The 56,649-nt window shown below is 61.7% G+C and carries 50 protein-coding genes and 1 pseudogene (1 of these 51 only partly in view); 24 read left to right on the forward strand and 27 right to left on the reverse strand.

What is annotated here, in order from left to right; translation table 11 throughout:
* Window positions 1-95 precede the first annotated feature (95 nt).
* Window positions 96-770, reverse strand: a complete 675-nt coding sequence (gene rnt, locus H7995_RS18605; protein ID WP_095165917.1) for a ribonuclease T — start codon at window positions 768-770, stop codon at window positions 96-98.
* Entirely contained in the window at window positions 767-1,813 is a 1,047-nt protein-coding gene (gene pyrC, locus H7995_RS18610) for a dihydroorotase (protein WP_166592983.1), read from the reverse strand. The genes rnt and pyrC overlap by 4 nt, the downstream gene beginning before the upstream one ends.
* 156 nt (window positions 1,814-1,969) lie before the next feature.
* On the opposite strand from pyrC, the gene H7995_RS18615 reads away from it, so the two are divergent.
* Complete coding sequence (locus H7995_RS18615; RefSeq protein ID WP_166592968.1) at window positions 1,970-2,878, forward strand: flagellar protein MotY; 909 nt, start codon at window positions 1,970-1,972, stop codon at window positions 2,876-2,878.
* Between the two features lie 129 nt (window positions 2,879-3,007).
* Window positions 3,008-4,225 (forward strand): argininosuccinate synthase, encoded by a 1,218-nt coding sequence (locus H7995_RS18620; protein ID WP_029295244.1) that lies wholly within the window; start codon window positions 3,008-3,010, stop codon window positions 4,223-4,225.
* A gap of 206 nt (window positions 4,226-4,431) precedes the next feature.
* On the opposite strand, the gene H7995_RS18625 is transcribed toward H7995_RS18620, so the two are convergent.
* Window positions 4,432-5,139: a hypothetical protein gene (locus H7995_RS18625; RefSeq protein ID WP_166592969.1), complete on the reverse strand. Its 708-nt coding sequence runs from the start codon at window positions 5,137-5,139 to the stop codon at window positions 4,432-4,434.
* A 537-nt stretch (window positions 5,140-5,676) separates the two neighbouring features.
* Here H7995_RS18625 and H7995_RS18630 point away from each other — a divergent pair.
* On the forward strand, window positions 5,677-6,303 hold the full coding sequence (locus tag H7995_RS18630) for a response regulator transcription factor (RefSeq protein WP_166592970.1): 627 nt from the start codon (window positions 5,677-5,679) through the stop codon (window positions 6,301-6,303).
* Between the two features lie 104 nt (window positions 6,304-6,407).
* Here H7995_RS18630 and H7995_RS18635 read toward each other — a convergent pair whose 3' ends face one another.
* The 8 genes and pseudogenes from H7995_RS18635 to metG all read right to left on the reverse strand — a co-directional run bounded on the left by H7995_RS18635 (window position 6,408) and on the right by metG (window position 13,451).
* The gene (locus H7995_RS18635; RefSeq protein WP_166592971.1) at window positions 6,408-6,587 is read right to left on the reverse strand and encodes a PA3496 family putative envelope integrity protein; all 180 of its coding nucleotides are present in this window, start codon (window positions 6,585-6,587) and stop codon (window positions 6,408-6,410) included.
* 107 nt (window positions 6,588-6,694) lie between these two features.
* Window positions 6,695-7,333: an endonuclease III gene (gene nth / locus H7995_RS18640; RefSeq protein WP_166592972.1), complete on the reverse strand. Its 639-nt coding sequence runs from the start codon at window positions 7,331-7,333 to the stop codon at window positions 6,695-6,697.
* A 25-nt stretch (window positions 7,334-7,358) separates the two neighbouring features.
* Window positions 7,359-7,910, reverse strand: a complete 552-nt coding sequence (locus H7995_RS18645; RefSeq protein ID WP_166592973.1) for an Rnf-Nqr domain containing protein — start codon at window positions 7,908-7,910, stop codon at window positions 7,359-7,361.
* On the reverse strand, window positions 7,907-8,512 hold the full coding sequence (locus tag H7995_RS18650; RefSeq protein ID WP_182342093.1) for an RnfABCDGE type electron transport complex subunit G: 606 nt from the start codon (window positions 8,510-8,512) through the stop codon (window positions 7,907-7,909). The genes H7995_RS18645 and H7995_RS18650 overlap by 4 nt, the downstream gene beginning before the upstream one ends.
* On the reverse strand, window positions 8,509-9,495 hold the full coding sequence (locus tag H7995_RS18655) for an RnfABCDGE type electron transport complex subunit D (RefSeq protein WP_185818718.1): 987 nt from the start codon (window positions 9,493-9,495) through the stop codon (window positions 8,509-8,511). Before H7995_RS18655 ends, H7995_RS18650 begins: the two co-directional genes overlap by 4 nt.
* 805 nt (window positions 9,496-10,300) lie before the next feature.
* Window positions 10,301-10,675 (reverse strand): annotated as a pseudogene (gene rsxB, locus H7995_RS28870) (electron transport complex subunit RsxB); the annotation flags it as partial.
* Window positions 10,676-10,692: 17 nt separating this feature from the next.
* Window positions 10,693-11,280, reverse strand: a complete 588-nt coding sequence (locus H7995_RS18665) for an Rnf-Nqr domain containing protein (protein WP_185818720.1) — start codon at window positions 11,278-11,280, stop codon at window positions 10,693-10,695.
* A 119-nt stretch (window positions 11,281-11,399) separates the two neighbouring features.
* Window positions 11,400-13,451 carry a methionine--tRNA ligase gene (metG, locus tag H7995_RS18670; RefSeq protein ID WP_166592978.1) on the reverse strand — a complete coding sequence of 684 codons (2,052 nt, stop codon included), beginning with the start codon at window positions 13,449-13,451 and terminating at the stop codon, window positions 11,400-11,402.
* 167 nt (window positions 13,452-13,618) lie between these two features.
* On the opposite strand from metG, the gene apbC reads away from it, so the two are divergent.
* Window positions 13,619-14,713 carry an iron-sulfur cluster carrier protein ApbC gene (gene apbC / locus H7995_RS18675; protein ID WP_166592979.1) on the forward strand — a complete coding sequence of 365 codons (1,095 nt, stop codon included), beginning with the start codon at window positions 13,619-13,621 and terminating at the stop codon, window positions 14,711-14,713.
* Between the two features lie 145 nt (window positions 14,714-14,858).
* Here the strand turns inward: apbC and H7995_RS18680 are convergent, their stop codons facing one another.
* Window positions 14,859-15,617, reverse strand: coding sequence for an SDR family oxidoreductase (locus H7995_RS18680; RefSeq protein WP_166592980.1), 759 nt, complete (start codon window positions 15,615-15,617; stop codon window positions 14,859-14,861).
* A gap of 166 nt (window positions 15,618-15,783) precedes the next feature.
* On the opposite strand from H7995_RS18680, the gene H7995_RS18685 reads away from it, so the two are divergent.
* The 4 genes from H7995_RS18685 to groL all read left to right on the forward strand — a co-directional run bounded on the left by H7995_RS18685 (window position 15,784) and on the right by groL (window position 19,294).
* Window positions 15,784-16,515, forward strand: coding sequence for a HugZ family pyridoxamine 5'-phosphate oxidase (locus H7995_RS18685; protein ID WP_166592981.1), 732 nt, complete (start codon window positions 15,784-15,786; stop codon window positions 16,513-16,515).
* Window positions 16,516-16,581: 66 nt separating this feature from the next.
* Window positions 16,582-17,058, forward strand: a complete 477-nt coding sequence (locus tag H7995_RS18690; RefSeq protein WP_095165889.1) for an FxsA family protein — start codon at window positions 16,582-16,584, stop codon at window positions 17,056-17,058.
* Window positions 17,059-17,304: 246 nt separating this feature from the next.
* A complete protein-coding gene (locus H7995_RS18695; RefSeq protein WP_019827816.1) occupies window positions 17,305-17,598 on the forward strand; it encodes a co-chaperone GroES in 294 nt (97 codons plus the stop codon).
* Between the two features lie 52 nt (window positions 17,599-17,650).
* Window positions 17,651-19,294 (forward strand): chaperonin GroEL, encoded by a 1,644-nt coding sequence (groL, locus tag H7995_RS18700; protein ID WP_166592982.1) that lies wholly within the window; start codon window positions 17,651-17,653, stop codon window positions 19,292-19,294.
* 80 nt (window positions 19,295-19,374) lie between these two features.
* Here groL and H7995_RS18705 read toward each other — a convergent pair whose 3' ends face one another.
* Complete coding sequence (locus H7995_RS18705; RefSeq protein WP_166590756.1) at window positions 19,375-20,118, reverse strand: phosphatase PAP2 family protein; 744 nt, start codon at window positions 20,116-20,118, stop codon at window positions 19,375-19,377.
* Window positions 20,119-20,327: 209 nt separating this feature from the next.
* Between H7995_RS18705 and colR the strand changes: the two genes are divergently transcribed.
* From colR to H7995_RS18730, 5 genes are all read left to right on the forward strand, one after another.
* A complete protein-coding gene (gene colR / locus H7995_RS18710; protein WP_054593790.1) occupies window positions 20,328-21,011 on the forward strand; it encodes a two-component system response regulator ColR in 684 nt (227 codons plus the stop codon).
* Window positions 21,001-22,281 (forward strand): sensor histidine kinase, encoded by a 1,281-nt coding sequence (locus H7995_RS18715; protein ID WP_185818721.1) that lies wholly within the window; start codon window positions 21,001-21,003, stop codon window positions 22,279-22,281. Before colR ends, H7995_RS18715 begins: the two co-directional genes overlap by 11 nt.
* 180 nt (window positions 22,282-22,461) lie before the next feature.
* Window positions 22,462-23,130 (forward strand): class I SAM-dependent methyltransferase, encoded by a 669-nt coding sequence (locus H7995_RS18720; protein WP_166590754.1) that lies wholly within the window; start codon window positions 22,462-22,464, stop codon window positions 23,128-23,130.
* Window positions 23,131-23,134: 4 nt separating this feature from the next.
* Window positions 23,135-23,848, forward strand: a complete 714-nt coding sequence (locus H7995_RS18725) for a lipopolysaccharide kinase InaA family protein (protein ID WP_182342077.1) — start codon at window positions 23,135-23,137, stop codon at window positions 23,846-23,848.
* Window positions 23,849-23,850: 2 nt separating this feature from the next.
* A complete protein-coding gene (locus H7995_RS18730) occupies window positions 23,851-24,078 on the forward strand; it encodes a hypothetical protein (RefSeq protein ID WP_095165880.1) in 228 nt (75 codons plus the stop codon).
* Window positions 24,079-24,141: 63 nt separating this feature from the next.
* Here H7995_RS18730 and H7995_RS18735 read toward each other — a convergent pair whose 3' ends face one another.
* The 5 genes from H7995_RS18735 to H7995_RS18755 all read right to left on the reverse strand — a co-directional run bounded on the left by H7995_RS18735 (window position 24,142) and on the right by H7995_RS18755 (window position 32,096).
* Window positions 24,142-27,180, reverse strand: a complete 3,039-nt coding sequence (locus H7995_RS18735) for a multidrug efflux RND transporter permease subunit (protein WP_185818722.1) — start codon at window positions 27,178-27,180, stop codon at window positions 24,142-24,144.
* 13 nt (window positions 27,181-27,193) lie between these two features.
* Window positions 27,194-28,345 (reverse strand): efflux RND transporter periplasmic adaptor subunit, encoded by a 1,152-nt coding sequence (locus tag H7995_RS18740; RefSeq protein WP_166590750.1) that lies wholly within the window; start codon window positions 28,343-28,345, stop codon window positions 27,194-27,196.
* A 101-nt stretch (window positions 28,346-28,446) separates the two neighbouring features.
* Entirely contained in the window at window positions 28,447-29,544 is a 1,098-nt protein-coding gene (locus H7995_RS18745) for a DUF1513 domain-containing protein (RefSeq protein ID WP_182342075.1), read from the reverse strand.
* Between the two features lie 14 nt (window positions 29,545-29,558).
* Window positions 29,559-30,623 (reverse strand): imelysin family protein, encoded by a 1,065-nt coding sequence (locus tag H7995_RS18750; protein ID WP_166590748.1) that lies wholly within the window; start codon window positions 30,621-30,623, stop codon window positions 29,559-29,561.
* 45 nt (window positions 30,624-30,668) lie between these two features.
* Window positions 30,669-32,096 carry a di-heme oxidoreductase family protein gene (locus H7995_RS18755; protein WP_166590747.1) on the reverse strand — a complete coding sequence of 476 codons (1,428 nt, stop codon included), beginning with the start codon at window positions 32,094-32,096 and terminating at the stop codon, window positions 30,669-30,671.
* A gap of 342 nt (window positions 32,097-32,438) precedes the next feature.
* On the opposite strand from H7995_RS18755, the gene H7995_RS18760 reads away from it, so the two are divergent.
* The gene (locus H7995_RS18760) at window positions 32,439-36,584 is read left to right on the forward strand and encodes a dermonecrotic toxin domain-containing protein (RefSeq protein ID WP_342345337.1); all 4,146 of its coding nucleotides are present in this window, start codon (window positions 32,439-32,441) and stop codon (window positions 36,582-36,584) included.
* Window positions 36,585-36,744: 160 nt separating this feature from the next.
* On the opposite strand, the gene H7995_RS18765 is transcribed toward H7995_RS18760, so the two are convergent.
* From H7995_RS18765 to H7995_RS18785, 5 genes are all read right to left on the reverse strand, one after another.
* Entirely contained in the window at window positions 36,745-38,088 is a 1,344-nt protein-coding gene (locus H7995_RS18765) for an imelysin family protein (RefSeq protein WP_095165869.1), read from the reverse strand.
* Between the two features lie 189 nt (window positions 38,089-38,277).
* Entirely contained in the window at window positions 38,278-40,332 is a 2,055-nt protein-coding gene (locus tag H7995_RS18770; protein ID WP_166590745.1) for a putative bifunctional diguanylate cyclase/phosphodiesterase, read from the reverse strand.
* Between the two features lie 328 nt (window positions 40,333-40,660).
* Entirely contained in the window at window positions 40,661-41,257 is a 597-nt protein-coding gene (locus H7995_RS18775; RefSeq protein ID WP_185818723.1) for a superoxide dismutase, read from the reverse strand.
* A 175-nt stretch (window positions 41,258-41,432) separates the two neighbouring features.
* On the reverse strand, window positions 41,433-42,035 hold the full coding sequence (locus H7995_RS18780; protein WP_166590744.1) for a LysE/ArgO family amino acid transporter: 603 nt from the start codon (window positions 42,033-42,035) through the stop codon (window positions 41,433-41,435).
* A gap of 5 nt (window positions 42,036-42,040) precedes the next feature.
* A complete protein-coding gene (locus H7995_RS18785) occupies window positions 42,041-42,442 on the reverse strand; it encodes an ACT domain-containing protein (RefSeq protein WP_166590743.1) in 402 nt (133 codons plus the stop codon).
* Window positions 42,443-42,538: 96 nt separating this feature from the next.
* Between H7995_RS18785 and H7995_RS18790 the strand changes: the two genes are divergently transcribed.
* The 4 genes from H7995_RS18790 to H7995_RS18805 all read left to right on the forward strand — a co-directional run bounded on the left by H7995_RS18790 (window position 42,539) and on the right by H7995_RS18805 (window position 46,417).
* Entirely contained in the window at window positions 42,539-43,438 is a 900-nt protein-coding gene (locus H7995_RS18790; protein ID WP_166590742.1) for a LysR family transcriptional regulator ArgP, read from the forward strand.
* A 96-nt stretch (window positions 43,439-43,534) separates the two neighbouring features.
* Window positions 43,535-44,542, forward strand: coding sequence for an NAD-dependent epimerase/dehydratase family protein (locus H7995_RS18795; RefSeq protein WP_185818724.1), 1,008 nt, complete (start codon window positions 43,535-43,537; stop codon window positions 44,540-44,542).
* A gap of 93 nt (window positions 44,543-44,635) precedes the next feature.
* Entirely contained in the window at window positions 44,636-45,481 is an 846-nt protein-coding gene (locus H7995_RS18800) for an ATPase (protein WP_178117396.1), read from the forward strand.
* A gap of 87 nt (window positions 45,482-45,568) precedes the next feature.
* Window positions 45,569-46,417 (forward strand): cache domain-containing protein, encoded by an 849-nt coding sequence (locus H7995_RS18805; protein ID WP_166590740.1) that lies wholly within the window; start codon window positions 45,569-45,571, stop codon window positions 46,415-46,417.
* Between the two features lie 2 nt (window positions 46,418-46,419).
* Here H7995_RS18805 and H7995_RS18810 read toward each other — a convergent pair whose 3' ends face one another.
* Window positions 46,420-47,937 carry an MDR family MFS transporter gene (locus tag H7995_RS18810; RefSeq protein ID WP_182342067.1) on the reverse strand — a complete coding sequence of 506 codons (1,518 nt, stop codon included), beginning with the start codon at window positions 47,935-47,937 and terminating at the stop codon, window positions 46,420-46,422.
* A gap of 287 nt (window positions 47,938-48,224) precedes the next feature.
* On the opposite strand from H7995_RS18810, the gene H7995_RS18815 reads away from it, so the two are divergent.
* Complete coding sequence (locus tag H7995_RS18815) at window positions 48,225-49,121, forward strand: helix-turn-helix domain-containing protein (RefSeq protein ID WP_182342065.1); 897 nt, start codon at window positions 48,225-48,227, stop codon at window positions 49,119-49,121.
* Between the two features lie 6 nt (window positions 49,122-49,127).
* Here the strand turns inward: H7995_RS18815 and H7995_RS18820 are convergent, their stop codons facing one another.
* The gene (locus tag H7995_RS18820) at window positions 49,128-49,304 is read right to left on the reverse strand and encodes a hypothetical protein (RefSeq protein WP_166590737.1); all 177 of its coding nucleotides are present in this window, start codon (window positions 49,302-49,304) and stop codon (window positions 49,128-49,130) included.
* 125 nt (window positions 49,305-49,429) lie between these two features.
* A complete protein-coding gene (locus H7995_RS18825) occupies window positions 49,430-50,335 on the reverse strand; it encodes a LysR family transcriptional regulator (RefSeq protein ID WP_206684659.1) in 906 nt (301 codons plus the stop codon).
* Window positions 50,336-50,450: 115 nt separating this feature from the next.
* On the opposite strand from H7995_RS18825, the gene H7995_RS18830 reads away from it, so the two are divergent.
* Window positions 50,451-51,335 (forward strand): MBL fold metallo-hydrolase, encoded by an 885-nt coding sequence (locus H7995_RS18830; protein WP_166590735.1) that lies wholly within the window; start codon window positions 50,451-50,453, stop codon window positions 51,333-51,335.
* A gap of 46 nt (window positions 51,336-51,381) precedes the next feature.
* Complete coding sequence (locus H7995_RS18835) at window positions 51,382-51,996, forward strand: NAD(P)-dependent oxidoreductase (protein ID WP_185818725.1); 615 nt, start codon at window positions 51,382-51,384, stop codon at window positions 51,994-51,996.
* Between the two features lie 195 nt (window positions 51,997-52,191).
* Here H7995_RS18835 and H7995_RS18840 read toward each other — a convergent pair whose 3' ends face one another.
* Window positions 52,192-53,073 (reverse strand): LysR substrate-binding domain-containing protein, encoded by an 882-nt coding sequence (locus tag H7995_RS18840; RefSeq protein ID WP_166590733.1) that lies wholly within the window; start codon window positions 53,071-53,073, stop codon window positions 52,192-52,194.
* A gap of 159 nt (window positions 53,074-53,232) precedes the next feature.
* On the opposite strand from H7995_RS18840, the gene H7995_RS18845 reads away from it, so the two are divergent.
* The 3 genes from H7995_RS18845 to H7995_RS18855 form a co-directional block, all read left to right on the forward strand.
* A complete protein-coding gene (locus H7995_RS18845) occupies window positions 53,233-54,870 on the forward strand; it encodes a 5-guanidino-2-oxopentanoate decarboxylase (RefSeq protein ID WP_185818732.1) in 1,638 nt (545 codons plus the stop codon).
* Window positions 54,867-56,315 (forward strand): aldehyde dehydrogenase family protein, encoded by a 1,449-nt coding sequence (locus tag H7995_RS18850; protein ID WP_182342054.1) that lies wholly within the window; start codon window positions 54,867-54,869, stop codon window positions 56,313-56,315. Before H7995_RS18845 ends, H7995_RS18850 begins: the two co-directional genes overlap by 4 nt.
* 216 nt (window positions 56,316-56,531) lie before the next feature.
* Window positions 56,532-56,649 carry the start of an ABC transporter substrate-binding protein gene (locus H7995_RS18855; RefSeq protein ID WP_185818726.1) on the forward strand. It continues 986 nt past the right edge of the window, so the window shows 118 of its 1,104 coding nt (coding positions 1-118); the start codon lies at window positions 56,532-56,534; the stop codon falls past the right edge of the window.

Genomic DNA, 56,649 nt, shown 5'->3' on the forward strand with positions numbered 1-56,649 from the left:
TATTTCTTGCGGCCAAAGGTCAAGCGGGACGGCTTAACTGATCGGCATTAGCCCTAGTGGCCGGTTTTTTTGGGGCGAGAACAACCTGCGACCGATCAGTCGTTGAAGTCTTCCCAGCCACCCATTTGCTTCCAGCGGTTGACGATGCCGCAGAACAGATCAGCGGTCTTCTCGGTGTCGTAGCGAGCCGAGTGGGCCTCGCGACCGTCGAAGTCGATGTCTGCTGCCTGGCAAGCCTTGGCCAGCACGGTTTGACCGTAGGCCAGACCCGCCAGTGTCGCGGTGTCGAAGCTGGAGAACGGGTGGAACGGGTTGCGCTTCATGTCCAGGCGCGCCACGGCGGCATTGAGGAAGCCCAAATCGAAACTGCTGTTGTGGCCGACCAGGATCGCCCGTTTGCAGCCATTGGCTTTCAACGCCTTGCGCACACCGCGGAAGATGTCGGTCAGGGCCGTCTCTTCGCTTACGGCCATGCGCAGCGGATGATCGAGCTTGATGCCGGTGAACTCCAGCGCCGCCGCTTCGATGTTGGCGCCTTCGAACGGCTCTACACGGAAGAAGTAGGTGTGGTCCGGGAACACAAAACCCTTTTCGTCCATGGCGATGGTCGTCGCGGCGATTTCCAGCAGGGCGTCAGTGGCACAGTTGAAACCACCGGTTTCAACGTCAACGACGACTGGCAGATATCCCCGAAACCTGGCTGCCATCGGGTGACGTGAGCCGCCACCGCCTTGACCTTCCTGTTCGTCGTCGTAATGGTCTTCACTCACGCGTGTTCCTCCAGCAGGCGCCAGCGCAGTTTTTCACCGGCGCGCAGCGGGATGACAGTCAGCTCGCCGAACGGCAGGCTGGTTGGGGCGGTCCACTCTTCGCGGACCAGGGTAATGCGATCGGTGTTTGCCGGCAGGCCGTAGAAACGCGGGCCGTTGAGGCTGGCGAAGGCTTCGAGCTTGTCCAGCGCATTACGCTGTTCAAACGCCTCGGCGTACAGCTCGATCGCGGCATAGGCGGTGTAGCAGCCGGCACAACCACAGGCGGCTTCCTTGGCGTGCTGGGCATGGGGAGCCGAGTCGGTACCGAGGAAGAACTTTTCACTGCCACTGGTCGCGGCATCCAGCAGGGCGACCTGGTGGGTGTTGCGCTTGAGGATCGGCAGGCAGTAGAAGTGCGGGCGAATCCCGCCAACCAGCATGTGATTGCGGTTGTACAGCAGGTGGTGCGCGGTGATGGTGGCGCCCACGTTGGCCGAGGCCTCGTTGACGAACTGCACGGCATCGCTGGTGGTGATGTGTTCGAACACCACCTTGAGCGTAGGAAAACGCTCGACGAGCCGACGCATGTGCTCGTCGATGAAGATTTTCTCGCGATCGAAGACATCGACGTCGCCGCGGGTGATTTCACCGTGGATCAGCAAGGGCATCCCGACTTCGGCCATGGCCTCGATCGCTGGGAAGATCTTGTCGATGCTGGTGACACCGGAGTCCGAGTTGGTTGTCGCGCCGGCCGGATACAACTTGGCGGCGTGCACGAAACCGCTGGCCTTGGCGGTGCGGATTTCGTCCGCGGTGGTGCGGTCGGTCAGGTAGAGCACCATCAGCGGTTCAAAGCGGCTGCCGGCCGGGCGCACAGCGAGAATGCGCTGGCGGTAGGCGTCGGCTTCAGCGGCATTGCGCACCGGTGGTACCAGGTTGGGCATGATGATCGCGCGACCAAAGGTGCGCGCGACATCCGCGACAGTATTGGGCAACGCAGCACCATCGCGAAGATGAATATGCCAGTCGTCGGGACGCAGCAGGGTCAGGCGGTCGGACATTGGGGATTCCAGGCGGGTCAAACTCATGGGAATGCTACCGGAAAAGACTCTTGCAGGCACTCGCTATCAAGTTTTGTCGGACGTAACCGATATCACCAAGGTATGCCGTAAACATGTGTATCGGTCTTTTTGTTGCAGAAGTCAGTGGAGCCTCCCGTGCGCCAGCGTTATCTAGCCTTGCTCAGTGTGTTCGCCAGCCTTCCTGCCATGGCACTCACTTTCCAGACGCGCCTGGAGAGCACTGAGTGGAAGGTCGAGGGTGACAAGTTCGAATGCCGCCTGACCCAACCGATCACCGATTTCGGTACGGGCGAGTTCGTGCGGCGGGCGGGCGAGCAGGCCACCTTTCGCTTGAAAGCCTATAACCCGATGCTGACCGGTGGCTCGGCGACCTTGCTGGCGGCGGCGGCACCCTGGCAGCCCGGGCGTGGCGACATCAACCTGGGGTCGGTCAGGCTAGGCAGTGGCGAGGTGTTGTTCAACAGTTCGCAGATGCAGGCCGGTCGCCTGATCGGTGGCTTGCTGGAGGGCCGCAGTCCGTTGATCCGGCATTCCGCGCCTGACGGCCGGGTGTCGGAAGTGCGCTTGCTGCCCGTCAGTTTCAGCAAGTCCTACGCTGATTACCAGGGCTGCGTGGCCAAGTTGCTACCGATGAACTACGAGCAGGTGAAGCAGGCCGCGGTGGGTTTCCCAGGGGGCGGAATCGAACTCGATGCCCAGGCGAAAAGCCGCTTGCAGGCCATGCTGAGCTTCATGAAGGCTGATCCGACGGTCAATCACATTCAAATTGACGGCCATTCCGATAACAGCGGCAATCGCCTGACCAACCGTGACTTGTCGCGGCGCAGGGCCCTGGCCGTGATGGATTACCTCAAGGCCAACGGGGTCCAGGAGTCACAGGTGACCCTGCGTTTTCACGGTGAGCGATATCCCGTGGCCCCCAATAGCAGTGCCGCCAACCGGGCCAAAAACCGTCGAGTCAGCGTGCAACTCGAGCGACTCGAACCTGCGGCCGATCCTGCCCCTAAAGTCAGCTCTGCGGGCGGCGCGGCAGCGACTTCCTGATCCCGTCGAAATCGTCGCCCGTTCGACATAATCTGTCGCTTCGTCGTCATAAGCTGTCGCGCCTCTGTAATTTCTCCGCTCGCAGCGTTAGACTTATCGGCTTTCCGTAGAACCCCGTGGAGTGATGGCATGGCGGACGTAAACAAGGTCGTTCTGGCGTATTCCGGCGGCCTGGACACTTCGGTGATCCTCAAGTGGCTGCAGGATACTTATAACTGTGAAGTGGTGACATTCACCGCTGACCTGGGTCAAGGCGAAGAGGTCGAACCGGCTCGCGCCAAGGCACAAGCCATGGGCGTCAAAGAAATCTACATCGACGATCTGCGCGAAGAATTCGTGCGTGATTTCGTGTTCCCGATGTTCCGTGCCAATACCGTCTACGAAGGCGAGTACCTGCTGGGTACTTCCATCGCACGTCCGTTGATCGCCAAGCGCCTGATCGAAATCGCCAATGAAACCGGTGCTGACGCCATTTCCCACGGCGCCACCGGCAAAGGTAACGACCAGGTTCGTTTTGAGCTGGGGGCCTATGCCCTCAAGCCAGGGGTAAAAGTCATTGCTCCATGGCGTGAGTGGGACCTGCTGTCCCGCGAGAAGCTGATGGACTACGCCGAGAAGCACGCGATCCCGATCGAGCGCCACGGCAAGAAGAAATCCCCGTACTCGATGGACGCCAACCTGCTGCACATCTCCTATGAAGGCGGCGTGCTGGAAGATACCTGGACCGAGCACGAAGAAGACATGTGGAAATGGACCGTCTCCCCGGAGAACGCTCCAGACAAACCGCAGTACCTGGAACTGACCTACCGCAACGGCGACATCGTTGCACTGGACGGCGTCGAAATGACCCCGGCCACCGTGCTGGCGACCCTCAACCGTATCGGTGGCGAACACGGTATCGGTCGTCTCGACATCGTCGAGAACCGTTATGTGGGCATGAAGTCCCGTGGCTGCTACGAAACCCCAGGCGGCACCATCATGCTGCGCGCTCACAGGGCGATCGAATCGATCACCCTGGACCGCGAAGTGGCTCACCTCAAAGACGAGTTGATGCCCAAGTACGCCAGCCTGATCTACACCGGCTACTGGTGGAGTCCTGAGCGTCTGATGCTGCAACAGATGATCGATGCTTCTCAGGTACACGTGAATGGCGTGGTTCGCCTGAAGCTGTACAAGGGCAACGTGATCGTTACCGGTCGCAAGTCCGACGAGTCGTTGTTCGACGCCAATATCGCTACCTTCGAAGAAGATGGCGGCGCTTACAACCAGGCAGATGCAGCGGGCTTCATCAAGCTCAACGCCCTGCGTATGCGCATTGCTGCCAACAAGGGTCGCAAGTTGTTCTGATGCTGTTGCGCTGAGCAACCGTTGTGCGCCCGCTTGAGGCGGGTGCACAACGGGCGCGACGTATTCTGTGGGCCTCGATGGCCAAACGCTAATCTGTCACCCGGGCAGTAGCGCCGTTATCTGCAATTGCACCAGTTCCTCCCTCCTGTTGTTCCTGCCTCGTTGAAAAACCATCCAGCCGGTCTGTCACTGCATCAAGACGCCAATCAGTCTTGCGCAACAACAGTCATTGCCTGCGTGCTCACGTTATAGAACAAGCACACAGAATCCTGAGCATTGAGTGCTTTGACATCGGACTTCTTCAACTTTTCATTGAGCAGTGGCTCCGACTCCTGGCACGTCAGCAGCATTGTCAGTCTGGGTTGGCTAGGCCGGGGTTGATCGAGCTTCTCCATCAACTGACAGGTGTCCTTTTTCTTGCGGATCCACCGGGCATCGACAATACGTATGTAGTGCACCGAGACGGGCAGGGGCAACTGCTGTTGAGGGCACAGGTGGTTGATGAAGGTGATGCCAGGGGGCGGGTCCTGGGTGCTGGGAAGCAGGTAGTCAGGCTTGGTTTTTACCGCCCCAGGGCTCTTTCGCGGGTCTGTGCGTGCGGCGTTTAGCTTTTTTGCCTGGGCCGTGGCAGAAGCGGATTTTTTCTCGCCCCGCGTGGTGTCATCGATCACCTTCAAAAACTGCTTGCTCTTCTGGAAGTCCGAAGGTGCATACAGGGATTTATAGTTGAAGTTGAGGGTGATAAAAAACAGAAACAGCAGGTAGAAGGGGAAGCTGATTAAAAACCATATATATACTTCCCGGTCATCCTCATCGAGGAAAGGCAATGACACCGCAGCGGAAGTTTCGGACAGTGCTGCGAAGATCGCAATGATTGTCATGGGGTTGGCGATTTTTTTCTGGAATACTTTCATGCTGGTTACTCGATTGATATTTGAAGGGCTTTCGATGACGGTGTTAAGAGGCAGCCCGTCTATGTCGTGCCATAATTTCTGTGGGGAGCGTTGGGTGCAATAAAACTTAATGGGGTTCGTTGTTTAATGTTGTTGCTGGATGTCTTCTTAGTGTTGGTTGGTTTGAGTGTTTGTTGGTTTTTATGCCGTGGGGCGAAAATTTTGCCGAGATAAAGTCATTCATCAGGTGCTGTTCGCTAGGTTTGGGTTGTTGTTATTTGAATAGAGTCTGGCGAAAAAAAGACGCAGTTGTATCCTAAATATTAGTTCGATTTTCTCTCCTTGTCATGGGCGAAAATGCGTAATTAGTGCAGGGCGCATGGTGGTCTTAAACTTTAAGAGACATTGTTTTTTGTGAATTCCTGTAGGATTAATCCTTGATATTTGTAGGGACTGTCTCTCGGTGGGGGTGCTTGGCCCGGGCAGCATCCCAAGGTCGAAACGACTAGGCTATTGTGCGGGCTCTAAAAATTCGAACAGCGAAAATTGGACTTGCCCATGAATAAAGTGCTGATCGTGGATGATCACCCCGTCATTCGACTTGCTGTACGCATGCTAATGGAGCGTCATGGCTACGAAGTTATTGCTGAAACGGACAATGGCGTGGATGCATTGCAACTTGCCCGTGAACACATGCCGGATATCGTCATACTGGATATAGGTATTCCCAAACTGGATGGTCTGGAAGTCATTGCGCGTTTGAATTCGATGAGCTTTTCCGTGAAAGTACTGGTGCTGACCTCACAGACACCCGGGCATTTTTCGATGCGTTGCATGCAGGCGGGGGCATTTGGTTATGTCTGCAAACAGCAGGAACTCACCGAACTACTCAGCGCTATCAAGGCGGTGTTGTCCGGCTACAGTTACTTTCCGAATCAGGCATTGCACTCAGTCCGCTCGTCGCTGGGCAATAGCAGTGAGTCGGATATGGTAGAGCGCTTGTCCGGAAGAGAGATGATGGTGTTGCAGCAATTGGCCCGGGGCAAGACCAACAAGGAAATAGCCGATGGCATGTTTCTCAGCAATAAAACCGTCAGTACTTACAAAACTCGGCTTCTGCTCAAGCTGAACGCTCGCTCGCTGGTCGATCTGATTGAGCTGGCCCAGCGAAATGGCCTGGTCTGAAGTGCGAGGGTACAAGGCGGCTAGCCCTGCATTTCGCCAGTGGAGTTCTTTGGGGGGGTGGATCGCTAAATGACAAAAGCCTCCACGGTGGGAGGCTTCAGCGGTCAGAGGTCAAAGTCGTAATCGGCCAACTGCTTTTGCAGACGTCGCTCCTCGAGGAGATTATCGATGGTGCGGCGCTTGTTCAGGTTGGTCTTTGCGACCTCCACCATAGGCTCTGCATCATCGGTCTCGACAGGGGCGAAGTCGTCTTCTACGTCCAGTTGTTCTTTGCCAGTACTCATAAGGTTAACTCCAGGCTAAGAGAGCCATTGGCGCCTCTTATATCGACAATCTCCTGGCGGGTAAAAAAGATTTTTTCAATCGATAAATCAATAAAACCAATAGCGCCTCAATCGTCGGAGGTTTTTTGCTTGAATTCGCACAGGTCTTCGATCCTGCAGCTGCCACACCGAGGCTTGCGTGCCAGGCACACATAACGGCCATGCAAGATTAACCAGTGGTGGGAGTCGAGGAGAAATGGCTTGGGCACAAATTTCATCAGCTTGTGTTCGACTTCGACGACATTCTTTCCAGGGGCAAGGCCGGTTCGGTTACTGACCCGGAAAATATGGGTGTCGACGGCCATGGTCAACTGCCGGAAGGCCGTGTTCAGTACCACATTCGCTGTCTTTCTGCCGACGCCTGGCAGCGCCTCAAGCGCTTCGCGGGTTTGCGGCACCTCACCGCCATGCAGCTCCACCAGCATGCGGCACGTCTCGATGACATTCTTCGCCTTGCTGTTGTACAGCCCGATCGTCTTGATGTACTCGGACAAACCCTCGACGCCGAGCGCATGAATCGCCGCCGCAGTGTTAGCCACCGGGAATAGCTTGGCCGTGGCTTTATTGACGCCGACGTCGGTGGATTGCGCAGAGAGGATCACCGCAATCAACAGTTCGAACGGCGATGAATAGGCCAGCTCGGTTTTCGGTTCTGGATTGTCTTCGTGGAACCTGCGGAAAATTTCCAGGCGTTTTGCGGCATTCATGGGCAGAGCAGTTCCTTGCAGGCGTTCAGGGTGTCGGAGAGCGGCCGAGCCAGGCTTGCCTGGCTGCCAGCAACAGTCCCAACAGGATAAACCCGCCGGGGGCGAGGATGGCCAGTCGTACGCTGCCGTCGGCAGCCAGCCATGGCAAATGCCAACTGATCGAGCCGTGCCCCAGCACTTCGCGTAGCAAGCCCAGGGCAATCATCAGGCTGACGAACAGGGCGCACAAACGCAATCGCTCGAGCAGGCGGGGCTCGGTGAAAAAACCGTTGCACTCCAGTACCACGCATTGCAGGGCGATCAACCCGATGTAGAGGCCCAGGTGCTGATACAGCTCAAACGCCCAGGCCTGAGTCGCCAGCGCCACCAGGCTGGTCAGGGTGGCGGCTATCAACATTGCGGCAGGCAGATGCAAGGGCGCGCTGAGCCAGGCTCGCAACAGACGCATTTTCAACCCATACACAGCGATCACCAGCAGGCACATCAGCGCCAGGCTCAAGGCCGTCAGCAACGTGTCGCTGGCACCGATCAGTGGCGCCAGCATCAAGGCATTCTGCAGGGTCGAGGTCTTGTTCATTGCTCGCGGCCCATCAGTTGTGGCTGGTGTTCATCGAAGTAGCGCAGGGCATCGTGGGTCGCACTGATCACCGCTCGTGAGGTGATGGTCGCGCCGGCCAACTGGTCGAACTCGCCCTGGTCCTTTTTCAGGGCCCAGCCGCTGTCGCCCGGATCTCCCCGCGACTTGCCGATGAAACCCGCCAGCCAAGGGTTGGGGTGGGCGGCGATCCTGGCTCCCAGCCCCGGGGTTTCCCCTTGCTTGAGGGTTTTGATTCCCAGCAGTTTGCCCTGGCTATCGATCACCATCAGCAGGTCGATGGCGCCTTCATAGCCTGTGACCCGACTGAGCAAAATGATCGCTGTGGGCTTGGCGCCGAGGTTCGCCCGGTAGCCACCCAGCAGTGTGCTGTTGGCCAGGACCACGCCCTTGAGCGCCAGTGGCTGGTCCAGCGGCTGATTGTCGTAGCTGTCCGCCGGTAGCATGTCCAACAGGTTGCGGCTCTCGATCAGCCGCTGTTCGGTGTCAATGCGCGGCGCCAGGCCCTCTTGCACCAGGTAGATGGCGCCCGCACAGAAGATGGCGATGATCACCAGGCTCAGGACGCTGAGGCTGCGGTTCATGATGCCGGCTCCGGTTGCGCTGCACAGAGGCGCTCAAGGGCTGGCACGCAGAGGTTCATCAGCAGCACTGCAAACGCCACGCCGTCGGGGTACCCGCCCCAGGTTCGGATCAGGTACGTCAACAGGCCCACGCCGACCCCGAACAGCAGGCGCGCCTTGGGACTCTTGGCCCCGGACACCGGTTCGGTGACGATAAAAAAGGCGCCGAGCATGGTGGCACCGCTCAGCAGGTGAAACAGCGGCGAACCGTGGGAGTCGGACCCCGAGCCGTTCCAGCACAACAGGCTGATGACGAACAGGCTGCCGAGCATCCCCACCGGTGCGTGCCAGCTGAATACCCGCTGCTGCAACAGAAAGGCGCCGCCGGCGAGAAATGCCAGGCTCACCCACTCAATCCCCTTGCCACCCAACTGCCCAAACGCTGGGTTGGCGGCGAACAGTTCGTCGATGGTCAGGCTTTTATTGATTCGCAGGCTGTCCAGGGCCGTGGCCTGGGCCCAGGCGTCCGGTTGTGCGGATGCGCCGAAGCCGAAAATCTGCTGCAGGCCGCCCTGCAGGCTCAGTCCGTGGCTGGGCCAGTGGGTCATCTGTTGCGGGAAGCACACCAGCACCAGGGCGAAGCCGAGCATGGCCGGGTTGAACGGGTTTTTGCCCACGCCGCCGTACAGGTGTTTGCCGAACAGCATTGCCCCGGCTGCCGCGCTCACCGTCAACCACCAGGGGCAGTAGGCGGGCAGTGCCAGTGCCAGCAGGGTGGCGCTGACCAGAGCACTGCCGTCACTCAGGGCCGGCTTGACCGGGTAGCCGCGCAGCCGCAGCACCGCGGCTTCCACTGCCAGCGCGCTGGTACACGCCAAGAGCAGATTGAACAACACGCCCCAACCGCTAAACCACAGCAACAGCAGGATGCCCGGCACGGTGGCCAGCAGCACGCGCTGCATCGCCTGTTGCAGGCGATCGTCAACGGGTTCAAGGGGCGACATAGTCGCTCACCTGGCGCTCGGCCTCCTTGAGCCTGGTGCGCGCCTGGCTCAAGAGTTCTGCCGGTGCCTGCGCCTGTCGCTGCAGCTTGCTCACTTCGGCGCGGGCATAGGCCAGTTCAGTCTTGAGTTGTCGCAGCTGACTGTCGATCGGGCGTTTTTCCCGGAGCACCAATTGCGGTGGCGGTTTGTCGCTGGCGTCCTCGGCGGCGTGCAAGGCTTGCTCAGCCAGTTCCAGCGCTGCGCCCAGGGCCGCCAGTTGCTCGGCAGGCGCAGCACTGGCCTGGGCTTTTTTCAGTTCGGCGCGGCGCATCGCCAGCTGGATTTTCGCCCGCTTGAGCTCAGCGTCATTGGCGGGGGGAGCCGGTTGCGGGGGATTGGCCGGAGCGCTGCTTTCAAGCTGTGCCAGGGCTTGTTCGGCCGCTTCGAACTGCTGTTGCAGCACGACCAGTTGAGCTTGCTGTTCGCTGGTCGGCGGATGGCCGAAGGCTTTCAGGGATTTGTGCAGTTGCGCGCGGCTCATCGCCACATCGATCTTGGCTTTTTTCAGGGCCGCATCGGCCGCTGCGGCTTTTTGCGCCTGCACGCGGGCGATGGCGTCCTGCACCGGGTTGGCACCCGTGATGGCCGGTTGTGCGGCTTTGGCGGCCCGTGCCGCGCGCTCGGCCAGCCGTTGCTGTTCTTCGCGCTCCAGCCGGGCATTGCGTTGTTCGAAGCGTTGGCGGGCATGCTCGCGTTTGATGCTGCGCGCTTGAAATTGCTCAGGCGTGAACGCCAGGCCGCCAACGATCGGCAGTACCTGGGCCGAGGGCAGGGGACGCATTTCAATGCAGTCGACCGGGCAGGGGGCTACGCACAAGTCACAGCCGGTGCATTCGTCGATGATCACCGTGTGCATCAGCTTGGCCGCGCCAACAATCGCGTCGATCGGACAGGCCTGGATGCACTTGGTGCAGCCGATGCATTCGGCTTCCCGGATATAGGCAACCTGTGGCGGCGCCGAGCCCCGGCTGACGTCCAGTTGCACGACCGGCAGCTTCAGCAGCTCGGCGAGTGCGGCGATGGTTTCGTCACCGCCCGGCGGGCACTTGTTGATCGCCTCGCCGCTGGCAATGCCTTGGGCATAGGGCTTGCACCCGGGGTGACCACACTTGCCGCATTGGGTCTGGGGCAGGAGGGCGTCGATGCGTTGAATCAGACTCATGTTTTGATCAGTCCACTGAATCCGAGAAATGCCACGGCGATCAATCCGGCGCTGATCAGGTCGATCGGCAAGCCACGAAAGGCCATCGGCACATCGTTGTTGAGGGTGCGCTGGCGCAAGTCGCTGAACAGGCCGAGGACCAGCCAGAAGCCCAATCCGGCGCCCAGGCTCAGGGCCAGGTGCCAGGCCAGGCCCTGGTCGCTGTGCATGCCCATCAGGCTCAGGCCCAGCACGCCGGCATTGCCGAGCAGCAACGGCCAGAGCCCGGAGAACGGTAATTGCGGCAGGGCCCGTGTCAGCCCCCGCAGCAGCATTGAAATAGGCAGCACGCTCAAGGGTAACAACAGCAACAGGTACAGGGCCGTCAGCCCCAGCGGCACCAGCAGCCAATGGTAGGCGGCATAACCCAGGACACCGTTGAGCAGCATCAGGCAGGTGGTACTGATGCCCAGGGCGTGGACCTGGCGCCGTTCTGCCTGCGGGGCGCGAGCGGCTTGCAGCAAGGGATCGACGCCCAGCGGCCACTGCAACACGAAGTTGTTGATCAGGGCAGTGCTGATGAGTGTAAGCAGAAGGTCGGTCATGGCGTGCCGGGTCGAGGGAAAGGCCTGTACATGAAGATTAGGCAGTATCCGGCGGGGCAGATATGAAAATCCCACCGTCGCGGCGTTGCGTGACGGTGGGATCGGTCCAGCCAGGCGGATTACTTGATGCGCTGACCCGGCTTGGCGCCGCTGTCCGGGCTCAACAGGTAGATCTCTGCGCCGCCAGGACCGGCCGCCATGACCATGCCTTCGGAGATACCGAAGCGCATTTTACGTGGCTTGAGGTTGGCGATCATCATGGTCAGGCGACCTTCAAGCTTGGCCGGGTCCGGGTAGGCACTCTTGATGCCCGAGAACACGTTGCGTTGCTCATCACCGATGTCCAGGGTCAGGCGCAGCAGCTTGTCCGCGCCTTCCACGGCTTCGGCCTTGAGGATCAGGGCGACGCGCAGGTCGACGGCGGCAAAGGCGTCGAACTCGATCTCGGCCGACAGTGGGTCCTTGGCCAGCTCACCGTTGCCTTGTGGCGCCGCGCTGCCGGTGTCGGTCTGGCTGGCCGCGAGGTCTTCTTTCGAAGCGTCGGTCATGGCCTGGACCTTGACCGGGTCGATCCGGGTCATCAGTGGCTTGAACTCGTTCAACTGATGGTTGGCGAGCAAGGTCGCGTGGTCGTTCCAGGTCAGCGGTGCGACGTTGAGGAACGCCTCCGCGTCGGCGGCCAGCAGCGGCAGCACCGGCTTGAGGAAGATCACCAGTTGGCGGAACAGGTTGACGCCAGTGGCGCAGATCGCCTGGACTTCTTCCTGCTTGCCTTCCTGTTTGTTCAGCGACCACGGCGCCTTGTCGGCGATCCAGGCGTTGGCACGGTCGGCCAGGCCCATGATTTCGCGCATGGCGCGGGCGAAGTCGCGGGCTTCATAAGCGTCGGCGATGCTGGGCGCAGCGGCCAGGAAGGCCTCGGTCAGCTCCGGCGCGGCGTTGGTGTCGACCAGCACGCCGGCATTGCCTTTGTGGATGAAACCGGCGCAGCGGCTGGCAATGTTGACGACTTTGCCGACCAGGTCCGAGTTGACCTTCTGCACGAAGTCTTCCAGGTTCAGGTCCAGGTCGTCGACGCCACGGCCCAGCTTGGACGCGTAGTAGTAACGCAGGTACTCCGGCGACAGGTGGTCCAGGTAGGTGCGGGCCTTGATGAAGGTGCCGCGCGATTTCGACATTTTCTGGCCGTTGACGGTCAGGTAGCCGTGCACGTTGATCCCGGTCGGCTTGCGGTAGCCCGCGCCCTCGAGCATGGCTGGCCAGAACAGGGCGTGGAAGTTGACGATGTCCTTGCCGATGAAATGGTACAGCTCGGCGCTGGAGTCCTTGGCCCAGTACGCGTCGAAGTCCAGCTCGGGACGACGGGCACACAGGTTCTTGAAGCTCGCCATGTAGCCGATGGGGGCATCCAGCCAGACGTAGAAGTACTTGCCTGGCTCGTCCGGGATCTCGAAGCCGAAGTACGGTGCGTCGCGGGAGATGTCCCACTGTTGCAGGCCGACATCCAGCCATTCGGCGATCTTGTTCGCTACGGCGTCCTGCAGGGTGCCGCTGCGGGTCCAGGTCTGGAGCATCTGCTGGAAGTCCGGCAGCTTGAAGAAGAAGTGCTGGGAATCCTTGAGCACCGGGGTGGCGCCAGAGATTGCCGACTTCGGATCCTTCAGGTCGGTGGGCGCATAGGTGGCGCCGCATTTTTCGCAGTTGTCGCCGTACTGGTCTTCGGTGCCGCATTTCGGGCAGGTGCCCTTGATGAAGCGGTCGGCCAGGAACATTTGTTTTTCCGGGTCGAAATACTGAGTGATCGAACGCGTGGCAATGTGCCCGGCGTCACGCAGCTTGAGGTAGATCTGGCTCGACAGCTCACGGTTTTCTTCGGCGTGAGTGGAGTGGAAATTGTCGAAGTCCACCAGGAAGTCGGCAAAGTCGGCGCTGTGTTCGGCCTGGACGTTGGCGATCAGTTGTTCCGGGGTGATCCCCTCTTTTTCTGCCCGCAGCATGATGGCCGAACCGTGGGCGTCGTCCGCGCAGACGTAAGTGCATTGATGGCCGCGATGCTTCTGGAAGCGCACCCACATATCGGTCTGGATGTACTCAAGCATATGGCCAAGGTGGATTGAACCATTGGCATAGGGCAGGGCGCTGGTGACGAGGATCTTGCGTGGCTCGGACATGGGGCTCGGCTACTTGATGAAACGGAGGTCGGCCACTATAAAGCGCTGGCGCAGAATTTTCACCCCGTGTGGTTGTTTCCTCCGATGATTGAATAAGGGGGGCCGCGAAAAGATCAGAACAGGTAGGATAGTCGCCTGTTTTTCCAGACTTGTTATCGGAGTTGCCCATGAGCGCCGTCAATCGCGCAGCGGTGGAAGCCGTCCTTCGCCAGTACACCGACCCTTACCTGAACCAGGATCCGATCAGCGCCGGTTGCCTGCGCGGCATCGATATCCAGGGTGATCGCGTCAGCGTCCAGCTGGAACTGGGTTACGCCGCCGGCCTGTTCAAGAACGGCTGGGCGCAGATGCTGCAGATGGCGATCGAAGGCCTGGACGGCGTCGCGTCGGCCAAGGTCGAGATCACCACGCGCATTGTCGCGCACAAGGCCCAGGCGCAGATCCCGGGCCTGGCCAACGTCAAGAACGTGGTGGCAGTGGCCTCCGGCAAGGGCGGGGTGGGCAAGTCCACCACGGCCGCTAACCTGGCGCTGGCCCTGGCCCGTGAAGGCGCCCGGGTCGGGATTCTCGATGCCGATATCTACGGCCCGAGCCAAGGCATCATGTTCGGCATCGCCGAGGGCACCCGGCCCAAGGTCAAGGACCAGAAATGGTTCGTACCGATCGAGTCCCATGGGGTCGAGGTGATGTCCATGGCATTCCTCACCGATGACAACACACCGATGGTCTGGCGCGGGCCGATGGTCTCCGGTGCCCTGTTGCAGTTGGTCACCCAGACCGCCTGGGGCGACCTGGACTACCTGGTGATCGACATGCCGCCAGGCACCGGCGACATTCAGCTGACCCTGGCGCAGAAAGTCCCGGTGGCCGGCGCGGTCATCGTTACCACCCCGCAAGACCTGGCATTGCTGGACGCGCGCAAGGGCGTGGAAATGTTCCGCAAGGTCAACATTCCGGTGCTGGGCGTGGTGGAAAACATGGCCGTGCACATCTGCTCCAACTGCGGCCATGCCGAGCATCTGTTCGGTGAGGGGGGCGGCGTGAAGCTGGCCAACCAATATGGCGTCGAGCTGCTGGCCTCGTTGCCGCTGGCGATGGCCATCCGCGAACAGGCTGACGGTGGCAAGCCAACGGTCATCGCCGAGCCGGACAGCCCGATCGCCCTGGTTTACCAGGAACTGGCGCGCCATGTCGGTGCGCGGATCGTCTTGCAGGAAGCCGCGTCCCCGGCGATGCCGAACATCACCATCAGCGACGATTGATTTCCAATAGCTGACACTGCCCCTGTAGGAGCGTGCTTGCTCGCGATGACGGAATAACATATCAACAGATACGTTGACTGAACCACCGCTATCGCGAGCAAGCGGAGCGCCGCCCGGCTCGCTCCCACAATTGTTAATGTCGGGCTTAAATGCGCAACCCGCCATCCATCTCCAGAATCCGCCCGGTGTAATAGTCGTTCTCGAAGATGTAGGCCGCCGAATGGGCGATCTCCTCCGGCTTGCCCATGCGCTTGAGCGGAATGCCGCTGGTCATTTTCTCCAGCGCTTCGGGTTTCATGCCCAGGGTCATTTCGGTTTCGATGAAGCCCGGCGCAATGCCGGCCACTCGGATGCCATAGCGCGCCAGTTCCTTGGCCCAGGTCACGGTCGCCGCCGCGACACCGGCCTTGGCGGCGGAGTAGTTGGTCTGGCCAACGTTGCCGGCGCGGGAAATCGACGAAATGTTGATGATTGCGCCGGATGACTTGAGCTCGATCATCTTCGCCGCCACCTCGCGGGTGCACAGGAACACGCCCGTCAGGTTGACGTCGATCACGGCCTGCCACTGGGCCAGGCTCATTTTGCTCATCTCACCATCCTTGATCTTGAGCAACAGGCCGTCACGCAGGATCCCGGCGTTGTTGATCAAACCGTGGATCGCGCCGAAATCTTCGGCCACCTGGCTCACCATGTGGCACACCTGCTCTTCATTGGCGACGTTGCACAGGTAGGCACGGGCTTCGACACCCTTGGCCTTGCAGGCCGCGACGGCGGCGTCGAGTTTTTCCTGATTGAGGTCGACCAGTGCGAGCTTCGCGCCCTTGCTGGCGAAATACTCGGCCATGGAGCGGCCCAAACCCTGGCAACCGCCAGTGATAATGATTACTTTGTCAGTGAGTTGCATTCGCATGCCCCAATTGCAGGTCGAAGTGGTTTCCTCGTAGGGGGCCTCCCGATCTGCGCCTTGCGTGGCTAGGCTGCACATGAGAATTGCCCCCCGATGGCATCGCTGGAACTTTCTCCAGGAGCCTGTCCGTTTTTTCGACGGATTCTATATAAGGAGTCATAAATTGAGCGTTGAAGCTGCAAAGCATGCCCGAGAATTGCTGCTCAAGGAATACCGTGGAGTGCTCTCGACCCTTTCCAAGGCGATGCCCGGTTTCCCGTTCGGCTCAGTGGTTCCTTACTGCCTGGACGAGCAGGGCCGGCCGCTGATCCTGATCAGCCGGATCGCCCAGCACACCCACAACCTGCAAAAAGACCCGAAGTGCTCGCTGCTGGTGGGCGAGCGTGAGGCCGAGGATGTCCAGGCCGTTGGTCGCCTGACCTACCTGGCTGAAGCGCAAAAGCTCGAGGACCCGGCAGCGATCGAAGCCGCAGCGGGGCGCTACTATCGTTACTTCCCGGACTCGGCCAATTACCACCAGGCCCATGACTTCGACTTCTGGGTGCTCAACCCGGTGCGTCATCGCTACATCGGCGGTTTTGGCGCGATTCACTGGGTCGACCAGTTGACCCTGGCCAACCCATTCGCCGGCAAGGCCGAGGTGAGCATGGTCGAGCACATGAACGCCGATCACGCCAAGGCCATCGCCCATTACGTGGACCTGGCCGGCTTGCCGAAGACCGCACCGGCAGAACTGGCGGGCATCGATACCGAAGGCATGCACCTGCGCATTGGCCAGGCGCTGTACTGGTTGCCGTTCCCACAAGTCTGCAATACGCCGACACAAGTGCGGGAAGCCTTGGTTTTACTGGCTCACGCCGAGCACTGGCCAACAAATACCGCAAGCGAGGCTTGAAATCACGAAACGGCGACGTCATCTAAGGCTTACTTGCAAGGCATTCTTGCGTTGAGGAACCATTTGATGCGCCCTTTCTTGTTGCTCTTTCTGCTGTTTCCGGTGCTGGAGCTGTTCGTATTCGTCAAAGTCAGCGCCGCTATCGGGTTTTTCCCGGCACTGCTGCTGATCATTCTCGGCTCGATGCTCGGCGTGTTCGTGCTGCGTATCGCCGGCCTGGCGACCGCATTGCGGGCCCGTGAAAGCCTGAACCGTGGTGAGTTGCCCGCGCAGACCATGATCGAAGGCTTGATGCTGGCCCTGGGTGGCGGTCTGTTGATCGTGCCGGGTTTTGTCAGCAGCGTGCTGGGCCTGATCATGATGCTGCCGCTGACCCGTCGCCTGCTGGCCAATAAAATGCGCCAGCGCGCCGAAGAACAGGCGATTCGCCAACGTGCCTTCGCCGACGACCTGCAACCGCGTGGCGGTCCGGTTCCGCGTGAGCCCTTGGGCCGCGAGCCGAACGTGATCGAAGGCGAGTTCGAACACCGCGACTCCAAATAACTGCAACATCGACACGGCACCTGCGGGTGCCGTGTGCGTTTTGGCGGGCACTGACGTAAAAAATTTCGCTGTGCTGCCCTTGTAATAAGCTTATGCGCCCTTATGTAACGGTCACCGCAAGGTTTCTGGTGGTGACCACCAGACAGACTTCCGCGACTCGCTCGACGAGCCGCAACCGGCACCGCCGGAAATTAACCCCGCCGGGACTACACCGGCCGCTGAAACTACAATTAGGAGAGATCGACAATGAAGCTTCGTCCTCTGCATGACCGCGTCGTCATCCGTCGCAGCGAAGAAGAAAAGAAAACCGCCGGCGGTATCGTTCTGCCAGGTTCGGCTGCTGAAAAAGCCAACAGTGGCGAGATCCTCGCTGTGGGTACCGGCCGCGTGCTGGACAACGGTGAAGTGCGTGCGCTGGCCGTGAAAGTGGGTGACAAGGTTGTGTTCGGCCCGTACTCGGGCAGCAACACCGTGAAAGTCGACGGCGAAGACCTGCTGGTAATGGCTGAGAACGAGATTCTCGCTGTTATCGAAGGCTAAGACCCCTCGTTCATTTTCCCGCGACTACTCAAGTATTTAAGGAATATCGATCATGGCTGCTAAAGAAGTTAAATTCGGCGATTCCGCCCGTAAGAAAATGCTCGCCGGTGTTAACGTCCTGGCTGACGCAGTAAAAGCGACCCTGGGCCCTAAAGGCCGTAACGTGATCATCGAGAAGAGCTTCGGCGCTCCGACCATCACCAAGGACGGCGTTTCCGTTGCCAAAGAAATCGAGCTGAAAGATCGCTTCGAAAACATGGGCGCGCAACTGGTCAAAGACGTTGCCTCCCGTGCCAACGATGACGCAGGCGACGGCACCACCACCGCTACCGTTCTGGCTCAATCGATCGTCAACGAAGGCCTGAAAGCCGTCGCTGCCGGCATGAACCCGATGGACCTGAAGCGCGGTATCGACAAAGCGACCATCGCGATCGTCAAAGAGCTGAAGTCCCTGTCCAAGCCTTGCGCTGACACCAAGGCCATCGCTCAGGTCGGCACCATCTCGGCCAACTCCGACAGCTCCATCGGCGACATCATTGCCGAAGCCATGGAAAAAGTCGGTAAAGAAGGCGTGATCACCGTTGAAGAAGGCTCGGGCCTGGAAAACGAACTGTCGGTTGTTGAAGGCATGCAGTTCGACCGTGGCTACCTGTCCCCGTACTTCGTCAACAAGCCAGAGACCATGACTGCCGAGCTGGACGGTCCGCTGATCCTGCTGGTCGACAAAAAGATCTCCAACATCCGCGAAATGCTGCCAGTACTGGAAGCCGTTGCCAAAGCCGGCCGTCCTCTGCTGATCGTGGCCGAAGACGTTGAAGGCGAAGCCCTGGCGACTCTGGTTGTGAACAACATGCGTGGCATCGTTAAAGTCGCAGCCGTCAAGGCTCCAGGCTTCGGCGACCGTCGCAAGGCCATGCTGCAGGACATCGCCGTCCTGACCGGCGGTACCGTAATCTCCGAAGAGATCGGTCTGAGCCTGGAAAGCACTACCCTGGAACACCTGGGTAATGCCAAGCGCGTGATCCTGTCCAAAGAAAACACCACCGTGATCGACGGCGCTGGCGTTGAGGCTGACATCCAGGCTCGCGTTCTGCAGATCCGTCAGCAAGTGGCTGACACTTCGTCCGACTACGACCGTGAAAAACTGCAAGAGCGCCTGGCCAAGCTGTCCGGCGGCGTTGCAGTGATCAAGGTTGGCGCTGGCTCCGAAGTTGAAATGAAAGAGAAGAAAGCCCGCGTTGAAGACGCCCTGCACGCTACCCGTGCAGCCGTTGAAGAAGGCGTGGTACCTGGCGGTGGCGTGGCACTGGTTCGTGCCCTGCAAGCCATCAGCGAACTGAAAGGCGACAACGCCGACCAGGACGTTGGTATCGCTCTGCTGCGTCGCGCTGTTGAAGCTCCACTGCGTCAGATCGTTGCCAACTCCGGCGACGAGCCAAGCGTGGTAGTCGACAAGGTCAAGCAAGGCGCGGGTAACTTCGGTTACAACGCAGCGACCGGCGAATACGGCGACATGATCGAAATGGGTATCCTGGACCCGGCCAAAGTGACTCGTTCGGCTCTGCAAGCGGCTTCGTCGATTGCCAGCCTGATGATCACCACCGAAGCCATGATCGCTGAGATCAAGGAAGACGCACCAGCTGGCGGCGGCATGCCAGACATGGGCGGTATGGGCGGCATGGGCGGCATGATGTAAGCCAGCCTTACCCCGTACGAGCTACACCTGTAAAAAACCCCGCCTGCGCAAGCAGGCGGGGTTTTTTATTGCCCCTCGAATCAGGCGTTGACGGCTTGTGCCTTGGCAACCGGCTCGGCCTTGCTCGCCGGGCGATACAGCACGTAGTAGTACGCGCCCAGGCAAATCAGCCAGCAGAACACTGCCGTCCACACGTTGTGGGAGAAAAAGTGGGCGCCCTGCATCATGCGGCTGACGGAAAACACCGTGCCCAGGCCAAACGCAAAGAGGAACGCGGCGCGGGCCAGTTTCGGGCGGCGGTCGCGCAACACGAAAAACAGCGCGAACAAGGCAAAGCCGGTGGCTGCATGACCGCCGGGCCAGCAACGTCCCGGCTTGTCGGTGGCCGGACGCGGGCTGAGCAGTTCGCTGTAGGTCTCCTTGCCACCGAACTCCTTCAGGCTCCAGGGGCACTGCACTGCGGTCACGGCCTTGACCGGCGTGACAAAGGCCGTGGCCAGCCCCAGCGACAGCACCAGGCAGCCCAGTTCGCGCTGGAACGGCTTGAGCCGTGCGATCAAGAACGAAAAGACAAACCCGATCAACGCCAGCACCGAGAAAACGATGACCACTTGCTTGGCCCGGTCATGCAGGATGTTTTCCAGGAAGTAGCTGTGGCGACCGATAAACCCTCCGGCGTCGGGGTCGTAGAACAGTTGGGCCAGGCTCATGTCCAGGGACGTCAGCTCAAGCAGCAGCAGAGTGACCGCCACGACAGCGGGAATCCCCAGGCAGAGCCAGGCATTCAAGGGGCGGGAGGCGGGGCGCGAAAGGGTCAGAGGCATCGGGCGATCCTGAGGGTGTGGAAAGGTCCAGCGGCAAGCAGCGCACCAGTCTGCGCCCGCTAGCGTGGGCCTGGTGTGAATAACGGGTGAAAAATTCGTGAGCGGTTTTCGCCCGGATCTGTCCCGGCACACAACCCTGGCCCTGAGCCCCGCCAGGCCTTAAGCTGCGCGAGCCAAGACGGCCGTTACTGTGTACGGAGCAAATACCCATGCGAATTCTATTGGTTGAAGATAACCGCGATATCCTTGCCAACCTGGCGGATTACCTGGGGCTCAAAGGCTATACCGTGGATTGCGCGCAGGACGGCTTGTCGGGTCTGCACCTGGCGGCCACCGAGCATTACGACCTGATCGTGCTCGACATCATGCTGCCCGGCATCGACGGCTACACCCTGTGCAAGCGCCTGCGCGAAGATGCCCGGCGTGATACCCCGGTGATTATGCTGACCGCCCGTGACCAACTGGATGACCGGCTGCAGGGCTTCAAGTCCGGCGCCGACGATTACCTGGTCAAACCCTTTGCCCTGTCCGAACTGGCCGCGCGCATCGAAGCGGTGATGCGCCGCACCCAGGGCGGAGGGCGGCGTGCCTTGCAGGTCGGCGACCTCAGCTATGACCTGGACACCCTGGAAGTGACGCGCGAAGGCCGCCTGCTGAAACTCAACCCGGTCGGCCTCAAGCTGCTGGCGGTGCTGATGCAGAAAAGCCCCCATGTGCTGCGACGCGAAATTCTCGAAGAGGCCCTGTGGGGCGATGATTGCCCGGACAGCGACAGCCTGCGCAGTCATGTCCACCAGTTGCGCCAGGTGATCGACAAACCCTTTGCCAAGCCGTTGCTGCAGACCGTGCATGGTGTCGGTTATCGCTTGGCCGAGGGGCGTGATGGAGTTTAAGCAGAGCCTTGCCCAGCGGATCATCATCGCCTTTGCCCTGATGAGTGCACTGGTGGCGGGGGCTTTTGCCATGGGCATCGTGGCCACCGTACACCTGGTTGAAGAAAAACTGATTTCCGCCGGCCTTGGGGGCGACCTCCAGCGTTTGCTGCTGATGGACAACATGTCCGAGTGGAGCCATCGGCCGGAGCCCGACCAGTTGTTCTATTTCAGCGGCGGTCCGGGTGACTTCGAGTTACCCAGGGACTTGCGGCACCTGGGTGCGGGTTTCCACGAGGTATTTCGCGAGCAACTGTCGTACCACGCGATGGTGGAAATCGTCGACGGTCGGCATTACGTGCTGCTGCAGGACCAGAGCGATTTCGAAGAGCGCGAGCGAGTGCTGTTTGCCGTGGTGCTGGTCGGCTTCGTATTGAGCCTGGCGCTGGCGGTGTTCCTCGGCTGGGTCCTGGCGCGCAAGGTGATGGCGCCGGTGGTGCGCCTGGCCCGTCAGGTCCGGCACCGCGACCAATTGCTGGGCCTGGCCCCACCGCTGGCACCGGACTATGCCGCCGATGAAGTCGGCGAGCTGGCAGTGGCCTTCGATGCAACCCTGGGCCGGCTGCGCCAGGCATTGAACCGCGAGCGGCTGTTTACCAGCGACGTCAGTCACGAGTTGCGCACACCGCTGATGGTCCTCGCCAGCTCCTGCGAACTGCTGCTGGAGAACCCTGCCATCGACCAGCGCGGCCGCGCTCAGGTCGAGCGCATTGCACGTGCCTGCGAGGAGATGCGCGAGCTGGTCCAGACCTTCCTGATGCTCGCCCGGGCCCAGCATGAAGCCGCTGGCATGTCGCCACAGGTGACCTTGCAGCAGGTGACCGAGGACCTGCTCGGCCTGTGGCGCGAGCCGATTGAAGCCAAGGGCCTGCAATTGATCCTTGAGCCCGGCCAGCCGCTGCCAATGCGCTACAACGCGACCTTGCTGCACGCCGTCATGGGTAACCTGTTGCGTAATGCGTTGCACTACACCGACAGCGGCTTTATCCGTCTGACCCTGCTGCCCACCGGGTTCCTGGTGGAAGACAGTGGCGTGGGCATTCCCGAGGAGAAACGCGAGGCGATGTTCGAGCCCTTTGTCCGTGGCTCGGAAAATCGAGGTGAAGGCCTGGGGCTTGGCCTGTCGCTGGTACAGCGGATTTGTGAAAACCAGGGCTGGAGCGTCAGCCTCACCACCCGGGAGCCAACCGGCTGCCGGTTCCAGGTCGAACTGTCGCCGATCAGCGTTTGAGCCCTGCTAGGACGGGGCTTGTAGGCTTTTTCCTACTCTGGCGTGGGGGTGTGCTGAAATTCAGGTTGTAAAATTCTGTAATACTTAAGGGCTTTTTCTAACGATTTTTTCACAATTGGATGACCTGGAACTCACACCCCGCTCCCTAAGGTGGCTGTCATCAGTTCTGGAGAGATGATGATGGACGACCCGATCAAGCTCGAATTTTCCGAGAAGTACGACGACGAACACGCCAAGCGCTATCTGCGCAAGCACAAGGATGGTCTCGGCCGCCAACTGTCGCACAAGCGTGATTTGCAGCTGGCGCGCACCGCACTCAAGCGTGTCGGGGAGCCGGGCCTGGTCCTGGACCTGCCCTGCGGTGCCGGGCGTTTCTGGCCGATGCTGGCGGAAAAATCCAACCGAGTGATCATTGGCGCCGACAACTCTGCCTCGATGGTCAAGATCGCCACCCAGGCCCAACCGGCCAATGTGGTGGAACGGGTACGTCCTTTGCAGACGTCTGCATTCGACATCGCATTGCCCGACAACTCCGTAGACAGCATTTTCTGCATGCGTTTGCTTCACCACATCGGCGAGGCCGAGCATCGGCTGGCTATCTTGCGGGAATTCCAGCGGGTTACCCGTGACAGCGTGATCCTGTCGTTGTGGGTCGATGGCAATTTCAAGGCCTGGAAACGCAAGCGTGCCGAGAAAGAGCGTGCGCAGGAGGGTTACCAGAACCGCTTTGTGTTACCGGCGGCTACGGTCGAAGCCGAGTTTGAACAAGCCGGTTTCCGCGTTCAGGAACATTTGGACTTCATTCCGCTCTACGCCATGTGGCGCGTTTATATTTTGCGAAAGAGGTAACAGCATGGCAGTTCAACAGGTTTCGGATGCGCAGGGCGCGCCTGAAGATCGCTTTGATTACTTCTGGAGCCAACGTGGCGAATGGGTAGAAGAACCCAACGTCCGGCGTGGCGGTGAAAGTGGCGTCCAGCGTATCCATGGACCTAATGGCCAACTGCTGTATGCCAAGCGCCAGACCGGGCATATCTACCGTAGCTGGTTGCACCCTTTCGGGCGCCCCACCGTGCTGCGCGAGCTGGATGCGCTGACGGGGCTGCACAAGCTCAACGTGCGAGTACCGCAAATCGTCTTCTGTGGTGCGCAGCGCGACCCGGTGCATCAGTGGCGAGCGCTGCTGGTGACTCAGGCACTGGATGGCTTTGTCGAGATCGAAGACTGGTACGCCAGTGGCGGTCGCGAGCGTCACGGCGAGGCTTTCCATGAGCAGGTCCTGCAGGACCTGGCGCAGAACCTGGCGCGCATGCACAAGGGCCGTTGGCAGCACAGCTGCCTGTACATCAAGCATATTTTTGTGCGGGTAACGGGAGAGGGCGCAGCGGCCAAGGCCGAGATCGCCCTGCTGGACCTGGAGAAGTGCCGCCAGCGTCTGCTGAGCACCCAGGCAGCGGCCCACGACATGAAGCAACTGCGTCGCCACTCGTCGTGGAACGCGGCGGATTGGGACAAACTCGTCTACTTTTATAAGACGGCGTTTGGCAGCGCTATCAAGGGTTTATAGCGATGAAACTAGAAATTGCTCGAGGTTTGTTTCTAATAGGAGCCTTGGCAGTTGCTTCATTGGCGGTGGCGGCTTGGGAGCAGCCCCGCACGCAGGTCCTCAGCGCGGCGCATGGTGACGCGCATTGCCCATTGCCACGGGTGGCGAAAGCCACCGCGGCAGTCCATCCCGACAATGATCTGCTGTTGTTCATGTTCGGCATGGCCCAGGGAATGAGACCGCAAAGTTGAAAACGATGAAGCCCAAAGAAAAGGCCTCGCAATTGCGAGGCCTTTTCTTTTGTGGGATTTCGATCACACGGGCTCGGATGCCTTGTCGGTTTTGGCCAGCAGGGTGTAGACGCACGGCAGCACGAACAGAGTGAACAGGGTGCCGATGGACATCCCGGTGGCAATCACCATGCCGATATCAAACCGGCTGACGGCCCCTGCACCTGTGGCAATGATCAACGGCAGCATGCCGAACACCATGGCCGCGGTGGTCATCAGTACCGGGCGCAGGCGGATGGCGGCCGCTTCCTCGACCGCTTCACGAGGTGACAGGCCCTTGTCCTTGCGCAGCTGGTTGGCAAATTCGACGATCAGGATCCCGTGCTTGCTGATCAACCCGATCAGGGTCACCAGCCCGACCTGGGTATAGATGTTCATGCTCGACCAGCCCAGGAACAACGGGATCAACGCGCCGCAGATCGACAGCGGCACGGTCACCAGGATCACCAGCGGATCGCGGAAACTCTCGAACTGCGCTGCCAGCACCAGGAAAATGATCGCCAGCGCCAGGGCAAAGGTCACCCATAACGCACTGCCTTCCTGCACGTACTGGCGGGAAGCGCCGGCGTAATCGAAGGCGTAGCCCGGTGGCGCCTCCTCCAGGGCAATCTGGCGCACGGTTTCAATCGCCTCGCCCATGCTGACCACCGGGAATCCCGAGAGGATCGCCGAGTTCAGTTGCTGGAACTGGTTCAGTTGCCGCGGACGGGCCCGGTCCTTGACGGTGATCAGGGTCGACAGGGCAAGCAGCTCGCCCTGGGCATTCTTCACGTAGTAGTTGTCCAGCCAGTCCGGGTTGTCGCGATAGGCCCGTTCCACTTGGGCGATCACCTTGTAACTGCGGCCTTCGATGGTGAACCGATTGATCTCGGCCTCGGCCAGCAAGGTCGCCAGGGTGGTGCCGAGGTCGAGCATGGACACGCCCATCTGGGCGGCCTTGGCGCGGTCGATGTCGACCACCACTTCCGGCTTGTCGAAGGCCAGGTCGATATCGACGAAGGCAAACTTGCCGGACTCCAATGCGCGTTTTTTCACCCGGTCGATCACTGCCAGCAGCGACTCATAGTCATTGGCGGTGTTGATCACGAACTGGAAGGGCAAGCCTTCACCCGTACCGGGCAGCGAAGGCAGGTTGAAACCGAAGATCTGCAGCCCCGGGATGCGCGACAGCTGGCTCTGGACTAGCGGCAGGATCTCCATCTGGGTCCGGCTGCGCTCGTTCCAGGGCTTGAGCAGGAAGCCGCCGATGCCCGATTGCACGCCGTTGAAGCCGTTGATCTGGAAGGAGGAGTAGTACTCGGGGAACTCTTTGAAAATGGTGATGAATTCGTCGGTGTAGGAGTTCAGGTACTCAAGGTTGGTCGGCTGCGGGGCATTGGCAATCATGAAAATGATGCCCTGGTCTTCGTCCGGCGCCAGCTCCGACTTGCTGAACGTGAGCAGCACCGGAATCAGGCACAGCACGATCGCCGCGAACACCAGCACCACCGGCCGGGTGTTGAGGGTGCCGTGCAACAGGCTCTGGTAGCGCCGCTTGAGCCGTTCGAACAACTGGTCGAGGCGGTGGGCCAGCCCGGATGGGTTGGGGTCGTGGCGCAGGAGCAGGGCGCACATCATCGGCGACAGCGTCAGGGCGACGATCCCGGAGATCACCACGGCGCCCGCCAGGGTCAGGGCGAACTCCTTGAACAGCGCTCCGGTCAGCCCCGTCAGGAAGCCGATCGGCGCATACACGGCGGCCAGGGTGATGGTCATCGAGACCACCGGCATGGCGATTTCCCGCGCGCCCTCGAGCGCTGCGTCCAGCGGGGTCTTGCCTTCCTCGATATGGCGGTGGATGTTCTCCACCACGACGATGGCGTCATCCACCACCAGGCCGATGGCCAGCACCATGGCCAACAGGGTCAGCAGGTTGATCGAGTAGCCCATCAGTTGCATGAAAAACATCACGCCGATCATCGACAGCGGAATGGTCACCACCGGGATCACCACCGAACGCAGGGCGCCGAGGAACAGGAACACCACGACGATCACGATCAGCACGGCTTCGAACAGGGTTTTCACCACCTCGTCGATCGACGCCTGGATAAACAGCGTGGCGTCGTAGGCGATTTCCGCCTTGAGGTTGGGCGGCAGCTGGGACTCCAACTCCGGCATCAGCTTGCGCACTTCCTTGATCACGTCCAGCGGGTTGGCACCGGGCGTTGGCTTGATCCCGATGTACACCGAGGGTGTGCCGCCAAAGGAGCTGATGCTGTCGTAGTTTTCCGCGCCCATTTCCACGCGAGCCACGTCGCTGAGCAGCACCCGGCTGTCGCCATCGACTTTCAGCGGGATCTGGCCGAAGGCTTCGGCGGTTTTCAGTTCAGTGTTGGCGTTGACACTGGTGACCACGTACTCGCCCTTGACCTCACCGGCGGCCGACAGGAAGTTGTACTGGCGCACCGCGCTCGTCACGTCGCTGGCGCTCAGGCCAAAACCGGCGAGCTTGACCGGGTCCAGCCACAGGCGCATGGCAAAGACCTGGTTGCCGAGGATTTCGGCTTCGGCCATGCCGGGCAGGGTCGCAAGCTTGGGCTGGATCACGCGCGACAGGTAGTCGGTGATCTGCGGGTTATTCAACTCCTTGCTGAAGAAGCTGATGTACATCAGCACCGAGGCGTCCGCCGCCTCTTTGCTCAGCACCGGGTCTTCGGCGTCCTGGGGCAGCTTGTTCTTGACCTCGTTGGCCTTGGCCAGCAACTCGGTGAACAGCCGGTCGCTGTTGGAACCGACGCGCGCGTAGATCGAGATCACCGAGAAGTTCTGGCGGCTGACCGAGGTCATGTAGTCGATGCCTTCGGCACTGGCCAGGCTTTGCTGCAAGGGCTGGGTGATATAGCCCTGGATGGTTTCGGCGTTGGCCCCGGGGTATGCGGTGGTCACCGTGATCAGGGCGTTTTCCATCTGTGGGTACTGGCGCAGCGGCAGCTTGCTCCAGGCCTGGAAGCCCAGCAGCACGATCAACAGGCTGACCACGGTAGCGAGCACCGGGCGACGGATGAACGGGTCGGTAAAAGCCATGGGGATTCCTTGATCAGTCAGCGCGTGGCTGGCTGTTCTGTTCGGCCGGCAGGTTTTTGTCCGGGCTGATGACGATGTGCATACCGTTGTCGAGTTTGATCTGCCCGGCGCTGATGACCTGTTCGCCGTCTTTCACGCCTTTGTTGATCAATACCAGGCCGTCCCGGCGTTCGCCGGTTTCGATGAACCGCCGCTCGGCGACCAGCACTGGTTGGTCCTTGTCGTCTTTTTCGAGATTGCCCTCGGCGTCTTTTTTCTGCGCGACGACGTACAGCGAGTTGCCATACAGGGTGTAGGTGACTGCACTTTCCGGGACCACGATTTTTGCCTCCGGGTCCGGCATCAGGACCTGCAGGCTGGCGAACATGCCGGGCAGCAGCTTGCCATCGGGGTTGGCCAGGGTGGCGCGCACCAGCACGTTGCGGGTGCTGTTCTCGACCTTGGGGTTGATGGCGCTGATGGTGCCGGGGAAGGTCTGTCCGGCATAGGCCGAGACGCCCACGTCGACCGTTTGGCCCTTGGCGATTTTCGGCAGCACCTGTTCCGGTACGTAGAAGTCCACATACAGGCTGCTGAGGTCTTGCAGGGTGGCGATCACCGTGCCGCTGGCGAGGTAGTCGCCCACGTCGACCTGGCGAATGCCGATGGTGCCGCTGAAGGGCGCGACAATGTGTTTTTTCGCCAGCGAGGCCTTGAGTTGATTGACCGTGGCCTTGTTCTTGGCCAGTTGCGCGCTGAGGCGGTCGAACTCGCCTTTGGAAATGGCGCTGCTGCCCACCAGTTGGCTGCCGCGGCCGTAGTCCAGTTGTGCCAGGCCCAGGTCGGCCTTGGCGGTCTCCAGCAAGGCGCTTTCGACGGCGCTGTCGAGCTGGATGAGCGGCTGCCCGGTCTTGACCTGCTGCCCGGACTGGAACTGCACGTCGGTGACAGTACCGGCAATCTCCAGGCTCAGGTCGACCCCCTGCAGCGCCTTGAGGGTGCCCACGGTGGGCAGGCGAACCTGCCAGGGGCGTTCGGTCGCGGTGGCCACGGCCACACTCTCCGGTGGTTTTGGCGCAGCAAAGGTCTGGATCATCTGATAGATGGAGAAGGCCTTGTAGCCCCCCAGAATCAGCACGATCAACAGCACAACCCCCAACATGATCAGCATGCGGCGACGCAGCATATTCCACTTCCTTGGAAAAAATCAGGCGAGACAGGCGGCACATTACTCCCTGTGTGCCTGTGATTCCATACGTGTCGGGTAAGGCATAACCGCCGTGGCAATCAGACCAGATGTAAATGGTTGTCCCAGAGCCCTGCCGGCAAATCCAGGGGCTGGGCCACCAGCGGCGCCTTGCGGCAATCATAAAAACGGCAACGCCCCTGGCCCGAGGTCACGACAAAACCATCGGCCACCGCGCCAACCCCGGCGCAGTCGGGCAGCGGGGCATCGAGCTGCACTTCGCCGCTGTCCAGGTCCCAGATGAAAAACCGGTTACCCCGTGGCGCGGTCAACGCCACCAGGCGCAGTTCACTGTGGACCGCGACACTGGCGGTATAGTGCCCCATGGCCTGCAACTGGTGCTCATCGACCGGGAACGCAACGAAGGGCTGACCGGGACGCTTGATGGCCAGCAGTTCGGACGACTCGTGGGCCGCGCCCATGAATTGCTGGCCAGTGACGATGGTGCCATCACTGGCGATGCCCATATGCCGCACGCTGTTCATTGGCTGGGCCAGGGTTTCCTTGCTCAGCAGGGTGCCGTCACGCTGCATCAGCACCAGGCTGGGCGCCATGGCGTCGAGGTTCATCTCGACCCGGCTTTCGGCCTCGGTGCGAATCCCGCCGTTGGCCACCACCAGGGTTTCGCCGTCCGGCATCCAGGAGACCTGGTGCGGGCCGATACCGTGGGTGGAGATCTCGCCGCTGTGCACCAGGCGCTCGCCCTCGAAGCGGTACACCCCGAGCAGGCCGCGACCCGGGTCGGTGGTGTCGTTTTCGGTGGCGTACAGCCACTCGCCATCCTTGTGGATCACCGCATGGCCGTAGAAGTGCCGGTTCGCCTGCGAAACCACGGTTTGCAGCAACGTGCCGTCGCGCAGGTCCACCAGGTAACTTTCGGTCCCCGGCCGCCGGGCGACGAACAGGGCGATCGGCAGCTCGGGGTGATTGATGATGTCGTGGCAGCGCTGGCCGACTTCGGTGGCGAACACCCGGGTGCCGTCCAGTCGATAGCCGACGGCGTAGTGCTTGCCGTCACTGTCATCGCGGGCTGAAAGCAGCAAAGGACCCTGGTCCTTTTGCTTGAACAGCTTCCAGCCGCCCAGCGTCACCGCGCCCAGCAACACACTGCCGAAAGTCAGAGCCTGGCGTCGCAGCATGGAGCTAACCCTCATCAGTCACCGTCGTTGGCGTTGAAGCCCAGTTGGATGCCCAGCGCCTTGGCCAATTCGCCTTCGTGCAGGCGATGGACGACGTTGAGGCTGTCGTAGAGATCGTTGAGTTGCTGGCGACCGGCATCGTCACCGAGCATGTCGGTCAGCGAGCGCTGGTTGCTCTCGAACAGCTTCAGCGACGCGGCATAGGCGGCGTCGATCTTGTCCGCCAACGGCTTCTGCTCGGTCGGCAGCAGGCCACGCAGGCCTTTGTTGTCGACACCGACCCAGACGGTCTGTGCGGCGCTGAGGCTGGCCTGCAGGCTTGGCAGCGACGACTGGCTGCGCCAGGCATCAGCCTGGAACGGCTGGGGAATGCCCTTGGTCTGGCGACCCATCGGGGTGCCGAGTTTTTTCTTCAGGGTATCGAGTGCAGTCACCTGGGCCCGCAGCAGGTCGGCGATGGCTTCGTGGGAGTCCGCGTAACGCTGGTTGGGGAACTTGGTCATCTGCGCCAGCATGCCGTCGGTGCTGTTCCAGCTGGCGAGGATTTCTTCGGCCAGCAGTTTCTGCCGTTCGCCAATGGCGGTCAGCAGCGGGCAGTAGCGGGCTTTCTGCGCCGCGTCGGCAACGTTGCTCTTGGCGTCGAACAGAATGTACTCATAGGCCGACAGGCCCTGGACCACCACACTGGATTTGGCCAGTGCCGCGGCATCGATCTGTGGCTGGGCGCTGAGCAATTGCTCGACCTGGCGACCCACCAGGTTCTTCTTGTCCGGCCAGAACTGGATCTGCCAGGAACGGTTGCCCTCGGCCAGCGGACCGACCAGCAACGGCTGCAGTTCGGCCCAGGCTTTTTGGGCGTGGAGGAAGTCGGCGCGGGCGGTGTCCAGGTCAGACTTGCCTTCGCAATAGGCCAGGGCACTGACCGCCAGTTGGCGATCGGCATCGACCCAACGGCTGTAGGTCGGCAGGATCACTTGCTTGGCGATGGCCGCCGAGGTCACCGCTTGCGGGTCCTGGGGGGCGCAGGCGCCGAGGGCGAGGGCGGCAAGGCTGGTGAACAACAACTTGGGACGAAACATGTCGGGCTCCCTATGTGTATGGGGCAAAGCAAATGGGAAAGGCGTTCAAAGTGAATTCAAAAAGGCCAGCAGCGACGCGCGCTGCTCGGCACTGAAAGCTAAAACCTGTCGCTGCGCCGCTTGCGCTTCCCCACCGTGCCAGAGCACGGCTTCGAGCAGGTTGCGGGCGCGGCCGTCATGCAGGAACTGGGTGTGGCCGCTGACCGTCTGCGTCAGGCCAATGCCCCACAGCGGCGGGGTGCGCCAGTCGCGGCCGGAGGCCTGGAACTCGGTGCGGTTATCCGCCAGGCCTTCACCCATGTCATGCAGCAGCAGATCGCTGTAAGGGCGAATCACTTGATTGGCCAACTCAGGTTCGGCCGCCGTGGCGGCGGTGGTGAATGTGGGGGTGTGGCACGACTGACAGCCAGCCTGGAAAAACAGGTTCTTGCCGGCCAGCACCTGGGCGTCATTGACGTCGCGGCGGGCCGGTACACCCAGGTTGCGGCTGTAGAACAGCACCAGGCGCAGGATGTTGTCGCTGACTTCCGGCTCGCCATCGGGGCCATTGCCGTTGGGCGCTTGCAAGCAGTCGGTCTGGGTCGGGGTGCAGTCATCAAAAGGCCTGAGGCGGGTGGTCAGGCCCATATCACCAGAAAACGCGTGAACATTTTGTTGATTGAGGTTCGGTTGCCCGGCTTTCCAGCCAAAACGCCCCAGCACAGTCTTTTGCTGCGCATCGTCCCAGACCAGGTTCGGCCGGCCCTTGATGCCGTTGCGGTCCTTGTCCTGCGGGTCGGCGTTGGCCAGGATCGCCGCATCGGGGATGGCCTCCAGCAGGCCGAGGCCGATCATCGGCGGGGCCACCCGCGCGGAAAACCGTGTGTCCGGGTGCATCGGGCCGTAGCCCAGTTGGCTGATCTGCAAGCTGGGCTTGCGCAGTTCGACTTCACTGCCGTCCTTGAACCGCACCACTACGGGGGTGTACTCGACCCGAACCTTGCCCTCCGGCGTGACACCGGGGACCGCCATGTCCTGGAACTGCCCACCGTAGACCGGCTCGGGAACCACCCCCACCTGCTCGATCAACTTGGCGTAGGCCGGGGCATTGGGGATCGACAGGCGTACCAGCATCGAGACCGAGTTCTCGGCGTCGGGTGCCGGTGGGTGGCCGCGACCGTCCTTGATGTGGCAATTCTGGCAGCCGTTGGTATTGAACAGCGGGCCCAGGCCGTCGCGAGCGGTGGTGGTCGAAGGGGCGGTGACCCACGGGCTGCGGAAAAAGCTGTTGCCGACACTGAAATCCAGTCGCCTTGTCGGCGAGAGATTGGCCGACGGCAGGGAAAACGCGTTCTGGTCGCTCTTGCGCACGGTTGCCGCGCCCCCGGAGCGGGCTTCACCGGGCTCGGCCTTGGTAAACCGTGGGGCGTCATCGCAGGCACTCAGGCCCAGGGCCAGTAGCAGTGCAGACAAGCGAAGCGGCAGCGAGGGCATCGGGTATCCAGAAAGACGAGCAAAACAGGGCGCAAAGTCTAACAGGGCCGCGGAGTTTGAATAAGAGGAATTATCGTTTGCTTGTCGGGGGGCCGTGCCCGGTCTCGTCGGACAACGCCGTACATATGCACCCCCAGAGGGATTTATCGAGGGGGCAGGATGCAGAACACTCCGCCACCTTAGAGTTTCCTCATGCTGAATGAATACGTAGCGCCTTCCCTCGTCAACGAGCAGTTGGACCTGCGAGACAGTGCTTTGCAGGCCAGTCTGCGCCAGCAACTATCGGCACTGGATGTCCAGGTCACTGAGCGTTTTCAGACTCAGCCGGTTTTACATGAGTTCGTGCAGCACCACTTCGATCAGGACTTTGCTGACCTGACACCCCCCCTGGATCTACGGCACAGCTTTATCCAGTCCCGTGAAAAAACGCCAACTGAAGGTGCGCCGCTACGGTCACTGCTGCCCAGCCTGATGGATGCCGTCGTGCTGCGCATCGTCAGCGGTGAGGCGGCCCGTTATGCCCATCGGCAGACCGACTTCTACCATGTGCCCCAGGCCGGTGGCGCCGCCGAGCGCTTTACGGCACTCAGTGCTCAGGCATTTGACGGGTTTGTTGATCGGTTGGCCGACGGGTTGCTGGCGCAATATCCCCTGTATCTGGAGCGCTACTGGGCCATGCCACTGAGCCCGACAGACCACAGAACCCATAAACAGTGGCTGGAGGAGGTCAGGCTCACGCACCTGAAAACCGAGTTTGAGCTGCTCAGGGCCGATAACCTCCTCAGTCCTGCCGCGCAAACGCTGTTCGACAAAGTGCTGCGTTACCCGGATGCCATCTCGCGACGGGCACTGCGCAGTCATCGTCCCTGTGTCTATGGTTTGGCCCTCAGGCACGGCGAGGCATCTGCGATCCCTTTGCATGGCGCCTTTATCCTCACCTCGCGTGATCCACAGGAATCGCAGGTGAGCTGGGAAGTCGATGCCCGCGCGCCTGAGGTTCGCCCCCTTGAACCTGCTGCGAACGTCGGGCAGGTGCTGTTGTTCTCCCCGAGGCAGGGCTTTGAAGCGTTCGACTCGCTGGCCAGCCTTGATCGTGAGTTGCACCGTCGCCTGGGACACGGCGTCGAGTTCGCCCACTTGCTGGAGATGATTGCCGAGCATGATCACGAGCACGTCCTGGCCCTGCATCGTGTCGCGCCGGTTGGCGATCAGGTGCTCTATCTGGAGCGACTGGACTCGCCCTTCACATTCGGCATCGAATCGCAGTGCTTGTTGATCCAGCAAAACCTGGTGTCGACCCTCGCCCGCTACCAGGGGGTGGGTGTCCACGCCGCTAGGTCCGACTTGCCACGTGCACTGGACCGCGTGACCGACCTGCGGCGCGCGTTCACGATCGATGCGGTGCTCCAGGCCAGGAACAAAAAACGTGCACAGGCACGACTGCGAGACTTTCTCGCAGAGGCCTGTGAAGTCGATAAAGAGGCCTGGGCATCGGCGTTCACCGTCTATGGCCAGACGCTGGCCAATTTGCCAGACAGCGAAGGGCTGCCGTCATTCAGTCAGTTCAGTGACCGGGGCTCGCTGCTGACGTACAGCAATCGACAACTGCGCGCCGTACTGGCGTCGGAGCACGGATTGACGGTGAATCCGGATGAGATCCTCGTCACCACGCGGGAGCCCGATGTCCCGCCGGTGACGTACGTGCCCGGGGCGCCTGCATCCACCATCAGCGAGCCGGGGGGCGCGCAGCGCAGATACCGCTCGCGGACACTGACAGAACTGGCCCTGGAGAATGTCGGGGGCCTGGACTTCAACTTCAGCCATTTCTCTACGCTGAACGTGAAAGCCGCGAGCAGTGGGTCGTCCAACCGCATCACGCTGTCACCCAATATCAATCCCGCCGCGCGATTGCCGACCTATGACGGGTTGACGATCGAGCAGGTCAAAGACCTGGTGCGCAGCCTGAATATCAGTCAACGCTATCAGGATTTTTTGCAGGCCAGCCTGATCACTTCCGAGCAGGCGGCACGGCGCAAGCAGACGTTTGCCCGGCTTATGGCCCAGCAACTGCGCCTGGATGCCATCGAAGCCAAGATCAACGGTGATTTCTTACCGGATCGACTGGCACGTGGTTTCAATTGGGTGAGCGTGGTGCTGGATCACCCCGTCGACAACGACCAGCGTGCTCGGGTCGAAGATCACCGGATCATCGTGCAGCACTTGACGCTGCGTGGTCAGCTGGTTCGCGGCGTGTTGCTGTTCTGCACATCGACCGCCGGCAGCGGCACCATTGTGGTGTATACGCCCCAGGCACCCGACGGACGGGTGTTTCGCGAGTACACCCGGGAGCGCCTGATGAGTGACTTCATCCATAACAGCCAGTGGCGCGAGTACCTGGTCGGGCGAGTGGAGTTGGCGTTTCAGCCCCAGGTGCGGGCTTGCGTGCAAGGGCGGGGGGATGTCTCCATGGTCGGCCTTGCGCGGATCACGGATAACCTGTTCGAGGTGGGGTATGAAATGGAGGCCAGTTTCACGATCAATGACGCGGCCGCGCAGATGACCACCACCGGGCAAACGAATATCGAGACCGGCCTGACGGTTGCAGGGATCGCGCTTGATGTAGTGACCATGGTTTTGCCGATCCGCGTGACACTGCCTATCGGCCTGGCCAGGAGTCTGTTTTCGCTTTTCAACGCCGTTGATGCGGCGAAAATCGCGGATCGGGACGGTGTCGCCCATCACGTTGTCCGGGCATTGGGAGAGTTCGCCAGCGCTCTGGTGGATGGCGCAGTCGGGAAGGGGCTTGCAGGGGGCACGCCCAAAGCGGTTTCAAGGCTGGCCTCGGGGGCACGAAGATTGAACCCGGAAATGGCGCTGGGTAAAAAACCGCAGGCGCTCAGTCCCCTCCCCGGATGGGAGGACAAAGGCATTTATTACAAGCTCTCGTCGGTCGATGGCGTCAAGCAGTACTTCCTCAATGACGGCCAACACTGGTACTCGATCCTGGATGAGGGGTTTGAGCAAGCCTGGCGTGTCAGGGACGCCCGCAAGCCGGTTCAACACCACTATTCGCCGATCCGTCGGGACCGAGCGGGACAGTGGGAAATCGGCACGCACCCGGATGCACCCGCCTTGGGAGGTTTTTCTCCGGAGCGCGCACTCAGGGATCTTTATCCGTTTCTGGACGAGATCCAGGCCCGGCGTGTGTTTGAGTCCTTCGCGTTTCCGCGTGGGCGCGAAATCGAGTTCGGCTTGAGCCTGGTGCATTACTTGCGCGTAGGGGGGACATTAGACATTTTCGACGCCTACCTGACCGTGAGCCCCGAGCGCTTGCAGATGCGCCTGCGAGGTCTGGATTGGGCGAATGCATGGAATGGCGGTGGCATTGTCGATCCGGCCACTCGCCCCATCACCGTCGAGCCAGTCCCAGGGCCGAGTCGTCCACGCCCGGTCGAACCGATTGCTGGGCCAAGCCAGCCGGTGGTCGCGCCGCCACGCCCGGTCAGGCCTGCCAACGAGCAGTTTGTCGATTGGGGGCAAACCCTGGATCCGGCCCATGTCCAGTTGCAAAACGCGCAGATGGGGATCTACCGGCGTATCGGTGGCGATCCGCACCTGATCGGGCGTGACTGCGTCAAAATTGATGAACGCTATTTCCCCGTACTCCCGGCAGGCGCCGAGATCAATACCGGTGTGGTCCTGATGCATGACCCCCTGATGCCCACCCATAGCTTTGTGGCGTTCGAGCGCCTGCTCTGTACCGATCTTTACCGGCAGCCAAGATTGGCGACGTTCGAGCAATCGCTGTCTCGATGGATGCATTCGATTGAGTTGCCGTTCACCAAATCGCTGGTCGCCTATGTGGCGGACGCGTTCCCGACATTCACCTCAAACTCTCAGGCGCAGATCGCCAACATACTGTTCAACCTGGGCAATCCTTCAGGCCTGACGGTCTGGGGGATTGCCACCCTCCAGCGCACGCTGCAGGGCTGGCGCTCTTTAACAGCCCAAGCGCTGCCCGTACTGGGCGAGCCACTGTCCTTGCTCCCGGTCACTCACCAGGTCGCAGGAGCCTGGCGACTTGAAACCTTTCCAGATTTGTACCATCGCCTGAATTTCAGCACGCAGGACGTTCCCTTACTGTTGCATGAGGCCTTGGTCTCGGGGACCGAAAGAGCGCTGCGGGCGTTGATGGTCGAGCGGTTGGTGGGCAGCCAATACGAAATAGTCGCCGGGTTCAACCAGCCGTTCGAGTTGATGTTCCGGCGTGCGGGCAGCGATCAGTTGTTTTGGATGTCGTTGCGCAGAGTGTTGGGCGAGCGGGTTGAAGGACCCTCTGGGGGGGCGCCGAGGATTGACCTGATGGACCCGGCCACACGAGCGCTGGTCAGTCAGGCGCAAGCCAACAACCATTTCGTAAGTTTGATCGGCGGCATTCATCTGCCGGCGGTCGGTGCCCAGGCAACTGTCTTTGTATTGCGCATCTGAGCGGGCTTGATGCTCAACGTCGACCGTTGTCGCGCACCGGCACCTTAAAACGAGAAAAGCCCTGCAGGCGTGAACCTGCAGGGCTTCTCGGTCAGGCTGACCGGCTCATTGGCCCCGCGCGAGTCGGGGCATTTTCATGAGAGGTCTTGGCCTGGGTTGATCAGAACTCGTGATCAGCGTTGTCTGGGTTCAGGTCGCTGATACCCAGTTTGCCAGCAGCCTGTTCGATCGAACCGGTCTGCTTGACCAGGGCGGCGATGGCGTCGCGCACGATCTGGTTGCCAGCGGTGTTGCCGGCGGCGATCAACTGGTCGTAGTGCTCGCCCTTGTTGGCGTGATCGACCATGACCTGCAGCTTGGCTTCGGTCGCCGCCAGGTCCGCCTTGAGGGCGGTATCGGCAGCCGGGTCGGCCTTGGCCACCAGCGACGACAGGCTGGCGCCGGTCATCTTGGTGCCGTCGGTACGGGTGTATTCGCCCAGGTACACGTTACGCACGCCCTTGGCGTCGTAGAAGTGCGAGTTGTGGGTGTTGTCGCTGAAGCAGTCTTGCTCGTCTTCAGGCGAGTTGGCCTCCAGGGACACCTTCATCCGCTCGCCGGCCAGTTCGCCCAGCGAGAGGCTGCCCATGCCGAACAGCATTTTGCGCAGGCCGGTTTCGCCTGGCTCGGCTTCCAGCGTGGCGCGGTAGTTGTCGGCCACGTTCGGCTTCCAGTTACCGACCATTTCTTCCAGGTCGCTGACCAGCAGTTGGGTCACGGCCTTGAGGTAGGCGCGACGGCGATCGTTGTGGCCGCCGGTAGCGCCAGTGCCTTCCAGGTAGTCCGAGGCCGGACGGTTGCCAGCGCCAGGGCCGGTGCCGTTCAGGTCCTGGCCCCAGAGCAGGAATTCGATGGCGTGGTAGCCGGTGGCGACGTTCGCCTCGGAACCGCCCAGCTCGTTCAGGCTGGCGAGTTTTTCCGCGGTGATGTCTTTCACGTCAACCTTGTCTTCACCCACCTGGACTTCGGTATTGGCGATGATGTTGGCGCTGGCACCCGGGTTGCCCAGAGCGTGCTCGTAGCTCTTGTCGACGTAGTCGATCAGGCCTTCGTCCAGGGGCCAGGCGTTAACCTGACCTTCCCAGTCGTCGATGATGGTGTTGCCGAAGCGGAACACTTCGCTCTGCAGGTAAGGCACACGAGCGGCAACCCAGGCAGCCTTGGCGGCTTTGAGCGTCTCATCGTTCGGCTTGGCGAGGAAGGCGTCGATCGCGGTCTGCAGGGTTTTCGCGGTGGATTCGGCATCGCTGTAGACGGCGAACACGATATCGGCGTAATGCGCGACTACGGCCTTGGCTGCGGCTTCGTCGACTTTGCCTGTGGCGGCCGGTGCAGCAGGTGCTGCAGTGCTGGCGGCTGGAGTAGGCGCTTGAGGAGCAGCAGCCTTGTCTTTACCTTCGCCGCAACCGGCGAGGGAAATAGCGATGGCCAGCAAACTGGCGGTAGCCAGAGGCATACGAATCATGGCGAACATCCTGCTTCGGTAGATGAGGGACAAGCGCGGTAAGCGCAAAACTGCGACATAATGCAAATCTTTCGCATTATGTGTAAAGGGTTGTACCTGGAAATATTTCTTATTCACCAACCTGGGATCGCGCACGTCGCGCACTTGTGCAGCAGCGGCCTCGCCGGGCTCGACCGCTGCTGCAGGTTGCTACAGCGGGCTCATGGCGTTGCTGCGTTGCGCCTGTTTCAGGTAGGCGCTCAGCTCCCGGGCCGGTAGCGGCTTGCTGTAGAAGTAGCCCTGACCTTCGTGGCAGCCCTCGGAAATGATGTAGGCCTCCTGCTCAGCGGTCTCCACCCCCTCGGCAATCACCTGCATGCCCAGGCTTTTACCCAACTGGATGATGGCGCGCACGATGGTGGCATCGTCATCGTCGTCCAGCAGGTCCTGGACGAAGCTCTTGTCGATCTTGATCTTGTCCAGTGGCAGGCTTTTCAGGTAGCTGAGGGAGGAGTAGCCGGTGCCGAAGTCGTCGATGGCGATCAGGGCGCCGGAGCGGCGCAGGCTGAGCAGGTGCTGGGCGGCGGTGCTGATGTCCTCCATCAGGCCGGTCTCGGTCACTTCCAGCTCCAGGCTGCGCGGCGGCAGGCGGTACATCTGCAGCAGGTTGTTGACCACCCGCGGCAGCTCGGCGTGGTGCAGTTGCACGGTGGACAGGTTGACCGCCATGCGCAGGTCACTGAAGCCCTGGTCGTGCCAGTCGCGCAACTGGCGACAGGCCTGGTCCAGCACCCACTCGCCGATGGGAATGATGGTGCCGTTCTGTTCCGCCAGCGGGATGAACAGGTCTGGCGGTACCAGCCCGTGTTCCGGATGCTGCCAGCGAATCAGCGCCTCGACCCCCACCACCCGGTGATCGCGATAGCTGATCTGCGGTTGATAGACCAGGAACAGTTGATCGCGGCGCAGCGCCTCGCGCAGGTCCTTTTCCAGTTCGCGACGCCGGCGCATTTCGCTGTCGACGCTGGCAATGTAGAACTGGTAGCGGTTGCGCGAGCGGGTCTTGGCCAGGGTCATGGTCTGCTCGGCTTTCTGCAACAGCTTTTCGGTGCTGTCGCCGTCCTCCGGGAACAGGGTGATGCCGATGGTGGCGCGCAGGCGGATCTCCTGGTGATCCAGGGCAAACGGCTCTTCCAGGTCATCCAGAATGCTTTGCGCCAGTTCGGCGGCTTCATAGGGTTGCTCGATGTCGGCCTGCACCAGGGCGAACTGGTCGCCACCCAGGCGAGCCAGCGCACCGAGGCGACCACTGTGGGCGCGCAGGCGGTCGGCCAGGGCCAGCAACAGTTGGTCGCCGGTCTGGTAGCTGAATTGCTCGTTGATCCCCTTGAAGTCGTCCAGGCCGACGCAGATCACTGCGACCCGGCGCTGCAAACGCCCGGCATCCACCAGGATCTTGTCCAGTTGCTGCTGCAACTGCTGGCGGTTGGGCAGGCCGGTGAGAAAGTCGTACTGGGCCATGCGCAGCAGGCTGTTCTCCGCTTCATGGCGCAGGTGGGTATTGCGCTCGATGGATTCGAGCAACTGGTTGGCGGTATTGATCCACAGCCCCAGTTCGTTTTTCTCGTGGCCTTTGAGCTGGGGGATCTTGTGTTCGCTGGGGCGGTCGGGGTTGATGGTGGTCAGGTGCTCGATGATCCGCGACAGCGGCTTGGTCAGCAGCCAGTGATAGACCAGGTACAGCACCAGCCCCATGGCCAACGCCCGCAATACCCCGGAAACAAAGATGATCACCGAGCTGACAATAAACCCCTGGCCATAGGTGGCGGTGTCGAGGGTAATGCTCAGGTCGCCGTAGTACTCGCTGTAGGGGCCACGACCCACCAACTGGGTGGTGAAGGTGCGCTCCTTGCCCAGGATCAGGTCGGTCAGCCAGCGACTGCTGGAGTGCTGCAGCTCACGGCTTTTTTCCGCCAGCATGGTTTCATTGGGATGACCGATGGAGGCCATGCGCACGGCGTCATCCTGGAACAGCCCCTCGATCACCTGCATGCCCATTTCCCGGTCCAGGCTGTAGACGGCCTGGGTCGATGGGTCGCGAAACATGTCGAGGATGCGTTCGGCATCGTTGGCCACCGCCTGGCGCGTCTTGTAGGCATCAAAGACGATCTGCGCGCAGCTCAAGACCACACCCACGATCAATGCTGACAAGAGCACAACCCGGAGCAACTTAACCGACAAGCTGTTTTTGAGTTCCAGCTTCAAAGGGTAATTCCTTGTTCCGTGCGGGTAACGTCAAGATGCCATGAGTATTGGCAATCCCGTGATGGCAGTCAAAGGGACAATCGAGCCAGGCGGAGGTTGTCCGCCGGCCAGCTCGCATAACCTTGGGTAAGTGGTTATTGAAGCCCATTTGTAGTGTGTCGGTATGCACCTCCTGCAACTTGAGGGGCTGGGCAGAATATTTGTATCTGGATGATGGTAGTCGCCTGTGGCGCCGGAGCAAGGGCGGGGCTGTTTGCCGGGTGCTTCAGGGGCTGGCCACAGGCATAAAAAAACCCGGCAACGCCGGGTTTTTTCACTGCAAGCAGACTCAAGCGGTGAAGGTTTTGCCTTCGAACTGCTCAGCCACGAACTTCCAGTTGACCAGGTTCCAGAACGCTTCCACATACTTTGGACGCACGTTGCGGTAGTCGATGTAGTAGGCGTGTTCCCAGACGTCGCAGGTCAACAGCGGGGTGTCGCCGTTGGTCAGCGGGTTGCCGGCGCCGATGGTGCTGGCCAGGGCCAGGGGACCGTCAGCCTTTTTCACCAGCCAGCCCCAGCCGGAACCGAAGGTACCGATGGAGGTTTTGCTGAACTCTTCCTTGAACTTGTCGAACGAACCGAAAGCAGCGTTGATGGCTTCAGCCAGCGCGCCGGTTGGTTGACCGCCGGCGTTTGGCGCCAGGCAGTTCCAGTAGAAAGTGTGGTTCCACACTTGAGCGGCGTTGTTGAAGATGCCGCCCGAAGAAGACTTGACGATTTCTTCCAGAGTCTTGCCTTCGAACTCGGTGCCTGGCACCAGGTTGTTCAGGTTCACGACGTAGGTGTTGTGGTGCTTGTCGTGGTGAAACTCCAGCGTTTCCTTGGAAATGTGCGGCTGCAGTGCATCGTGTGCGTAAGGCAGTGGCGGCAATTCGAAAGCCATGATGATTCTCCTAATCAGGTCAGTTGCGGTGGGCGCAAGGCCGATCACGGGCGGCCAGACAAGCGCCGGGGAGTTTGTACTCTTTGCGGCGCAGGTGTCGGATCATAGCACCGGGGGTGCGGCATAACCACGCAACAACTGTGTGGGATAGAGGTTCCAGAGCCTTTTGCGATATTCAACTGGCGGCAATTAATTGAAAGGCCACCGCGAACATCATCACCGCCACCAGCAGGTCGAGAATTCGCCAGGTGCTGGGGCGAGCCAACCAGGGGGCCAACCAGGCCGCGCCGAAGGCCAGGGTGAAAAACCACAGCAGCGAGGCACTGGCCGCGCCGACCACATAGGCCCCGGGCTCGGCCTGCTGGGCGCCGAGCGAGCCGATCAGCAACACCGTGTCGAGGTAGACGTGGGGGTTGAGCAGGGTCACCGCCAGTGCGCTAAGCAGCACCGCGCGCAACGAGCGTACGGTCTGGTCCTCGCCCTGCTGCAGGCTCTGTTTCGAGCAGGCCCGACGCAACGCCAGGCTGCCGTACCACAGCAGGAAGGCGGCGCCGCCCCAGCGCGCGATGGCCAGCAGGGTCGGGTTCTGCGCGAGCACGGTGGCCAGGCCAAATACGCCAGCCGCCACCAGCAGCGCGTCGCAGACCACACACAGTGCGGCCACCGGCAGATGATGCTCACGGCGCAGGCTTTGCGCCAGGACAAAGGCGTTTTGCGTGCCGATCGCCATGATCAGGCCGAACGCCACCAACAGGCCGTTTACATAGCTTTGCCACATAAGTCTTACTCCGCGTTCGCCGCCAGTTGCGTGAGTACGGCCATCGCGCGCTCGGCATCGCCCTGGCCGACAAACAGATGGTCGTGGTAGTAGCCGGCAATCACGTTGCAACTGATACCGGCCTGGCCCAGGGCTGTTGCGAAGGCGGCGGTGAGGCCGACCGCTTCCAGGGCCGAGTGCACGTTGAGGGTGATCCAGGCCGCCACGTAGTCGAAGGCCAGCCCACACTTCAGGGCGTGGGAGCGTTCGAGGATGACCGTCAGGCCTTCCTGTTCACGGAAGCTGCCAATGATTTCGCAGCCGGGTGGCAGTTGCCCGTCGGCAATCGTGCAGAACACGTATTCGCCGTCGTTCAGCTGCGGGCTCATGCTGCGCAGCAAGGTGTTGAGGGAGGTTTCGCCAGCCATGTCGCTGATCCTTGGGCAAGAGTGGATGCTGGCTATTCTCCTGTTCCAGGCTGTATAAGAAAAACCAATATTGCTGATCGCTCATTAGGAAAGCTGATGTTCGACTATAAGTTGTTATCCGCCCTGGCTGCCGTGGTCGAGCAAGCCGGCTTCGAGCGCGCCGCCCAAGTGCTGGGACTCTCCCAGTCGGCGATTTCCCAGCGGATCAAATTGCTCGAAGCGCGGGTCGGCCAGCCAGTGCTGGTGCGGGCCACGCCACCGGCGCCGACCGAAATCGGCCGGCGCCTGCTCAACCATGTCCAGCAAGTGCGCCTGCTGGAGCGGGACCTGCAAAGCCTGGTGCCGGCGCTGGATGAAGCGGGCTTGCCCGAGCGCCTGCGCATCGCCCTCAATGCCGACAGCCTGGCGACCTGGTGGGCGGGGGCGGTGGGGGATTTCTGCGCGGAACAGCATTTGCTGCTGGACCTGGTGGTGGAAGACCAGACCGTTGGCCTCAAGCGCATGCGTGCCGGGGAAGTGGCGGCCTGCCTGTGCGCCAGTGAGCGTCCGGTGGCGGGCGCGCGCAGTGTCTTGCTGGGCGCCATGCGTTATCGGGCCCTGGCCAGCCCGGCCTTTATAACCCGGCACTTCCCGGACGGGGTACGCGCCGAGCACCTGGCCCGCACCCCGGCACTGGTGTTTGGTCCCGACGATTTCCTGCAGCATCGCTACCTGGCGTCCCTGGGTGTCGAAGGCGGTTTTGAGCATCATCTGTGCCCGTCTTCCGAAGGCTTCATTCGCCTGACCGAAGCGGGCCTGGGCTGGGGCCTGGTGCCGGAGTTGCAGGTGCGCGAGCAGCTCGAGCGCGGTGTGCTGGTGGAGTTGTTGGCAGATAAACCGATCGATGTGCCGCTGTACTGGCATCATTGGCGCAATGGTGGCCAACTGCTCGGTTTACTCACCGAGCATCTGGTGCGTTTATCCCGCCAATGGTTGGTGCCGTTGGAGCAGCGGTAAGCGTCAAGCAGCAAGCGATAAGTGAACAGCTTGCGTACCGTTTTTAATGTGCAGCTTGTGGCTTGAAGCTTGGAACTGCATTTGTAGGAGCAATACATGAAAATTCTGGTCACCGGCGCAAGCGGCTTCATTGGCGGGCGCTTTGCGCGGTTCGCCCTGGAGCAGGGCCTGGACGTGCGGGTCAACGGTCGCCGGGCCGAGAGCGTCGAGCATCTGGTGCGCCGTGGCGCCCAGTTCGTGCAGGGCGACCTGACCGATGGGCAACTGGTGCGCGACCTGTGCGTGGACGTCGACGCCGTGGTGCATTGCGCCGGTGCGGTAGGGGTGTGGGGGCGCTATCAGGATTTCCATCAGGGCAACGTGCTGGTCACCGAAAACGTGGTCGAGGCCTGCCTCAAACAAAATGTCCGGCGCCTGGTGCACCTGTCCTCGCCGTCGGTCTACTTCGATGGCCGCGATCACCTGGGCCTGACCGAAGAGCAAGTGCCCAAGCGGTTCAAGCATCCTTATGCGGCCACCAAGTACCTGGCCGAGCAAAAGGTCTTCGGCGCCCAGGAGTTCGGGCTTGAAGTGCTGGCGCTGCGCCCACGCTTCGTCACCGGCGCCGGCGACATGAGCATCTTCCCGCGGCTGCTGAAAATGCAGCGCAAGGGGCGCCTGGCAATTGTCGGCAATGGCCTGAACAAGGTCGACTTCACCAGCGTGCAGAACCTCAACGAGGCCATGCTCAGCTGTCTGCTGGCCAGCGGTTCGGCGTTGGGCAAGGTCTATAACATCAGCAACGGTGCGCCCGTGCCTTTGTGGGACGTGGTCAACTATGTGATGCGCCGGATGCAGGTGCCGCAGGTCACGCGCTACCGTTCCTATGCCCTGGCCTACAGCGTTGCGGCGCTGAACGAGGGGTTTTGCAAACTCTGGCCGGGACGCCCGGAGCCGACCCTGTCGCGCCTGGGCATGCAGGTGATGAACAAAAACTTCACCCTGGACATCAGCCGCGCCCGGCATTATCTGGACTACGATCCGAAAGTCAGCCTGTGGGCGGCGCTGGATGAGTTCTGTGGCTGGTGGAAGGCCCAGGACATCGGCGCATCCCCCCGGCACTGAACCGAGTGACGGGTTCGGGGTCGATCAATGCGCCGGGTTCAAGGTTTATACTCGGCGCATTTAGCCATCTCTGTGGTTCCAAAAGGTTGACTCATGTCCATGCGTAACGATGCCAACGACGACTTCGATAATGTGCCGAGCCTGCGTGCCGACAGCTTCGATCACGATGACTTCCACGCCGCCGGCCCCACCCGCGAGCGCAACAGCGTGCATGCGCGCAGCGTCCCTGCGGTCCAGGCCAAGGGGCCGAGCACCGGTCCGTTGTGGGCGTTGGTGGGGGCGCTGTTCTTTGCGTTCATAGGCCTGGCCTGGTGGAGCTTCCAGCAGATCTCGCTGATGGAGCAGCAGTTGGTGGCCACCCAGGAAAGCTTCGCGCGCATCAGTGAGGAAGCGGCCGGGCGCCTGCAGGACATTTCCGGCAAGGTCGTCGCCAGCCAGACCAACGTCAGCAGCGACAGTGAAGCGCTCAAGCTGCAGATCAAACAGCTCGAGCGCCAGTTGCTGGAGCAGAACCAGCAACAGCAGGGCGTGGTAGGGCAGGCCACGGACCTGGACAAACGCCTGGCGCAGATCGCGGCGCAAAGTGCCGAGCAGCGCACCCTCAATAACCAGCTGCAAAGCGAACTCAAGACCCTGGGCGCCGAGGTGACCACCCTCAAGAGCACGCCGGCCGATACCAGCAAGGTCGAGACCGAACTCAAAAGCCTCGGTGCCGAGATCGCGGCATTGAAGAAACAGGGCAATCCGAGCGCGGCCATCGATCGTCTGGAGCAGGAACTGCTGGTGATCAAGAGCGAGCAGGACAATCGCCCGGCGACCCCGCAAGGTGGCGCGACAGTGGCCGAGTTCGATGCGTTTCGTGGCCAGGTCACACGCAACATCACCACCTTGCAGACCCAGATCCGCAATCTGCAGCAGCAGATCAGCGCTCGTCCTTGATCGGGCCAGCCGGCTTTTGCTGAATACTCGTACATAGCCCCAAGCCGTCTACGCTCTTGAAACATCTACAAGAACGAGGGACGCACAATGAGGTTTCTGCAAAAAGCCGTGCTGCTCGGCGGGTTACTGCTGTTGTGCCTGGGGCAGGTGCAGGCGGCGGCCAAGGCCGCCGATGAGGACAAGGCCGCACTGGCCTTGCTGGAAAAGGCCCTGGCCTACTACCACGACCAAGGTGACAAGGCGTTTGCCGCCTTCAGTCGCCAGGGTGAGTTTGTCGACAAGGACAAGTACGTTTTTGTGCTCGACACCAAGGGCACCATGCTCGCCAGTGGCGGGCCGTCTTCGGCATTGATCGGGCGCGATGTCTCCGAAGTGCTGGGCCCGGACCTGCAGAAAGCCTTCAAGAACGCCTTGCTGGTGCCTGAGGGCAACGGCATCCAGACCGCCGAGTATCGTTGGCAGAACTGGGCCGACGGCAAGGTCGAGCGCAAGCGTGTGTACTACCAACGCATCGGCCAGCGAATTCTCGCGGTCGGTTACTACCTGCCACGGGCGTCAGCCGAGCAGGCCAAGGCCCTGCTCGACAAAGCGGCGGCCGACCTGGCCAAGGACGAACAGGCCACAATCAAATCGATCAATTCCCTGCAAGGCGGTTTCCTGCAGGACGACCTGTATGTGTTCGTGGTCAATCTCGACAATCATCGTTACCTGGCCCACGGCACCAATCTGCGCCTGATCAACACCGATTTCGGCAAGGTCAAGGACCCGGAGGGCAAACCCGTGGGCGAGCCGATCCTGGCGCTGATGGCCACCCAGGATCAGGGCGAGTACGAGTACCGCTGGAAAAACCCGGTCACCGGCAAAGTGGAGAACAAGCACGCCTACCTGAAAAAAGTCGGCAACCGGCTGGTGGCGGTGGGGTACTACAGCCCTTGATCCTACGGGGCATTGTGTTCGCGGCCGCGCAGCAGTTGATTGGGCATCGCGATGGCCGCCGCCAGTCCCAGCAGCGACACCGCCGCACTGACCATCAGCAAATGCCGGAAGGTCAACAGCAACTCGGCGCGCAGGGCGTTCTGCGCGTCGCCAGGGGCGGCGTTCAAACCGTCGAGCAGGACGTTGCCCGAACTGCCTTCACTCACCAGCGACGTGCCCGCCAGGTGGGCGAAGCTGGAGTCCTGCAATAGCGCCAGCAACAGGGCCGACATCAAGGCCACGCCTACCGCGCCGCCGAGGGCGCGGAACAGGTTGGTGGTGCTGGTCGCGACGCCGATGTCCCGTTGTTCCACCGAGTTTTGCGTGCCCACCAGCGAGGTCGGGAACTGCATGCCGGCGGCGATCCCGCAGAGCAACATGAACAGGCTGCTCAGGAGCATCGCTTGCGGCGGGCTGTAGGCCATGCCGAGGATTGCGATCGGGGTCAGCAGCGCACCCGTGAGGATCATCGGTTTGTAGCGTCCGGTCACCGAGGTCCGGCGCCCGGCGTAGTAGGCCCCCATCGGCAAACCCATGGCCAGCGGCAACAGGTGCAGCGCGGCGCTGTCGGCACCGGCGCCGGTGACGCTCTGAAAGCGCAGCGGCATCAGCACGATCAGGGAAATCGCCTGGAAGCTGGTGAAGAAAATCGTGCACCAGCACAGCAGTGCATTGCGGTTGGCGAACAGGTGCATCGGCAGCAGCGGTTCGCGGGCGCGGCGCTCGTGCCAGACGAACAGCGCCAGGGTCAGCACCGCGCCCGCCAGCAGCCCCAGCACTTCGGCACTGCGCCAGGCGTGACCCTGGCCAACCTGGGTGATGCCGAGCAACAGGGCGGTCAGGCCGATGATCATCAGCAGCGTGCCGAGGTAGTCGATCAGCGGTTTGCGTTGCGGCACCGGCAGGCCAACCAGTGTGCGGTTGGCCACCAGCCAGGCGCCCAGGCCCAGGGGCAGGTTGATCAGGAACACCCAGCGCCAGGACAGGTACTCGGTCATGAAGCCGCCGAGCACCGGCCCGGCGACACTGGCCACCGCGTACATGCTGCTGAAGTAACCCTGGTAACGGCCGCGTTCGCGCGGTGGCACGATGTCGCCGATGATCGCCTGGCTGACCGAAATCATCCCGCCGGCACCGATGCCCTGGATGATCCGCGCCAGGACCAGTTGCTCCATGCTCTGGGCCAGGCCGCACAGCAACGAAGCCAGGGTGAACAGACCCATGCCGAACAGCATCAGCTTGCGTCGACCGTAGAGGTCGCCGAGTTTGCCGTAGATCGGCACCGCCACCGTCATTGCCACCATGTAGCCGGAAATCACCCAGGCCAGCAGGCTGACGTCCTTGAACTGGGCGGAAATGGCCGGCATCGACACGGCGACGATGGTCTGGTCCAGCGCACCGAGGAAGATCGCCAGCATCAGGGCGATCAGTACGCTGCGAATGGCCGGCTTGGGGGATTCAGGTTGGTTCATGGTGGTCACGGGCAAACCCTGCGGGGGGATGCCGCCAGTGTAAGTCGGTAGCAGGCTATTCGATAGCCTCGTAAGAATGCTGGCGGGGGTTTTCCGTGACCCTGTTACGCGTGTCGTGCAGGTCGTTATGGCTTAAAAGCGTCAGTCCGACAGGCTAGTGGGTGGTTTTTATCCATCCGGTACTTGCATTTTTTCTTGGTGAGTCGGTCAATTGAGCGTGAACACTGAGCCCAAACCTGTACATTTCGCCAATCGGGGCGACTATCGCCCGCTACGCTGAGGCCTGGACTGACGTTATGAACAAGCCTGCCCTTCCTGCGATTCCAGTATTCAAACTCTACGGTGAAAGTCTGGACTGGCCGACGCCGGACTTGCTGCATTGCGAAACCATCTCCCAGCGCAGCCGCGAACACCAATGGAAAATCAAACCCCACCGTCATGCCGATTTATGTCAGTTGCTGTTTGTATTCAAAGGCCAGGCAGAACTCGAAATCGAAGGCCAACTGAGCCGGCTTGACGAGCCTGGGATCCAGATCCTGCCGGCACTGTCGATCCACGGTTTTCGCTTCAGTGAGGATGTCGAGGGTTTTATCCTGACCCTGGCGGCCCCCCTGGTGGCTCATCTGCACGCTCAACTGGGCCATTCGGTCAACGCCCTGGCCCAGGCCGAAAGTTACCCGGCAGGCGCTCAGGCCGACTACCTCAATAACCTGTTCAGCGCCTTGCAGGCGGAGTACAACGGCCATCAACCGGCGCGCGAGATGCTCATGCATGCGTTGGTCAGCGTGATCCTGGTCTGGGTCAGCCGCCAGGTGATCCAGCGCCGAAGCGTCCACCAGCGTCCGCAGCGCGCCCGGGAATACCTCAATGGCTTCATTCAACTGGTGGAAGAGAATTATCGCCAGCACGTCAAGGTCGAGGACCTGGCCCATCGCCTGGGGATTTCGGTGTCCCACCTCAACGGCACGTGCCGTGAGCTGGCGGGGCAGCCGGCGTTGCAGATCATGCACGAGCGCCAGTTGCTCGAGGCCAAGCGCATGCTGACCTACACCAACATGACGATTTACGAGATGTCCGATCTGCTGGGCTTCTCTGACCCGACCAATTTCACCCGGCTGTTCCGCCGCCGCGTCGGCATCTCGCCCAAGGCGTTTCGTGATCGCCTCAAGAGCGATCAGCGCGCCCAGGAGTGAGTGCCTCTACCTGAGGGCATTCAGGGTCGCGTTGTGTGGAATGCACTGGTCAACGCCACAACTGGCCGCGACCCTGGGTTGTTGCCTGGCCTGTTCGACGCGGTAGGCGGCGGTGCCATACAGCGCCAGTGTGGCGGTGCAGGTAATGAAGATCGCGAAATACCGTCTTGTTTTAATGTTCATGGCATCGACCTCTGAACGAATACCCGGGGGTACTACCTATCAGCATAGGTCAGCTGTGCCTGGATGCCATGAATACAGCCTGCGCTTGTAGGCGGATATTCAGGGCCGTGATGACGCAATAGCGCCTACAGCCCCTCGTCCCATTCCGGCTCTTGCGGAAACCTCACCACCAGAAAGTCCAGCATGCTGCGCAACGCCGCCGGCATGTGCTTGCGTGAGGCATACACTGCGTACATGTTCATCTGCCGTGGCTCGGCGTGGGGCAGCAGGCGGACCAGTTCGCCACGGCGAATGTGCACATGGGCCTGATAGCTGGGCAGCATGGCTATCCCGGCGCCGGCCATGGCGGCGCGCAGCAGGGTGCTGGCCTCGTTGGCGCTGATGTTGCCCTGCACCGGCACCGAGACCTGTTCCCCCGCCTGCTCGAAGTGCCACAGGCTCTTGCCGAAGTAGGAGTGAGTCAGGCAATTGTGCAGGCGCAGGTCCTCCACCTGCTGCGGTGCCGGGTGTTCGAGCAGGTACGCCGGGGAGGCGCAGATCAGCGAACGACAGACGGTCAGGCGCCGCGCGATCAGGTTCGGGTCCAGGTCGTTGCTGGTGCGAATCGCCAGGTCGATGCGTTCATCCACCAGGTTCACCGTACGGTCGAGCATTTGCAGGTCGATGCTGACCCCGGGGAAGCGCTTGACGTAGGCGGCCATGGCATCGGCCAGTTGCGCCTGGCCGAACGAGGTACTGACGCTGATGCGCAGCAGGCCGCGTGGCGCCTCATCCGGCTCGCTGACGGCGGCCTGCATGTCGCTCGACAGCTCAAGCATCTGCCGACAGCGGGGCAGGATCTCGCTGCCGGCGGCGGTCAGGCTCAGCTTGCGTGTGGTGCGGTGCATCAGCCGGGCGCCGACCCAGTCTTCCAGTTCCGCCAGGTAGCGCGACACCACCGGGCGGGAGAGGTCCAGGTGGTCGGCGGCGGCCGACTGGCTGCCGAGGTCGACCACGCTGACGAACACGCGCATTGCTTGAAGACGATCCATGATTTGCCCGCTTTCAGAAACAAACTATGTCCAAGCATCGCATTTTTTGTAGCGAGTCAGGCAACTAAGCTCTGTCCCATCGCCAAACCCGGCCCTCGGAACACGGAGCAGCACCATGATCGGTTTCAGCACCTTCAAACGCCTTTTACTGGCCACCGCCACCCTCGGTTTTGCCGCGCATGCCGCGGCCGCCACTGCGGCATTGACCCTGGACGTCTATAACCCGGGCACCGCGGCCCTCTTCCCGGTGAGCTCGGTGCTGGTCAGCGGCGAAAAAGAAGCGATTCTGGTGGATGCCCAGTTCGGCAAGTCCCAGGCCCAGCAGGTGGTGGAGAAAATCCGCGCCAGCGGCAAGCAACTGACCACCATCTATATCAGCCACGGTGACCCGGATTACTACTTCGGCCTGGACACCCTGACAGCGGCGTTCCCCAACGCCAAGGTGCTGGCCTCGCAACCGACGGTGGATCACATCAAGGCCACGGTTGAAGGCAAACTCAAGTTCTGGGGCCCGAAAATGGGCGCCGACGTCCCCGCTAAAACCATCATCCCCGGCGTGCTCAAGGGCCATAGCCTGAGCCTGGAAGGCCAGACCCTGGACATCGTGGGCCTGGACGGCAAGCAGCCGGACCGCAGTTTCGTCTGGATCCCGTCGATCAAGGCGGTGGTTGGCGGCGTGGTGGTCGCGGAAAACATCCACGTCTGGATGGCGGACACCCAGAGCGCGCAGTCCCATGCCGACTGGCTGAGCACCCTGGACCAGATCGTCAAGCTGCAACCGCAGACGCTGGTTCCCGGTCACTACCTGGGTGACAGCAGCCGCTCGCTGGCCGCCGTGCATTTCACCGCCGAGTACATCAAGGCCTTTGATGAAGAAACCGCCAAGGCCAAGGACTCCACCGCACTGATCGCCGCCATGCACAAGCGTTACCCGAACCTGGGCGAGGAAAGCTCCCTGGAGCTGAGCGCCAAAGTCGCCAAGGGCGAGATGCAGTGGTGAGTCGTCACCCTGTCGTTAGCCAACCTCAATCACTGGAGCACTGTTCATGAGCAAGATCGCACTGATTGGCGCCACCGGCCGTGCCGGTAGCCAACTGTTGGAAGAAGCCCTGCGTCGTGGCCATAGCGTGACCGCCATCGCCCGGGACATCTCGAAGCTCGCTGCCCGCGCAGGTGTCGTGAGCCAAAGCCTCGACGTGCTGGATGCCACCGCCTTGCAAGCGGCGGTGGCCGGGCATGACCTGGTGATCAGCGCGGCGCACTTCGCGAGCATCCCGGCCAGCGCCGTGATCGGCCCGGTGAAGGCGGCCGGGGTCAAGCGCCTGCTGGTGGTGGGTGGTGCCGGTTCGTTGTTGTTGCCAGATGGCAGCCGAGTCATCGACGCCCCGGACTTCCCGGCCGAGTACAAGGCCGAAGCCAGTGCCGGAGCGTTGTTTCTCGACGCGCTGCGCCAGGAGCAGCAGTTGGACTGGACCTTCCTTTCACCGTCGGCGCTGTTTGTCGAAGGCGAGCGTACCGGCCGTTTCCGTCTTGGCCGGGATGAACTGCTGGTGAGTGCCGAGGGCAAGAGCTGGATCACCTTCGCCGACTACGCCATTGCGCTGCTGGACGAAGTCGAGCAACCCGCCCATTCGCGCCAGCGCTTCACCGTCGGCTACTGAGCAGGGAGCTGGAACCCGCTTCCACAGGGCCAGGTGCTCGCAGATTTTGCATACAGCCATCAAGCTTGTGGGAGCGAGCTTGCTCGCGATAGTGGTGTGTCAGGGACCATCGATGTTGGCTGTGCCGGCCCCAACGCGAGCAGACGGAGCGCCGCCCGGTTCGCCCCACAGGGAGAACAGTGGCGCTCCGGCAGCTCAACGCGCCTGCGCCTGCAACACCAGCCACTCCATCAATTCGCGCAACTGCGGTGATGGCCCGGGTTTCTGCGGGAACACCAGGTAGTACGCCAGCCCCGTGCGCACCTTCAGCGCAAAGGGCATGACCAGCCGTCCGGCACTCAGGTCATCGCCAATCAACGACCAGTCACCAATCGCCACCCCGGTACCTTGGGACGCCACCGACATCGCCAGGTCGAGGGTCTCGAAGTGCTGGCCCTTGCCCACCGTACTGAGGTTGACGTCCGCGGCTTTCAGCCAGGCTTTCCAGTCCCGTTGATCCCGCGTGGGGTGCAGCAGCAAGTGCTGGTCGAGGTCTGCCGGGCTGCGCAGCGGCACCGGGCCATCGAGCAGCGGCTGGGAGCAGACGGGCGTCAGCTGTTCATCGAACAGGCGCAGCGACGCCAGCGTGCTGTCCGGTGGTACGCCGTACATCACGGCGGCATCGAACTGTTCGCGGTGAAAATCCACCCCATGGTGCACGGTGGTGGTCAGCTCCACCGGCACGTCCGGACGCTCCTTCTGCCATTGCAGCAACCGTGGCAGCAACCAGCGCATCACGCAGGTCGGGGCCTTGAGCTGCAGGGTTTCGCGGTGCGCGCCGACCTGTTCCACCGCCTCGTCGATCAGCCCGAACACCTGCTGGATGCGCGGCAGCCATTCCTGGCCCTCAGCCGTCAGGCTTAAGCCCCGTGCCTGGCGGTGGAACAGCGTGTACCCCAGGTGTTCTTCCAGCCCGGCGATCTGCCGGCTCACGGCACCCTGGGTGATGTGCAACTGCTCGGCCGCCCGGGTGAAATTGCAGCACTGGGCCGTGATCAGAAACGTGTGCAGGGCGGGGAGGGGAGGAAGTCGTTTCATGGGACGCCAAGGCATGAGGTGAGGACATGGCGAGTATGACTTTTTATCGATTGTTGCGGCTACCCGCGGACCGTTCCAATAACGCCATGACTGAGCCCCGTCGCGCAGCAAAAAATGTCGCGCGGGGTCAGCGTCTCAACGAACAAGAAGGGCAAAGACATGGCGACGTGCGGCGAAGTATTGGTCAAGTTACTCGAAGGCTACGGGGTCGAGCAGGTGTTCGGCATTCCCGGGGTCCACACCGTTGAGCTGTATCGCGGGCTGGCCCGTTCGAGCATCAACCACGTCACCCCGCGCCATGAACAGGGCGCCGGCTTCATGGCCGACGGCTATGCCCGCACCAGCGGCAAACCCGGGGTGTGCTTCATCATCACCGGCCCCGGCATGACCAACATCACCACGGCCATGGGCCAGGCCTATGCCGACTCGATCCCGATGCTGGTGATCTCCAGCGTGCAGTCGCGCAGCCAGTTGGGCGGTGGTCGTGGCAAGTTGCACGAACTGCCGAACCAGGGTGCCCTGGTGGCGGGTGTGGCAGCGTTCTCTCATACGCTGATGTCGGCCGCCGAGCTGCCGGGCGTGCTGGCCCGGGCTTTCGCCCTGTTCCAGGCCGGGCGCCCGCGTCCGGTGCACATCGAGATTCCCCTCGACGTGCTGGTGGAAGACGCCGATTTCCTGCTCGATAGCCAGCCAGTGAGCATTACTCGCGCGGGTGCCGCGCCGTCGGCCGTGGCGCAGATGAGTGAGTGGCTGGCAAACGCCCAGCGTCCGCTGATTCTCGCCGGTGGCGGCTCGATTGATGCCGCCGCCGAGCTGACCCGCCTGGCCGAGTTGCTGGACGCGCCGGTGGCCCTGACCATCAATGCCAAAGGCATGTTGCCGGCAGAGCACCCCTTGCTGATCGGCTCGACCCAGTCCCTGGTGGCCACCCGTGCCCTGGTGGCGGACGCCGATGTGGTGCTGGCGATCGGCACCGAGCTGGCGGAAACCGATTACGACGTGACCTTTGCCGGCGGCTTCGAGATTCCCGGGACGCTGCTGCGGGTCGACATCGACCCGGACCAGACCGTGCGCAACTACCCGCCGAAAGTCGCGCTGGTGGCGGATGCGCAATATGCCGCCCAGGCCCTGCTCGACGGCGTGACCAAGCATGCCCTGGCCGAGCGCCGCAGCGATTGGGGCCAGGCCCGTGCCGCCAGCCTGCGGGCTGAACTGGCAAGCACCTGGGACGCCCCGACCCTGGCCCAGACCCTGTTCCTGCACACCGTGCAGGAGGTCTTGCCAGAGGCGGTATTCGTCGGCGATTCGACCCAGCCGGTGTACAGCGGCAACCTGACGTTCAACCCGCAGCGCCCGCGTCGCTGGTTCAACTCGTCCACCGGTTACGGCACCCTCGGTTATGCCCTGCCGGCGGCCATCGGCGCCTGGCTCGGCGGTGGCCAGGCACGCGACACCCGGCCTCCGGTGGTGTGCCTGATCGGTGACGGCGGCCTGCAGTTCACCTTGCCGGAACTGGCCAGTGCCGTGGAAGCGCGCACGCCGGTGATCGTCCTGCTGTGGAATAACAACGGCTACGAAGAGATCAAGAAGTACATGGTCAACCGTGCCATCGAACCGGTGGGCGTCGACATCTACACCCCGGATTTCATCACCGTGGCCAAGGGCCTGGGCTGTGCGGCACAGACCGTCAACGGGGTGGATGAACTCCGTGCGGCGCTGCGTGCCGCAGTGGATCGCCAGGGCCCGAGCCTGATTGAGATCGACCAGAACCAATGGCAAAAGGCGGTGTTGGCATGAGCTTCCCTATCACCCTGGACGGTGTGTACATCGATGGCCAATGGTCGGCGGGCAGCGAGCACCTGCGGGTCATCAACCCGGCGACCGAAGCCCTGTTGACCACGGTCAACGGCGGCGACGAAGGCGCGGTCGATCGCGCACTGAGTGCCGCCACCGCAGCCTTTGCCCAATGGTCGAACACCTCGGGCGCCGAGCGTGGGGCGATCCTGCGTCGTATTGCCTCGGGCGTGCAGGCCGGCCGGGAGCGGCTGATGTACCTGCAGTCGAGCAACAACGGCAAACCGCTGTTTGAAGCCGGGATCGACGTCGATGACGTGATCGCCACTTTCGAATATTACGCCGGCCTGGCGGAGGCGCTGGACGCCAGCCAGGACAGCCCGCTGGAGCTGCCGAGCGAGGCGTTTGCCGCCCGCGTACGCCGGGAACCCTGCGGCGTGGTCGGGCTGATCGTGCCGTGGAATTTCCCCATGGTCACCACCGCCTGGAAACTCGCGCCGGCCCTGGCCGCCGGTTGCTGCGTGGTGCTCAAGCCCTCCGAGGTCACCCCGCTGCCGGAGCTGGAACTGGCGGCGATCATCGCCCGCAGCGGCTTGCCCAACGGCGTGTTCAACCTGGTCTGCGGCACCGGCCTGGCAGTGGGTGCACCGCTGTCGAGCGATCCGCGGGTGGCGAAGATTTCCTTCACCGGCAGCAACGCGGTGGGCGTCCAGGTCATGCAGCGTGCGGCGGAAACCATCAAGGGCGTGAGCCTGGAGCTGGGCGGTAAGTCGTCGTTGCTGGTGATGGCCGACGCCGACCTCGACCTGGCGGTGGAGCTGGCCAGTGGCGGCGGGTTCTTCAACGCCGGGCAGATGTGTTCCGCCACCAGCCGGGTGCTGGTGGCCGATGCGCTGGCGGATGAGTTCCTGCAACGCCTGAAAGCCCGTGCCGAGTCGATCCGGGTCGCTGATCCGTTCGACCCCGAGGTGGAGATGGGCGCGCTGGTCAATCAGGCGCAGTACCAGCGGGTACTGGGCCACATCGATCGCGGCCTGAGCGCCGGTGCGCGCCTGGTGTGCGGTGGCGGGCGTCCGGCGGACCTGCCGCGCGGGTATTTTTTGCAGCCGACGGTGTTCACCGACGTGCCCCTGGACAGTGCGCTGTGGTGCGAAGAGATCTTTGGCCCGGTGCTGTGTGTGCGCCGTTTTGCCAGCGAGCAGGAAGCCATCGCGTTGGCCAACGACAGTCAGTTCGGCCTGGTGGCCAGTGTCGTCAGCGGTGACGCGAGCGCGGCGCAGCGGGTCGCCAACGCCCTGCAGGCGGGCCTGGTGTGGATCAACGCGCCGCAGGTGATCTTCCCGCAGGCGGCCTGGGGTGGCTACAAACAGAGCAGTCTCGGCCGCGAGTTGGGGCCGTGGGGTTTGCAGGCTTTCCAGGAAATCAAACACGTTATACGCGCGGTCTGAGCGCCCGAAAACGGGCCACGCATGCCTCGTCACGAGGCATGCGTGCGGGACATGGCTTCAATGATTTTTTTTCGATTGTTGCGCCCAGGGCGTGACCTCAGGATGAACCCGCCGACATCGCCAAAGCCCCGGTAACACTGGGGTTGGCAGCGGTCGAACAGCGCGGTCGCAAGGGATGCAGCCACCTCAAATCAACAACAATAGAGGGAGTCCTTTATGGGCGAGCATGATCTGAACAGAAGACAATTCATCAAGACCGTTGGGGTTGCCTCGGTGGCGGCCGCCGCCATGAGCATGCCGTTCATCCGCGCCAACGCCAGTGACACGCGCTTTC

The sequence above is a fragment of the Pseudomonas kielensis genome, assembly GCF_014236655.1.
In the GTDB taxonomy this organism is placed as follows: Bacteria; Pseudomonadota; Gammaproteobacteria; order Pseudomonadales; family Pseudomonadaceae; genus Aquipseudomonas; species Aquipseudomonas kielensis.

What these genes read in the sequence shown, in the direction of transcription:
- pyrC (WP_166592983.1), bottom strand. Translation starts at nt 1,813, where the DNA reads ATGTCCGACCGCCTGACCCTGCTGCGTCCCGACGACTGGCATATTCAT.
- H7995_RS18620 (WP_029295244.1), top strand. Translation starts at nt 3,008, where the DNA reads ATGGCGGACGTAAACAAGGTCGTTCTGGCGTATTCCGGCGGCCTGGAC.
- H7995_RS18625 (WP_166592969.1), bottom strand. Translation starts at nt 5,139, where the DNA reads ATGAAAGTATTCCAGAAAAAAATCGCCAACCCCATGACAATCATTGCG.
- H7995_RS18630 (WP_166592970.1), top strand. Translation starts at nt 5,677, where the DNA reads ATGAATAAAGTGCTGATCGTGGATGATCACCCCGTCATTCGACTTGCT.
- H7995_RS18635 (WP_166592971.1), bottom strand. Translation starts at nt 6,587, where the DNA reads ATGAGTACTGGCAAAGAACAACTGGACGTAGAAGACGACTTCGCCCCT.
- nth (WP_166592972.1), bottom strand. Translation starts at nt 7,333, where the DNA reads ATGAATGCCGCAAAACGCCTGGAAATTTTCCGCAGGTTCCACGAAGAC.
- H7995_RS18645 (WP_166592973.1), bottom strand. Translation starts at nt 7,910, where the DNA reads ATGAACAAGACCTCGACCCTGCAGAATGCCTTGATGCTGGCGCCACTG.
- H7995_RS18650 (WP_182342093.1), bottom strand. Translation starts at nt 8,512, where the DNA reads ATGAACCGCAGCCTCAGCGTCCTGAGCCTGGTGATCATCGCCATCTTC.
- H7995_RS18655 (WP_185818718.1), bottom strand. Translation starts at nt 9,495, where the DNA reads ATGTCGCCCCTTGAACCCGTTGACGATCGCCTGCAACAGGCGATGCAG.
- H7995_RS18665 (WP_185818720.1), bottom strand. Translation starts at nt 11,280, where the DNA reads ATGACCGACCTTCTGCTTACACTCATCAGCACTGCCCTGATCAACAAC.
- metG (WP_166592978.1), bottom strand. Translation starts at nt 13,451, where the DNA reads ATGTCCGAGCCACGCAAGATCCTCGTCACCAGCGCCCTGCCCTATGCC.
- apbC (WP_166592979.1), top strand. Translation starts at nt 13,619, where the DNA reads ATGAGCGCCGTCAATCGCGCAGCGGTGGAAGCCGTCCTTCGCCAGTAC.
- H7995_RS18680 (WP_166592980.1), bottom strand. Translation starts at nt 15,617, where the DNA reads ATGCAACTCACTGACAAAGTAATCATTATCACTGGCGGTTGCCAGGGT.
- H7995_RS18690 (WP_095165889.1), top strand. Translation starts at nt 16,582, where the DNA reads ATGCGCCCTTTCTTGTTGCTCTTTCTGCTGTTTCCGGTGCTGGAGCTG.
- H7995_RS18695 (WP_019827816.1), top strand. Translation starts at nt 17,305, where the DNA reads ATGAAGCTTCGTCCTCTGCATGACCGCGTCGTCATCCGTCGCAGCGAA.
- groL (WP_166592982.1), top strand. Translation starts at nt 17,651, where the DNA reads ATGGCTGCTAAAGAAGTTAAATTCGGCGATTCCGCCCGTAAGAAAATG.
- H7995_RS18705 (WP_166590756.1), bottom strand. Translation starts at nt 20,118, where the DNA reads ATGCCTCTGACCCTTTCGCGCCCCGCCTCCCGCCCCTTGAATGCCTGG.
- colR (WP_054593790.1), top strand. Translation starts at nt 20,328, where the DNA reads ATGCGAATTCTATTGGTTGAAGATAACCGCGATATCCTTGCCAACCTG.
- H7995_RS18715 (WP_185818721.1), top strand. Translation starts at nt 21,001, where the DNA reads ATGGAGTTTAAGCAGAGCCTTGCCCAGCGGATCATCATCGCCTTTGCC.
- H7995_RS18720 (WP_166590754.1), top strand. Translation starts at nt 22,462, where the DNA reads ATGGACGACCCGATCAAGCTCGAATTTTCCGAGAAGTACGACGACGAA.
- H7995_RS18725 (WP_182342077.1), top strand. Translation starts at nt 23,135, where the DNA reads ATGGCAGTTCAACAGGTTTCGGATGCGCAGGGCGCGCCTGAAGATCGC.
- H7995_RS18730 (WP_095165880.1), top strand. Translation starts at nt 23,851, where the DNA reads ATGAAACTAGAAATTGCTCGAGGTTTGTTTCTAATAGGAGCCTTGGCA.
- H7995_RS18735 (WP_185818722.1), bottom strand. Translation starts at nt 27,180, where the DNA reads ATGGCTTTTACCGACCCGTTCATCCGTCGCCCGGTGCTCGCTACCGTG.
- H7995_RS18740 (WP_166590750.1), bottom strand. Translation starts at nt 28,345, where the DNA reads ATGCTGCGTCGCCGCATGCTGATCATGTTGGGGGTTGTGCTGTTGATC.
- H7995_RS18745 (WP_182342075.1), bottom strand. Translation starts at nt 29,544, where the DNA reads ATGCTGCGACGCCAGGCTCTGACTTTCGGCAGTGTGTTGCTGGGCGCG.
- H7995_RS18750 (WP_166590748.1), bottom strand. Translation starts at nt 30,623, where the DNA reads ATGTTTCGTCCCAAGTTGTTGTTCACCAGCCTTGCCGCCCTCGCCCTC.
- H7995_RS18755 (WP_166590747.1), bottom strand. Translation starts at nt 32,096, where the DNA reads ATGCCCTCGCTGCCGCTTCGCTTGTCTGCACTGCTACTGGCCCTGGGC.
- H7995_RS18765 (WP_095165869.1), bottom strand. Translation starts at nt 38,088, where the DNA reads ATGATTCGTATGCCTCTGGCTACCGCCAGTTTGCTGGCCATCGCTATT.
- H7995_RS18775 (WP_185818723.1), bottom strand. Translation starts at nt 41,257, where the DNA reads ATGGCTTTCGAATTGCCGCCACTGCCTTACGCACACGATGCACTGCAG.
- H7995_RS18780 (WP_166590744.1), bottom strand. Translation starts at nt 42,035, where the DNA reads ATGTGGCAAAGCTATGTAAACGGCCTGTTGGTGGCGTTCGGCCTGATC.
- H7995_RS18785 (WP_166590743.1), bottom strand. Translation starts at nt 42,442, where the DNA reads ATGGCTGGCGAAACCTCCCTCAACACCTTGCTGCGCAGCATGAGCCCG.
- H7995_RS18790 (WP_166590742.1), top strand. Translation starts at nt 42,539, where the DNA reads ATGTTCGACTATAAGTTGTTATCCGCCCTGGCTGCCGTGGTCGAGCAA.
- H7995_RS18795 (WP_185818724.1), top strand. Translation starts at nt 43,535, where the DNA reads ATGAAAATTCTGGTCACCGGCGCAAGCGGCTTCATTGGCGGGCGCTTT.
- H7995_RS18800 (WP_178117396.1), top strand. Translation starts at nt 44,636, where the DNA reads ATGTCCATGCGTAACGATGCCAACGACGACTTCGATAATGTGCCGAGC.
- H7995_RS18805 (WP_166590740.1), top strand. Translation starts at nt 45,569, where the DNA reads ATGAGGTTTCTGCAAAAAGCCGTGCTGCTCGGCGGGTTACTGCTGTTG.
- H7995_RS18815 (WP_182342065.1), top strand. Translation starts at nt 48,225, where the DNA reads ATGAACAAGCCTGCCCTTCCTGCGATTCCAGTATTCAAACTCTACGGT.
- H7995_RS18820 (WP_166590737.1), bottom strand. Translation starts at nt 49,304, where the DNA reads ATGAACATTAAAACAAGACGGTATTTCGCGATCTTCATTACCTGCACC.
- H7995_RS18825 (WP_206684659.1), bottom strand. Translation starts at nt 50,335, where the DNA reads ATGGATCGTCTTCAAGCAATGCGCGTGTTCGTCAGCGTGGTCGACCTC.
- H7995_RS18830 (WP_166590735.1), top strand. Translation starts at nt 50,451, where the DNA reads ATGATCGGTTTCAGCACCTTCAAACGCCTTTTACTGGCCACCGCCACC.
- H7995_RS18835 (WP_185818725.1), top strand. Translation starts at nt 51,382, where the DNA reads ATGAGCAAGATCGCACTGATTGGCGCCACCGGCCGTGCCGGTAGCCAA.
- H7995_RS18840 (WP_166590733.1), bottom strand. Translation starts at nt 53,073, where the DNA reads ATGAAACGACTTCCTCCCCTCCCCGCCCTGCACACGTTTCTGATCACG.
- H7995_RS18845 (WP_185818732.1), top strand. Translation starts at nt 53,233, where the DNA reads ATGGCGACGTGCGGCGAAGTATTGGTCAAGTTACTCGAAGGCTACGGG.
- H7995_RS18850 (WP_182342054.1), top strand. Translation starts at nt 54,867, where the DNA reads ATGAGCTTCCCTATCACCCTGGACGGTGTGTACATCGATGGCCAATGG.